This is a genomic window from Paenirhodobacter populi (assembly GCF_004022215.1).
Taxonomy (GTDB): domain Bacteria; phylum Pseudomonadota; class Alphaproteobacteria; order Rhodobacterales; family Rhodobacteraceae; genus Rhodobacter; species Rhodobacter populi.
Map to the genome: position 1 here is coordinate 1 of NZ_SAUZ01000032.1, position 41,631 is coordinate 41,631.

The following is a 41,631-nucleotide window of genomic DNA, read 5'->3' on the forward strand; positions in this document are numbered from 1 at the left end:
CCCCCCCCCCCCCCCCCCCCCCCCCCCCCCCCCCCCCCCCCCCCCCCCCCCCCCTCTTCCATCCACTCTCGCGGGTCGCTTCGGTTATGAGGCAGTCTCCGAAGCCGGCTTCAAAACCGAACTCACGGATGCGGGCGGATGGGTGGAAGGGGGCCAGCCCCCTCGCGCGTTCCGCGCTCACCCCCGGGATATTTATGGAAAAACGACGGCAGGAAGGCGTGGTCTCACGGCGGGTTCGGTTCAGATGGGCGCTGATTGCGGGTCCAGCGGTTTCCCGATCGGCGCGCGCCGGGATTTTCGGTGCGAAGGGGCGCCCGGAGGCGCCCTTCGTTCATCGTTTCAGATCGCGGAGTCGATCCAGGCCTTCAGCGCGGCCTTGGGCGCCGCGCCGATCTTGTTCGACACGACCTCGCCGTCCTTGAACAGGAACAGCGCCGGGATGCCGCGCACGCCAAGCTGCGCCGGGCTGTCGGGGTTTTCGTCGACATTGACCTTGGCGATCTTGATCCGGTCGCCGTATTCCTCGGCCAGTTCCTCGAGCGAGGGGCCGATCATCCGGCACGGGCCGCACCATTCGGCCCAGAAATCCACGATGACGGGCACGTCGGACTTGCGCACTTCGTCCTCGAAGGTGGTGTCGGTGACTTTGACGGTAGCCATTGCGGTCTCCTGAATATGCAGTTGGGTAAAAGGTATGCCCCGCCCCCCCAACCGTCAAGGGACGGGCATTGTGCGCAGGGCCGCGTCCATCTGTGCATCCGGGAGTGTCGTGATCGTGCCGGTCGCGGTCCAGACGAGCGCGCAATCCACCGCGCGCCCCGGATAGATCTGCCGCAGCGCGGCGCGATAGGCGGCAAGCTGGCGCACCAGACCCGCCGGCACCTGATCCGCCGTCCCCGGCACCACGGCGTTGGATTTGTAGTCGAGGACGGAGACCCGATCCTCCGTCACCCGCAAAAGGTCGATCGTGCCGTGCAGCCTCTGCCCCCCCAGTTCGGGGGGATCGGCGGTGATCTCCACCTCCGCCAGCGTATCGGGGCCGAGGAAGCCGGCCTGCCGCACGACCTCCACCACCCGCGCGGCGACGGGCAGGATCGCCGCGATCTCGTCAGGCTCCGCCCGGTCGGGGCCGGAGCCGAGCAGATCCGCCGCGATCCCCTCCCACATCTCGGGCGTGGCAAGGGGCAGGTGTTCCAGCAGCAGGTGCAACTGCCGCCCGCGGCGTTTCGAGGCCTCGTCGTCGTTGAATTCGGTTTCCCCGGGCAGCGCCTTGGCGCCGCCGAGGTCCGAGGGCGACAGGGGGGCTGGCGGGCGCAAAGGCTCCGCCGCGCGGGTGCGGGTCCAGTCCGGCAGGGGGGCGGGCGGCGCGGTGGCCACCCCGGGCGCGCCCGGTTGCGCCGGATCGGGCCAGTCGCCATAGGCCACGCGCCGCACCGGGCCAAGCGCCTGCGCCGCGCCGGAACAGGCCGCGACCTCGGTGAAACCGGCGCGCTCCATGCCTTCGGCGACGAGGGAATACCAGCTTTCCTCGCCCGCGCCGACCTCGCCCGCCGCCGCGACGATCAGCCACTTCTCGGCCCGCGTCAGCGCGACATACAAAAGCCGCATCCGTTCCTCGGCCATGCGGGTCTTTTCCGCCTCCTGCAGGGCCTGCAAGGCGGGGGGCGCGACGGGGGTGCCGCCGCGCCACAGGACGGCGCCGTTGTCGGCGGGATACAGCTCGCCGCTGCGGGGGGCGCGGGGTTTGGCCGTATCCGGCAGGATCACGATCGGCGATTCCAGCCCCTTCGAGCCATGCACCGTCATCACCCGGATCGTGCGGCCCTCATTCTCAAGCTGCCGCTTCACCTCGATCTCATCCGCGCCGAGCCAGCCGAGGAAGCCGGTCAGGCTGGGGATTTCCGTCGCCTCATAGGCCAGAGCCTGCGCGATCAGCTCGTCGATCCCGTCCTCGGCCTCGGCCCCCAGACGGGCGATCAGCCGGTCGCGCCCGCCGTGGCGGTTCAGCAGACGCTCGATCAGGTCGTAGGGGCGCAGGAAATCGGTGTGGTCGAGCAGATCCTGCACGATTTCCAGCGTATCCACCCGCCCGGAGGCCCGCAGCGCCTGCCACAGATAGCCCTTGCGCGGCTGCGCGAGGTCGTAAAGCTGCCCTTCCGTCCAGCCGAAGATCGGCGAGCGCAGAGCCTCGGCCAGCGCCAGATCATCCTCGGGCGTCGCCAGAAACGCGAGGACCGAGGTGATGTCCCGCACCGCCAGCTCGGCCCCCAGCTTCAGCCGGTCAGCCCCGGCGACGGCCAGCCCCGCCGCCTTGCAGGCCCGGATGATTTCCTGAAACAGCACCGACCGGCGCTGCACGAGGATCAGGAAATCCCCTTCATGCACCGGGCGCGGGTCGTTGCCATCGAGGATCCGGGTGCCCGCGTCGATCAGGGCGCGGATCTCGGCGGCGATGGTGCGGGCCAGCACGACATGCGCATCCGAGGCGCCGGGCTGATCCACCGGATCTTCCCAGTCATCCTCATGGTCCGTATCGGCGGGGGCGACGGCGGGCCACAGGTCCACCCGCCCCGGCATCGCGCCGAAGAAGGCCAGATGTTCCGGCACGCCACCGAGCCCCACCGAGCCGCCCGCCGAGAACGACAGATCCACCAGCCGCAGCACCGCGACCGAGGAGCGGAACGAATGTTGCAGTTCCGCATCCTGCAAGGGCCGCCCGATCACCGCGAATTTCTGCGCGAAATGGGCGCGCATCGCCTCATACCGGCGCAGATCGGCGCCCTGGAAGGAATAGATCGACTGCTTGCGGTCGCCCACGACAAAGATCGTGCGCGGCTCATCCCGCGCGCCTTCGCCCGCGGTGAATTCGTCGGCCAGCCGCTCGATCACCCGCCACTGGCCGGGCGAGGTATCCTGCGCCTCGTCCACCAGAATATGGTCGATCCCGCCGTCGAGCCGGAACAGCACCCATTGCGCGACCGAGGGGCTGGACAGCAGCGCCCCGGCCCGCTCGATCAGGTCGTCGAAATCGAGCCATCCGGCCGCCGCCTTGCGCGCCCGGTAGCGCGGCAGGAACACCCCGGCGAAACGGGCCAGCACCAGCGAGCGTTCCGCCACCACCAGTGCCGATTCCGCCGCCCGCACCGCGGCGATCCGCTCCATGAAGGCATGGAGGTCCTCGACCAGATCCTCGCCCATCTCGCGCGCCGCCACCTTGGTGGGGATCGAGGCGGTCTTGGCCGTCGCATCCTTTTTCAGAAGCGCATCGTAGAGCAGTTCCAGATCGGTGCGGGCGGGCGCGGTCAGGTTGACGCACGAGAGCGTCGCGGCCAGTGTCTTCATCGTCGCCGACTGCGCCTTCAGCACCGGGATCACGCTGTCGAACAGGGATTTCTCGCCGCCATCGAAGGCCATCGGCAGCAGACCGTCGCGCGTGAAACCGGGCGGCAGGCCGAGCGCCGCCAGAACGTCGTCTCGCCCCGGCGGCGGGACGAAGGCATCGGCATGGCGGGTGATGCCGCCGATCAGCGCGGTCAGATCCTCGCCCGCGTAGCACATCACCAGATCGTCCAGCACCCCGCGATCGGGGCCCGAGGCGATGTCTTCGAGGATGTCGGAACGCAGCTCGGCCGCGGAACGGTCGTCAAGCTCCGCGAAGCCATGCGGCACCCCGGCCTCCAGCGGGAACCGCCGCAGGAGCGCGCCGCAGAAGGAGTGGATCGTCTGGATCTTCAGCCCGCCCGGCGCCTCGATCGCCTGCGCGAACAGCCGCCGCGCCTGCGCAAGCCGGTCGGCGGTGACCTCGCCTTCCTCGCCCAGCTTGAGCAATTCGCGGCGCAGGCTGGCATCGTCCAGCATCGCCCATTCGCCCAGACGTTTCAGCAGACGGTTCTGCATCTCGCTCGCCGCAGCCTTGGTGTAGGTCAGGCAGAGCACCCGTTGCGGTTCCGTCCCGTTCAGCAGCAGCCGCGCCACGCGGTCGGTCAGCACCTTGGTCTTGCCCGAGCCCGCATTGGCCGAAAGCCAGGTCGATTGCCCGGGGCTGGCGGCGCGGATCTGCCGTTCGGTTGCCAGATCGGTCATTCGGTCACCTCGCCGCCGGGGGTATCGGGCAGGTCGCTCATCTCCCATTCGCCAAAGCGGGACAGATGGTCGTAATCGCTGCGGTCGCGCACCGATTGCAGCGCGCGGCGCGCGGTATAGCCGGTGCGCGGGTCCAGATAGCGCGCGATCAGCCGCTCGAACTTGGCCCATGTCACGTCGATATCGGCCTGATCCATCGGCAGGTCGCGGGTCTCGCCCTCGCCACCCAGCCGGATATAGGTCATCGCCCCCACCCGGCGCGGGCCGATCCGGTCGAAGGCGCCCTTGCCGATCATCGCGGCCTCCAGCAACAGCTGTTTGTCGAAATGCAGCACCTCGGCATCGGTGGGGGGCTTGCCGGATTTGTAGTCGTAGAGATGCGCCGAACCGTCGGGCAGGATGTCGATCCGGTCGGGCTTGGCCGAAAGCGTGAAGGCCGAGGCGGTCAGGGCCACCTTCCCCTGCTGTTCGATCACCACCGGGATGCCGGCGGCAAGGCGCGCGGCCTCGTCGGCGACGAAACGCGCGGCGATGCGGCGGATGCGGGCATACCAGATCGCCTGCGCGCTCGGCCATTGAATCCGGGCATCCAGAATGCGGCGCGCGATGGCCAGCAGGCGGGCCTCGGCCTCAGGCAGGGTTTCGGCGGCGGGGCGGTCGCGCAGGAAGGTCTCGACGATCTCGTGCAGCACCTCGCCGCGCAGGCGCGGATCGGGTTCGGGGCGCAGCGGGTCGAGCGGACGCAGCCGCAGGATCCGCCGGGCGTAGACCGCATAGGGATCGCGGATCAGGGTGCGGATCGTCGTCACCGGCAATTCGCGCGGCCGCGCCTGTGCCGGGGGCCGGGGCGAGGGGCGGCCCTCGGGCGGCACCCGGTTGCGCGGCTGTTCCAGCGCGATCGCCATATCCACCCAAGCCTTGCCGCGCGCCCGCATGTCGGCCAGAGCCTGTGGCCCGTCGCCCTCCTTCAGACCGCCCAGCAGGTTCACCAGCCGGTTCAGCCAGCGCGAGGGCACGGTTTCCGCCCCCTCGGCCCGCTGTGAACGCGACAGCACCACCTGCGCCGCCCCCGCCGCCTGCTGGAAGTCATGCGCCGACAGGCCGATCTGCCGTTCCGGCAGCAACAGCCCGGCATCCAGCCGCATCCGCCGGCTGAGCCACGGATCGGGGGCCGGGGCCTCGGGCCAGCTTCCCTCGTTCAGCCCGGCAAGCAGCACCAGATCGGCGGTCTGCACCCGCGCCTCCAGCGTGCCGAGGATCAGGATATCGGGATGCACCGCCTGCGCCTGCCGCACCTGCACCGCGCCGAACAGCGTGTCCAGCAGATCGGCGTAATCGGCGGGGCCGTATTGGCCGCCGTGATCCGCCTCGGCGGACAGGTCGTCCATGATCTGGCGGCAGGCCACCCCGGCCTCCTGCTGCCAGAGCCCGCTGGCACCGATGCTGCCGCCCGGGCCGGAAACCAGCCGCGCCACGAGGTCGAGATGCGTCGCGATGCAATCGGGCAGGGGCGCGGTTGCGGCCAGCGGGAACCGTTCCAGCAGATCCGCCACCCAGTCGGACCAGAGGCGGCGCGGCTCCTCCCCCTTCGTCCATTTCGGATCGCTCAGCGCGGCGCGGTCGGGGAAGGCCGGGCCATTGCGGCGCAGGTGCAGCTCCAGCTCGCGGCTGAAGCGCAGATGGTCGCCGCGCATCCCGCAGCCGGTCGCCGTCAGCGGCTGTTTCAGCAAGATCAGCAGCGGCTCGATCATCAGCCGCTGGCCGCGCAGCTTTGCCACATGCCGCAACAGACGCCCCGGCGCCGACAGCTGTAACGGCGCGCCCGCGCTGTCGTCGGGCAGGATGCCCCAGCGGTCGAGCGCCGCCGACACCCGCCGCGTCAGCATCCGGCTCGGCGTGATGAGCGCGGCCTTGCGCCCGTTTTCCGCGGCCTCGCGCAGGATCAGGGCCAGCGACAGCGCCTCGCGCCGTTCGTCGGGCGCCTCGATCAGGGTCAGGTCCGCGCAGGTGTCGGGCAGGCCGCGCAGCACGCGCCCCTCGGTCATCCATTGGTCGGTGACGGGGGCGGGGCGCAGAGCCAGCGACATCAGACCGTTGCGGGCGGGCGCGGGCGGCGCGGTATCGGTCCAGCAGCCGACCCGATCCGGCGCGGTGCCGAGTTTTCGCAGCAGGGTGCGGTAGCGGTATTGGGGATGATCCTCGATCGGCATGCGCCCGGCATCCAGCGCCTCCCACGCGAAATCCGGCATGTCGAAATCGAAACCGGGCAGGACGATCATCCCGTTCGGCAGCGCCGCCACCGCCCGCATGAAGGCCGCCGTGGTGCCGCGCGATCCGGTCGATCCGGCGATGACGATGCGGTCGTTCGTGGGCGCGATGGCCCAGTCCTCGGCCAGTCCCTCGACGATGCGGCGCAGGCGGCCGACGGCATCGGGTTCCGCCTCATCGGTGAAATAGCCCGCGACGATGCGGATGAAGTTCAGGCTCGCCTGCCAGTGGACGGCATGGCTGTCCTGAATGTCGAGCGATTCCAGCGCGGCGGGGGGCACGCCTTCGTCCTGCATCTCGGCCAGCAGATCGGCGAGGCTGTCGGCCAGACGAAAGACCCCGGCGCCCGGCTCGAACTGCGGGAGCTTCGCCACCAGCCCGGCGACAAGACGCGCGAGTTCCAGCCGCCGCCTGAGCGCGGGCACCGCAGCGGGCACGCCGGGCCGGGGCAGCCGCGCAAGGTCCGCGATCAGCCCCAGACGCGGCAAGAACCGCGCGCCATGACGGTCGAATTCCTCGCGCACGCGGCGCTGCATCCGGCCGGAGTTGAGGTAGAGCCGCAGCCGCGCCATCGCCTCGGGCGGTTCATGCTCCATGCGCGTGATCAGCCCGGCGACCAGCTCGCGCGGGAAATCGACGCCGATCGGCAGGGCGAAGACGGGGCCTTCAGACATGGGTCATCGCCTCGGCCAGCGGGATGGAGTCGGGATGGCCCACATCGCACCAGTCGCCCCGATAGATCATGCCGTAAAGCCGCCCCTCAGCCGCCAGCCGGTCCCACAGGAGGTTGAGCGAAAACGCCGGATCGGGGATGTCGGCCAGACCGGCGGGATCGATGATCTGCGCGCCGGTGTAAACGTAATCGCCCCCGCGCGTCAGCCGCCCGTCAGGAGCGACGGTGAAATCCCCCTTCGGCCCGTGACCGATGGCGCGATCCGCCGGCACCAGCGCCAGCAGCGCCCCCATCCGCGCCGGATTCCAGGCGGCGCGCAAGGCGCTCAGGACATTCGGCCCGCTCCAGACCGCATCGGTGTTGAGCGTGAACACCGGCCCCGGCCCCAAGAGCGGCAGCGCCTTGCGCAGCCCGCCCCCGGTTTCAAGGATACGGTCGCTTTCGTCCGAGATCGCCGCCCCCGTCCCCGCCAGATGCCGCACGACCTGATCGCCGAGGTAGTGGACATTCGCCACGATGCGCGCGATCCCCGCCCCCCGCACCAGATCCAGCGCATGGTCGATCAGCGGGCGCCCGGCCACCTCGACCAAAGGCTTGGGGCGGTGCCGCGTCAGCGCGCCCATCCGCGTGCCGAAGCCCGCGGCGAAGAGCATCAGGGCGTCGGGCATGTCGCGCATCGGTCTTTCAGCCTTTCCATCATCTCGGGCGTGGGCGGGGCATAGGCCGCGCGGACCAGCGCCGCAATATCGGCCAGCGCGGGGTGTTCCAGATCGCGGCTCAGGTTCGCCCAGTTCAGGGGCATGAAATCGACGTAATGCGCCTTGCCGCCCGCAAGGCAGAGCCGGGCGAAGACGCCGTGGATCCGCAACGCCCGCTGCGCGCCCAAGAGCGCATAGGCGGCGGCGAAACGGTCGGGGTCGAGCCCGCGCGCCGCCGTGTAACGGGCGATCTCGCGCGTCTCGGTCGCCGGGGAGACGGCGCGGCGCACGTCCTGAAGCGCCGAGACCAGATCATAGGCCGGATGCGCCGCCACGGCATCCTGAAAGTCGAGCAGGCCGAGCCGCGCCACGCCCGTCCGATCCGGCAGCCAGAGGGCATTCTGCGCGTGGAAATCGCGCAGCGACAGCACGGGCGGCAGATCGTTCAGCCCCGCATGGTGCCACGCGATGGCCTCGGGCAGCGCCCGGGCCGCATCCGTGGACAGGACCGGCGCCCATTCGGCGGTGAGTTCCGTGAGCTGGCCAAGCGCCGGGCCGTCGAGCGGCGCGACGAATGCGGGCGGCTCAAGCCGGTGCAGCGCCAGAAGGAAAGCCGTGACCTCGGCGTAAAGCGCGGCCTCGCGGTCCGGCGCGCGGGCGAGGAGGACGGACAGCAGGTCATCGCCCAGATCCTCGATCAGCATCAGCCCCGCGCCCGCCTCCATCGCAAAGATGCGCGGCGCGGAAAAGCCGTGGTCCAAGAGCCAGCTGCCGACCTGTGCGAAGCGGGTGACCTCGGAGGGGGAGGGGGAGATCATCAGAACCGCCCGGTCCGCGCCCCGCGACAGCCTTTCGTAGCGGCGGGCCGAGGCATCGCCCGCCAGATCGCGGCGCACGGCATCGCCCCAGCCGGCGGCGGCGAGGAAGGCGTCGATCGCGTCAGTCATGGGCAGGCACCACATCGGCGAGCCGCGCCATCCATGCCGCCGGCCCGGTGACCGTCACTTGCCGGGACGCGCCATCGTCCGTCGGCGCGAAGGTCAGCACCAGCGCATCGCCGGGCCGCAGCGATCCCAGCCGCTCCGGCCATTCGATCAGGCAGATCGCCGCCTGGAAGGCGTCCTCAAGGCCAAGCTCCACCGCCTCGTCGGGATGGGTGAGGCGGTAGAGGTCGGCGTGCCAGATCTCGGGTTCCGCATCGTAGGTCTGCACGAGGGTGAAAGTCGGCGAGGGAATATCCTCGCGCCGCCCGAGCCGCGCCAGCCGCGCGGTGATCAGCGCCCGGGCGAAATGGGTCTTGCCCGCGCCGATCGGCCCTTCGAGCAGGATCACGTCACCCGCGCGGAGGATATCCGCCATCCTGCGGCCGAAATCATCGGTCGCCTCGGGGTTCGGCAGGGTGAGGAAACGGGATCGGGGTTCGCCTTGCATGGTCCGCCTTTCATGGGCGCAATCTACCCCATGGGCCGGTCAGGGCAAGCATCGGCTTGCCACAAGGTGAAAGGCCCCCGCGGGGGCCTTTCAAGTCCTTCATTTGCGCAAGGTGCCGCCCGTCGCCTTCGACACCTTGTCGATGATCTTCGCGGAAACCGCCTCGATCTCCGCATCCGTCAAGGTCTTGTCCTTCGGCTGCAGGCGCACCGAGAGGGCCAGCGATTTCTTGCCCGCGCCCATCTGTTCCTCGGCCTTCGGGCCGGTGAACTGGTCGAAGACCGAAACCCCGGCGATCAGCGCCTTGTCCGCGCCATGGGCCGCGTTCACCGCCGTCATCGCCTCGACCGTGGTGTCGACGACAAAGGCGAAGTCGCGTTCCACCGCATGCAGATCCGACAGGACCAGCGCCGGGCGGGTGGGCGTCTTGACCTTCGGGAAGGGCGCGTTTTCCAGCCGGATGGTGAAGGCGACCGCCGGCCCCTTCACGCCCATCTCGCGCAGGACTTTGGGGTGAACCTCGCCGAAGGTCGCCAGAACGTTCGGCCCGAGCGCGATGTTCCCCGCCCGGCCCGGATGCCACCAAGCGTCGAGCTTGCGGTTGATCTGCACGCGGGCGGGCGCGCCGATGGCGGCCAGGACCGCCTCGGCATCGGCTTTCGCGTCGTAGACGTCGACCGAGCGGCGCGACCCCCACGGATCGCGCGGCGCCGAGGCGCCGACCAGCAGCCCCGTCGCCTGCAACGCCTGTTCGCCCGGCTCGCCACCCGCGAAGGCGGGGCCGACCTCGAACAGCGCCAGATCGGCGAAGCCGCGCGCCTGATTGCGCGCCGCCGCCTGCAACAGGCCGGGCAGCAGATCGGGGCGCATATGCGTCATCTCGGACGAGATCGGGTTTTCGATCCGCGTCGCCTCTGCCCCGCCACCAAAGAGCGCCGCCGAAGCCGCGTCGATGAAGCTGTAGGTGACACATTCGTTGTAGCCGAGCGCCGCGATGGTCCTCCGCGCGGTTTTCTCGCGCACCTGCATCGGGGACAGGATCACGCCGGGCACGCCCGAGGTCTCGCGCGGCATCGGAATGCCCTTGAGCTTCGTCAGCGAGGCGATGCGGGCCACCTCCTCGACCAGATCGGCTTCACCCAGCACGTCGGGGCGCCAGCTTGGCACATGCGCCATGTCGCCGGTGAAGGTGAAGCCGAGCGCGGTCAGCGTGCGGCGCTGTTCCGCCTCGGGGATGTCCATGCCGACGAGGCTGATCACCCGCGCCGGGTCCAGCCGGTAGGCGCGCGACGTATCCGGAATGGCGCCGTCCACCACGACATCCGACGCCTCGCCCCCGCAGAGGTCGAGCACCATCTGCGTCGCCAGTTCCAGCCCGTCCAGCGTGAAGGCCGGATCGACGCCGCGCTCGAACCGATAGCGCGCGTCCGAGGTGATCTTCAGCGCCCGGCCCGCCGCCGCGATGGTGATCGGGTCCCAATAGGCGCTTTCCAGGAAGACATCGGTGGTCTCCGCGGTGCAGCCCGAGGCCTCGCCCCCCATGATGCCCGCGATGCTTTCGACGCCGTTGTCATCGGCGATCACCATCATCGTAGGGTGCAGCGCATAGGTCTTGCCGTCAAGCGCGACGATCTCCTCGCCCTCCCGCGCGAAGCGGATCGACAGATCGCCCTTCACCTTCGCCGCGTCGAAGACATGCAGCGGGCGGTTCAGGTCGTAGGTGAAGAAGTTGGTGATATCGACCAGCGCCGAGATCGGCCGCAGCCCGATGGCCTCCAGCCGCTGTTTCAGCCAGTCGGGGCTTTCGCCATTCGTCACGCCGCGGATCAGCCGGCCGGCGAAAACGGGGCAGCCCCTGGCCTTCAGCGCGGGGTCGATCACCGGCCGGACCGGCGACGGGAAACCGCCCGGCACGGCCTCGATCTCCAGGGGTTTCAGCACGCCAAGCCCGCGCGCCGCAAGGTCGCGCGCGATGCCGCGCACGCCAAGCGCATCGGGGCGGTTCGGGGTGATCGAGATGTCGATCACCGGGTCGATCGCCTCGGGGCGGTTCTCGGCCAGCCAGTCGGTGAACTTCTCGCCGACCTCGCCCGAGGGCAGCTCGATGATGCCGTTGTGTTCCTCGGACAGCTCCAGCTCGCGTTCCGAGCACATCATGCCCATGCTCTCGATGCCGCGGATCTTGCCGACGCCAAGCGTCACGTCGATGCCGGGCACATAGTCGCCCGGCTTCGCCAGAACGACGGTGATGCCCTCACGCGCGTTGGGCGCGCCGCAGACGATGGTCTTTTCACCCTCGTCGGTCAGCACCTTGCACACCCGGAGCCGGTCGGCATCGGGGTGCTTTTCGGCATGCAGCACCTTGGCCAGCGTGAAGGGCGCGAGCTTCGCCGCCGGGTCCACGACCTCTTCGACCTCAAGCCCGAGGTCGGTCAGGGTATCGGCGATCTCGGCCAAGGTGGCCGTGGTGTCGAGATGGTCTTTCAGCCAGGAGAGGGTGAATTTCATTTGGAGAGCCCTCCGAAAACAGTCGGCAGATCGAGCGCGGCGAAGCCGTAATGGCGCAGCCAGCGCAGGTCGGATTCAAAGAATGCGCGCAGGTCGGGGATGCCGTATTTCAGCATGGCGATCCGGTCGATGCCCATGCCGAAGGCGAAGCCCTGCCATTGGGTCGGGTCGATGCCGCCGGCCTGAAGGACCTTGGGCTGCATCATGCCCGATCCGAGGATTTCGAGCCACGAGTCGCCCTCGCCGATCTTCAGCTGACCGCCCGCCCAGGAACAGCGGATATCGACCTCGGCCGAAGGCTCGGTGAAGGGGAAATGCGAGGCGCGGAAGCGCAGTTCCACATCCGGCACCTCGAAGAAGGCCTTGCAGAATTCCTCCAGCGTCCATTTCAGATTGGCCATCGAGATGTCGCGCCCGATCGCCATGCCCTCGACCTGATGGAACATCGGCGCGTGGGTCTGGTCCATGTCCATGCGGTAGACGCGGCCCGGCGCGATCACCCGCACCGGCGCGCCGCGTTCCTGCATCGCGCGGATCTGCACGGGGCTCGTATGGGTGCGCAGCACATGCGGCGGGCGGTTGTCGCCCTCGGCCCGCGCCATGAAGAAGGTGTCGTGTTCCTGCCGCGCCGGATGCTCGGGGGCGATGTTCAGCGCGTCGAAATTATACCAGTCGCTTTCGATCTGCGGCCCCTCGGCCACGGCGAAGCCCATGTCGGCGAAGATCGCGGTCACCTCGTCCATCACCTGCGACACGGGATGGATCGTGCCATGCGGGCGCGGGCGGCCGGGCAGCGTGATGTCCAGCCATTCGCCCTTCAGCCGCGCATCCAGCGCGGCATCGGCCAGCGCCTCCTTCTTGGCGCGCAGGGCCGCGTCGATTTCCGTCTTGAGCAGGTTCAGCGCGGCGCCGGTGGTCTGGCGTTCCTCGGGCGACATGCCGCCCAGTTCGCGCATCTTCAGGCTGATCTCGCCCTTCTTGCCAAGGGCCGCGAGGCGCAGATCCTCCAGCGCGGCCTCGTCCGGGGCCTGCGCGATCCCGTCCAGATATTTCGACTTGAGCTGGTCGAGCGCGTCCATGTTCGTCTCCTGACTGGTCGATGCCGTGCTAGCCGCGCCCCGACCCGAATTCAAGCAAATGAAATGCAAAACCCCGCGCACGGCGAAAAGCCGGCGCGGGGTTCGTGATGTAATCCCGGTAAGGGGAGATTACGCAGCCGCGGCAGCCTTCGCCTTTTCGACGATGGCCCCAAAGGCTTCCGGTTCGTGGATGGCGAGATCGGCCAGAACCTTGCGGTCCACCTCTACCCCGGCCAGCGCCAGACCGTTGATGAAACGCGAATAGGTCATTTCCAGATCGTAGGCGCGGACCGCGGCGTTGATCCGCTGGATCCACAGCGCGCGGAAGTTGCGCTTGCGCTGCTTGCGGTCGCGGGTCGCATACTGGTTCGCCTTGTCGACGGCCTGCGTCGCGGTGCGGAAGTTGCGCGAACGGTTGGAGTAGTAGCCCTTGGCCTTGGCCAGGACCTTCTTGTGCGAGGCGTGAGTAACCTTGCCGGATTTAACGCGAGCCATGTGTCAGCCTCCTGATCAGCGGTTGTAGGGCATGTATTTCTTGACGATCTTGGCGTCCGAATCGGACAAGATCATCGTGCCCGCGCTGTCGCGGATGAACTTCGTGGTGCGCTTGATCATGCCGTGGCGCTTGCCGGCCGGACCTGCGACGACCTTGCCGGTCGCGGTGAACTTGAACCGCTTCTTGGCGGCCGATTTGGTCTTCATCTTGGGCATTTCCATCTCCTCTTGACGAGTGGTGAACGCGCGACTCGGCATGCCACTTCGGCCGGACGCGCGTGTAGTCAGGGGGCGGCCATTAAAGGACCGCCCCCCGTTTTGCAAGTCCTATTCGGTCATTCCGGGTCTGTGCGGAAGATCAGCCGTTCGTCGCAGGGCGCGACGCGCAGGATGTTGGTCGTGCCCTGCACGTTGAAGGGCACACCGGCGATCACCACAATCTGCTGCGTCTCGTCGGCAAAGCCGAAGTCGCGGGCGGCGCGGGCAGCGTTGACCACCGCCATCTTGAAGCGGTCGACCACCTCGCTGTGGACGCAATGCACCCCCCAGTAAAGGCACATCCGGCGCAGCGTTTCCTGCAAGGGCGAGAGCGCGACGATCGGCACCCGGGGCCGTTCCCGCGCGATCAGCGAGACGGTCTTGCCGGTCTGCGTATAGCAGCAGATCGCGGCGATATCGGTCGATTCCGCGATCTCGCGCGCGGCGGCGACGATGCCGTCGGCGATGGTCTTGCGGTCGATGTTGCGCGAAGCCTCGATGATCTCGTGGTAGGTCTTGTCGCTTTCGACGGACCGCGCGACGGCGTTCATCGTCTTCACCGCTTCGATCGGATAGCGCCCGGCGGCGGATTCGGCCGAAAGCATCACCGCATCGGCGCCTTCGTAGATGGCGGTCGCCACGTCGGACACCTCGGCGCGGGTGGGCACCGGGCTTTCGATCATGCTTTCCAGCATCTGCGTCGCGACGATGACGGGTTTGCCCGCCGTTCGGCATTTGCGGATCAGCCGCTTTTGAATCGGCGGCACCGATTCGACCGGCAGCTCCACCCCCAAATCGCCGCGCGCCACCATCACCCCGTCGCTGACGGCGAGGATTTCGTTGAAGGCGCGCTCGGCGGCGGGCTTTTCGATCTTCGACAGGATCGCCGCCCGGCCGCGGGCAAGCTCGCGCGCCTCAAGCACATCCTCGGGCCGCTGAACGAAGCTCAGCGCCAGCCAGTCGACGCCCAGATCGCAGGCGAATTCCAGATCCCGGCGGTCCTTTTCCGACAGCGCCGCCAAGGGCAGCACCACATCGGGAACGTTCACGCCCTTGCGGTTGGAAATCGTGCCGCCGGTGGTCACGATGCATTCGGCGAAATCCGAGCCGCAGGCCTCGACCCGCATGCGGATCTTGCCGTCGTTCACCAGAAGCCGCGCGCCGGGTTCCAGCGCGGCGAAGATTTCCGGATGCGGCAGGCAGACACGGTGGCTGTCGCCCTCGGTCGTGTCGAGGTCGAAGCGGAACGTCACCCCGTCCTCAAGCTCGGCGGCGCCGGCCGCGAAGGTGCCGACGCGCAGCTTCGGCCCCTGAAGGTCGGCGAGCACGGCAATCGGCCGGCCGGTATCGACCTCGATCTGCCGGATGATGTCGTAGCGCGCCTTCTGCTCGTCATGGGTGCCGTGGCTCATGTTCAGGCGGAAGACATCCGCTCCGGCCTCGAACAACGCCCGGATGGTGTCATAGTCGGAAGACGCGGGGCCGAGCGTGGCCACGATCTTCACATTGCGAAGGCGTCTCATGCTGCCTCGATGCTTAAGTTTCAAACGCTTCGTGGGCCCGTTGCCAGCTATGACCTAAATATTCGCACAGGGCAACTGGCACTCACCCCCGGTCTGACGTAAATCCCGGACAAGACAACCGGGCGACGCAATCATGACCATATCCCAGAATTCTGCCTACCGGATCATCAGCGAGGGGCGCGCGTCACGATGGCTGGTCACGGTGGACCATGCGACGAACCGGGTACCCGACTGGATTTCCGGCGGAAATCTGGGGATTTCGGCCCCCGACATGCAGCGCCACATCGCCTTCGACCCCGGCGCGCTTGGCGTGGGCACGGCGCTGGCGGAACGGCTGGACGCGCCGCTGATCCACACGGATTTCTCCCGCCTCGTGATCGACCCGAACCGGGGCGAGGATGACCCGACGCTGGTGATGCAGCTTTACGACGGGACGATCATCCCCGCGAACCGCAGAATCACCGAAGCGGATATCGGGGAACGGCTGGACCGCCTCCACCGTCCCTATCACCTCGCGCTGGAGGATCTGGCCGCCAGACGCCCGGACGTGGTGATCTGCGCGATCCATTCCTTTACCCGGCAGTTGCGCCATTGCGCGCCCCGACCGTGGGAAGTGGGAATCCTCTATTCGCCCAAGGACACCCGGCTGGCGGTGCCGCTGATCGCGGCGCTGACGGCGACGGGCCTGACGGTCGGCGACAACGAGCCCTACGCCGGGCATCTGGACGGCGATTCGATCGACCGACACGCGCTGGCCTCCGGCCGCCCGAACGTGCTGATCGAGGTGCGCAACGACCTCATCGCCGATGCCGCGGGGCAGCGGGAATGGGGTGAGCGGCTGGCGCCGGTGTTGCAGATGGTGCTGAGGAACAGCGGGCTGTGAAAGGCCGGCGGACCTGTCAGAACAGGCCGAAGTTGACCTGCCCCGTCGTCCCGTCCGACAGCCGGTAGAAGCCCGCGGCCTGCGACGTGTGGCGGTTGAGGAAAACCTGAATCTCCCCCTTGCGCCTGTCGGAACAGGACAGCGGCGCTTTCGCGGGTTGCGGCTCGTCATCCGCATGCAGGAAGGTCGCGTTGCAGAACCAGCCCGCCTGACTTTTCAGGGTGATGCTCACGACCTGCGATCCCGGCACCGTTTCGAGGGTGCCGGATACCGCGCCGCCATCCGACGCCCTGCCGCCGCCCTGCGTTTCATTCGTTTCGACGCATCCGCACAAGGTTGCGAGGGTCGTCAGGGCAAGGAGTCGAAGGCGCATGCGCTCGGCCTTTCCGGCATGGATTCGTCAGGGATCGCAAAGAGAGGACAGGCCCCTGTGCGCGGGGCCTGTCCGGAACTCAGATCGAGTGTTTGCGCGCTTCGTCGATATAGATCTCGCGCAGGCGCCGTGCCACCGGGCCGGGGGTGCCGTCGCCAAGCGTGGCGCCGTCGACCTCGACGATCGGCATGACGAAGGACGAGGCCGAGGTGTAGAAGGCCTCATCCGCGCCCTGCGCGTCCTCGATGGTGAAGGGGCGTTCCTCGACCTTCATCTGCCGTTCCGCAAGGATCTTCAGCAGCGAGGCGCGGGTGATCCCGTGCAGGATGTCGTTCGACAGCGGCCGGGTGATGATCGTGTCGCCCTTGACGATATAGCAGTTGTTCGACGATCCCTCGGTCACGAAGCCATCCTCGACGAACCAGGCGTCGTCCTTGCCGGCCTGCTCGGCAGTCATCTTGGCGATCGAGGCCCAGAGGAGCTGCACCGTCTTGATGTCGCGCCGGTGCCAGCGCAGGTCGGGAACGGAAATCACCTTCACGCCCTTGGTCACCTTCGGACCGTCGAGCATGTCGGGATGTTCCTGCGTATACAGCACCACCGTCGGCGGCGTGCCGGCGGGCGGGAAATGGAAATCCCGGTCGCCCGCATTGCCGCGCGAAACTTGCAGATAGACCCCGCCAAGCGTCAGCCCGTTCAGTTCCAGCAGCTTGCGGTGGATCGCCAGCCATTCGTCGCGGCTGATGTCGCAGGTGATCTGCAATTCCCGCAGCGACCGTTCCAGACGGGTCATGTGGCCTTCGAAATCGGTCAGCTTGCCGTCAAGGACGCAGGTCACCTCATAAACGGCATCGCCCATCACGAAACCCCGGTCAAAGATCGAGACCTGCGCCTCTTCCTCGGGGATATAGTCACCATTCAGATAAACGGTGCGGCTCATCTTCGTCTCCTTCAGCCCCACAGGCCCGGCTCGGGCGGGAATACCTTGCCGCCGTCGTAATGCAGCGGCGCATCGCGGTCTTCTGCCAGAAGCAGCGGTCCGTCAAGGTCCACCACCTCGGCGCCCTGCGCGACCAGAACCGCGGGCGCCATCGCCAGCGACGAGCCGACCATGCAGCCGACCATCACCTGATAGCCCTGCGCGCGGGCAAGGTTGCGCAGCTCCAGCGCCTCGGTCAGACCGCCGGTCTTGTCGAGCTTGATGTTGATCACGTCATACTTGCCCTTGAGGTGATCGAGGCTCTTGCGGTCGTGGCAGCTTTCGTCGGCGCAGACCGGCACGAGGCGGTCGAGCCCGATCAGATCCTCGTCCCCGGCGGCGGGCAGCGGCTGTTCTACCAGCGCCACGCCAAGCCGCACCAGATGCGGCGCGAGGTCGAGGTAGCTTTCGATCGTCCAGCCCTCGTTCGCATCGACGATGATCTTGGCATCCGGCGCGCCACGGCGGACGGCCTCGAGCCGGGGCATGTCGTCGGGCGTGCCCAGCTTGATCTTCAAGAGCGGCCGATGCGCGTTTTCCGCGGCCTTGCGCTGCATGTTTTCCGGCGTGTCCAGCGACAGCGTATAGGCCGTGGTCACCGGCACCGGCGCGGGCAGGCCCGCCAGATCCCAGACCCGCTTGCCCGCGGCCTTCGCCTCAAGGTCCCACAGGGCGCAATCGACGGCGTTGCGCGCCGCGCCGGCGGGCAGGGCGTGCTGCAATTCGGCGCGGGTGATGTCGGCGGGCAGGCCGTTGATCTGGGCCGTCACGCTTTCGAGGCTTTCCTCATACCGCGCATAGGGCACGCATTCGCCCCAGCCCAGAATGCCGTCGCGCTCCACCCGGACGGTCAGCACCTTCGCCTCGGTCCGGCTGCCGCGCGAAATGGTGAAGACTTCGGCCAGCCGGAAAACGTCTGCCGTTACGGTGATCATTCGCTTCCTCCTGATGACGCCCCGCCCGGGGACCCGGACGGGCGCAACAGTGTCAAATCGCGTCGAGCGCGTCCACCAGCTTTGCCGCACCGAAGCGGAAGGGATCGGTGGCGGGCAGGGACAGGTCGGCCTCGACCTGCGCCAGATAGGCCTTGGCCTCATCCTCGGACATGTGCTGGGTGTTGACCGAGACGCCGACGACCTTGCAGGCCGGATTGGCCACCTGCGCCAGACGCAGCGCGACATCGCGCAGATCGGCAAGCGAAGGCAGCTTGTAGCCCGGCAGGCCGCGCATATGCGGCCGGGTCGGTTCGTGGCACAGAACCAGCGCATCCGGCTGCCCGCCATGCACCAGCGCCAGCGTCACCCCGGAATAGGAAACGTGGAACAGGCTGCCCTGCCCCTCGATCAGATCCCAGTGGTCGGCATCATTGTCGGGCGTCAGCCATTCGATCGAGCCCGCCATGAAATCGGCGATCACCGCGTCGAGCGGCACGCCGTTGCCGGTGATCAGGATGCCGGTCTGGCCGGTGGCGCGGAAGGTCGCCTTCTGGCCACGGGCGCGGAGTTCCTTCTCCATGCAGAGCGCGGTATACATCTTGCCCACCGAACAATCCGTGCCGACGGCGAGCATCCGCTTGCCCTGCCGCTTCACGCCATTGGCGATCGGATACTGGACCGAGGGCACCCGCACGTCATGCAGGCTGCGCCCGTGTTCGCGGGCGATGGCGACCAGTTCCGGTTCGTCGCGCAGCAGGTTGTGCAGGCCGGAAGCGATGTCGAACCCCTGTTCCAGCGCCGTCACCAGCACCTCTTTCCACGCGGGCGAAATGATGCCGCCGCGATTCGCCACGCCGATCACCAGCGTCTTGCAGCCCGCCGCCTTCGCCGCCGGCAGGTCCAGATCCGGCAGGCCCATGTCGGCCTTGCACCCCTCCATCCGATACTGGCCGACGGCATATTCCGGTCGCCAGTCCTTGATTCCCTGCGCGACCTTCGCCGCGAGCTGGTCGGGCGCATCACCAAGAAACAGCAGATAGGGGGTTTCGATCAACGACATGGTCACCTCGGCGGTTGTATTGCGGCGGTTGATGGGGAAGCGGCTCACACCGGCGAACCCTTGCCTACAGAATATAGCGCACAGGTGAAATTTCTTGGGAAAGTCGTACCCGGATGGCCCGACCACGCGAAGATTATGCGACGACAGGCCGATCATTCGAAGAAACCTGCGTCCGTTAACGCAAGCATGAAACCAAACTGTCACACATGCGCACGATTCCGTGAATCTTACGAAGCCCTTGCCCGGCGCCCCGCAAGATTATATCTCATTCAAACACGTTTGAGCCAGATCATTAGCAAGACGAACGACCGTCCCCGATTCGCTGCCCATCCGCTTCCTGCCGGGCACCGGGACCCACCACGAACAGGCGGACAAGCAGATTTTCATGAAAGTGACGCGACGAAATTATTCTCCAAACGACAAACCAGGAAGCAAAAGTTATTGTCATATGGGGAAAAATGACTAAGGATTAGGCTGAATGTAAACACATTCAGAATCGAATCAGAATAGGATCCCGGAGCGGCGAGGAGGGGAGGCCACGCCAGCATGAGGGAACCAGGGACGCCCCGGCCACAGGTCCGGGGCGTTTCCTTTTCTGTTTACCGCCGTCCCGCGCGCCGCACCATGCGACGTTTCGCTGCACCCCCCTCTGCCCCGCCCGTGACCGCCGATTCGTCCACCCACCGGGTTCGGTTGCATTTTCCATGCCGGACTTGCATATAGTCCGCACCGCAAACGGAGGGATCCGATGACGACCTATCTCGAGTTCGAAAAACCGCTGGCCGAAATCGAAGGCAAGGCGGAGGAACTGCGCGCGATGGCCCGCGCGAACGAACAGATGGACGTCGAGAAAGAGGCGGCGGCGCTCGACAAGAAGGCGGCGCATATGCTGCGCGACCTCTACAAGGATCTCAGCCCCTGGCGCAAGACGCAGGTGGCGCGGCACCCGGACCGCCCGCATTGCAGGGATTACATCGACGCGATCTTCGCCGAATACACGCCGCTGGCCGGTGACCGGAACTTTGCCGACGACCATGCGGTGATGGGCGGTCTCGCGCGGTTCAACGATCAGCCGGTGGTGGTGATCGGCCATGAAAAGGGCCATGACACCGCCAGCCGCATCACCCGCAACTTCGGCATGGCGCGGCCCGAGGGATACCGCAAGGCGATCCGCCTGATGGATCTGGCCGACCGCTTCCGCCTGCCGGTCATCACCCTTGTCGACACGCCCGGCGCCTATCCGGGCAAGGGCGCCGAGGAACGTGGTCAGGCCGAGGCGATCGCCCGCTCGACCGAGAAATGCCTGACCATCGGCGTGCCGCTGATCTCCGTCATCATCGGCGAGGGCGGATCGGGCGGGGCGGTGGCCTTTGCCACGGCGAACCGGATCGCCATGCTGGAACATTCCGTCTATTCGGTGATCTCGCCCGAGGGCTGCGCCTCGATCCTGTGGAAGGATGCCGAAAAGATGCGCGAGGCGGCCGAGGCGCTGCGCCTGACCGCGCAGGATCTGAAAAAGCTCGACGTGATCGACCGGATCATCAAGGAACCGCTTGGCGGCGCGCAACGCGACCGGGCCGCGACGATCGCGGCGGTGGGGTCGGAAATCGCGTTGATGCTCGAAGAGCTGAAGGGCAAGAAACCGTCCGAGATCATCAAGGACCGGCGGAAGAAATTCCTCGACATGGGGACCAAGGGGCTCGCCGCCTGATGGCCTGGGTCCTGCTGTTCGTCGCGGGACTCGTCGAGGTCGGCTGGGTGATCGGGATGAAATATTCCCAAGGGTTCACGCGGCCGGTTCCCTCCATCCTCACGGTGATCGGGATTTTCGCCAGCGTGCTCCTGCTGGAACGCGCGGCACGCGACCTTCCGGTCGCCACGGCCTATGCGGTCTGGGGTGGGCTCGGCGCGCTTGGCACGGCGGTCATGGCGATGATCCTGCTGGGCGAGCCTCTCGGCCTGCAACGGCTGGCGGGGATCGCGCTGATCGTCGGCGGGATCGTCACGCTGAAGATGGCCTGATCAGGCGCGGAAACCCGCCTCGGCCATCAGCCGGTCGGAGGCGGTTTCGATCGCCGCCTCGATCTGCCGGGTAAAAGCGTGGAGTTCCTCGCCCGGCGGGATTTCCGGCAGGAATTCGACCACCGCAAGGCCCGGCTTGCGCAACAGGCTGTGGCGGCCCCAGAACACGCCTACATTGGTGGCGACCGGCACGCAGGGCTGTTTCAGCGCGTGATACAGCGCCGCCGCCCCGATCTTGTACTCCATCTTCGCGCCCGGCGCGACGCGCGTGCCCTGTGGAAAGATGATGAGCTGCCCGTCCGCGAAACGCGGATTCCTGACCGCCGCCAGCATCGCCTTGATCGCCGCGCCGCGCTTGCCGCGATCAACCGGGATGCAGCCGATCAGCCGGGCATACCAGCCCACGAACGGGGTCTGGACCAGCTCTTTCTTCATCACGAACTTGCCGCGCGGCAGCGCCGAATAGATCAGCAGGATATCGAGGAAACTCTGATGTTTCGCGGCGATCAGCACGTCGCCCGTGGGCACCGCGCCGCGCACCTCGGTCCGCAATCCAACGATCCACCGCGCGGAGAAGCGCACCCAATGGCAAAACAGCCGGCAGATGCCGATCGCCACCGACCGTCCGCCGATCAGCGCCACCGGAAACAGGCAGACCCCGATCAGCGCCATCGCCAGATACATCTGCACGATGAAGATGACAGAGCGTATATATTGCACCACGATCATCGGATCCCCCGCAGCATGTGCCGCGCCGCGGCGCGCGTCGCCCAGAAAGACACAACCGCCGCCAGCGGCGGCAGAACCAGCGGCCAGAGCCAGCCCCATCCGGTGAAGCCAAGGCCGGTGAGGAAGCCGCCCGCCTCGTTCGCGCGGGGCAGCATCGCCACCGCCGCCATGCCCAGAAGCGTCCCGGCCCCCGCGCCCAAGAGGCCGCGGATGGTGAAGCGCCGCTCGAACGCGCGGGCGATGAAGGTGTCGCGCGCGCCCACCAGCCGCAGCGTCCGGATCACCTGCCCGTTCGCGGCAAGAGATGCCTGCGCCGCCAGCGTGATCATCCCCGCCATCGCACCGCCGATCAGCAGCAGCGACAGCCCGCCCAAGAGACGCAGCCGTCCCGCCGCCTCGACCAGCGGCCGGCGCCAGCGGGTGTGATCGTCCAGCACCGCACCCGGCGCCTCGGCCGCAAGGCGCATCCTGAGCCCCTCGGCATCCATCCCGCCCGAGGTCTCGGTCAGCTCGATCAGCTTCGGCAGCGGCAGCGTCTCGACCGGCAGGTCCGGCCCGAACCAGGGATTGAGCAGCTTCTTCATCTCGTCGTCGTCCAGCACCCGGTAGCTGGCGATGCCGGGCGTGGTCTTCAGCGCCTCAAGGACCGCCTGCACCTGCGTATCCGCCTGTTCCGGCGGGGCCGAGATGCGGATCGTCGCGGTGCGCGCCAGCGCATCGGACCAGCGATCGGCCAGCCGGCCGCTCGCCATCGACAGGGCCAACGCGAAGACCGCCAGAAAGGCCATCGCCGCCGCCGTCAGGACGGTCAGGTTGGCGGTGTAGCTCGACGGCGGCACCACCCGGTCGGCCGGGTTCACGTCGGACCGGAACAGCGAAAGAACCACGCGAATCACAGGTCCGCCCCCGCCAGATGCAGCCGCCGCCCGGCGATGCGCAGAACCCGCGCCGAAATCTGCGTCTTTGCCTGCCGGATCAGGTTCAGGTCATGCGTCGCGATCACCACCGTCTTGCCCATCTTGTTCAGTTCGACCAGCAGCGACAGCAGCCGCAGCGACATTTCCCAGTCGAGGTTGCCCGTCGGCTCGTCCGCAAGGATCACCTCGGGCGAGGTCATCACCGCCCGCGCCAGCGCGGCGCGCTGCCGTTCGCCCCCCGAAAGCTGCGGCGGCAGCGCGGTCGACTGCGCCCGCAGACCGACCCAGCTGATCAGTTCCTTCAGCTCGCCGATGTCGACATGACGCCCGGCCACGGTCAGCGGCAAAGCGATGTTTTCCGCCACCGGCAGATGATCGAGGAACTGGCAATCCTGATGCACCACGCCGATCCGTTGCCGCGTGCGGGCGATATCGTCGCGCCCCATCAGCCGCACATCCTGCCCGAACAGCCCGATGAACCCGGTCGAGGGCAGCAGTTCGGCGTAGCACAGCTTGAGGAATGTGGTCTTGCCCGCCCCGGACGGGCCGGTCAGGAAATGGAACGACCCGGGCACGAGCTTCAGCGTCATCTCGGCCAGCAGATCGGCCCCGCCATAGCCCACCGCGACATTCTGCAGCTCGATCAAGGCGCGGCCCCTTCGTCTCGTCTTTGCGGATCTGCGGCGCGCACGGCACTCAAACCCTTGGATAAATGATCCTCGCTTGCTACAACATGTGCAAGGGAATTGCCAGAATGCCGATTACGGTCTGAATGGGGAGAGGCATGCGGCTGATCTGTCCGGGATGCGGGGCACAATACGAGGTCGACGACGGCATCATCCCCGATGCCGGGCGCGATGTGCAATGCTCCGCCTGCGGTCAGGTCTGGTTCCAGAAAAGCCGCCCGATGCTGTTGTCGGAGGAGGAGGCCGTGGCCCTTCCGCTGACGGCGCAGGACCGGCATCCGGGAATCGAGCCGCCCCGTGCGCCGCTGTCTTCGTCCGATGCAGCGGATCAGGTGATGTCCTCGGCCTTTGCCGAAGACCCGGATCCCGAACTGCCCGAGACGCCTTCCGCCCCGGCCACCCGGCCGCAGCCGCGCCGGGCGCTGGACGAAAGCCTGCTGGCGATCCTGCGCGAAGAGGCGGAGCGCGAGGCCCGCGCCCGCCGCGCCGAAAGCCCGGCGCTGGAAACGCAGGAAGAGATGAACCTGACCCCGGCGCCCGCCCCGCCCGCTCCGGCGGCGGCTACGCCGGCGGAACCGGTGCCGGAGGATGCACCGGCCGACACACCGGCCGTCGACCCCCTGCCCGAAGAGATCGTGGTGGAAACGGCCGTAGTGGAAACGCCCGCGGAACCGGAACCCGAACCCGTCACCCCGCCGCCCCGCCCGGAGCCGGAACCGCTGCCCGATATCAGCGCGCTCAAGGCCTCGCTGCGGGCCAGCGCCGACCGCAACAGCGCGCATGTCGCGCAGATGGCCGAACAGAAGCGCGCGGGATTCCGTCTGGGCTTCGTCTCGGTGCTTGCGGTCGCGGCGCTGGCGACGGCGATCTACGGCTTCGCGCCGGAACTGGGCGAGGCGGTGCCGGATCTGGATCCGGCGCTGTCGGCCTATGTCGATCAGGTGAATCAGGGCCGGGTCTGGCTGGACGAGCATCTGCGCAGCGCGATGACCGTGGCGCAGACCGCCCTGCGCGGCTGACACCCCCTATCAGAACTGATCTAGCAGCCGGCGCAGGTAGTCGAGTTCGGCTTCGGGGCGCAGACGCTCGGCCGACCGGCGGCGGATTTCGTCCAGCAGGTCGCGCGCCCGGCGGTTCACATCCTCGCCCTGCAGCATGTCGTTGTCCGATCCGGCATGGGCGCCATCGCCGGTCGCGCGACCCAAGGGATCGCGCGGCATTTCGCGCGCACCACGCCCGCCCGTCGCATCGCCAAGACGCTGGTTGCCCTCGGCCCCGGGCTGCTGGCCCGGCTGGCTGCCCTGTTCCTGCGCCAGCGCGTCGCGCATGTCGCGCATGCCTTCGCGCAGCGCCTCGATCGCATCGGCCTGCCGGTCCAGCGCCGCGCCGTTGTCGCCGTTGCGCAGCGCCTGTTCCGCGCCCTCCATCGCCCGGCCGGCATCCTCGAGGTTGCGCTGCGCCGATTCGCCCGCCTCGCCGCCCGGACGCGGCAAAAGCCCGCGCTGCCGGTCGAGTTCCTGCCGCAGCGCATTCTGCCGGTCGGCAAGGCTCTGGCCGCCCGGCTGACCGCCGCCCTGACCCTGCCCCGGCTGTTGCCCCTGCCCCGGCTGCTGACCTTCACCCTGCTGACCTTCGCCTTGTTGGCCCTCGCCTTGCTGACCTTCGCCCTGCTGGCCGGGGCCCTGCTGCAATTCGCGGAAGGCCTCGTCCGACAGCCGCTGCTGTTCGCGCAAAGTCTCCCCCAGATCGCGCATCGCCTGCTGGCCGGGGCCGCCGCCTTCGCCGCCCTGCCCCTGCTGCACGCGCAGGTTTTCCATCAGCCGGGCGAGCTGATCGAGCAGTTCCTGCGCCTCGGCCATCCGGCCCTCCTCCATCAGGCGCTGGATTTCATCCATCATCTGCTGGATCTGGTCGCCGGTGATCTGCTGGCCCTGACCGCCGCCCGAGGGCTGATCGGTCTGGTCCTGCTGCTCGGCCTGTTCGGCCAGCGCGCGCAGGTAATTGTCGGTCGCTTCCTTCAGCTCCCGCATCAGCTTGTCGATCTCGTCCTTCGAGGCGCCGTTGCGGATCGCCTCGGACAGGCGCTGCTGCGCCTGCTGCATCGCGGCCAGCGCATCCGAAACGCCGCCATCCTCCAGCAGCTCGGCCATGTCCCAGAGCATCCCGGCGATCTCGTCGCGGGTTTCGGGCGTCAGATCGGGCTGTTCCAGCCGCAGCGCCGCAAGCCGCAGGGTCATGGGCATGTCGGGCTTGGGAAAGAAATTCTCCGGCCGATTGGTGATCGCGCGCAGGATTTCCGCGCTGGTGCCGGCATTCTCGCGCGACCACAGCAGATCGCGGCGCACCTCGATCAGCGCGGCGGCGCGGCGGTCGAAGAAGCGCCGCCCCGGCAGCTCGAGCGTTTCGGGCTCGCTCATCCCGGTCTGGCCGCGGCCATCCTCGACCGAGAGCGTCAGCTTCACCGGCAGGTTCGCCCAGGGGTGCTGTTCCGCATCCTCGACCAGTTGATCGATGAAATCCGCGCGCGAGCCGGAAATCGGCATCGGCAGGTCGAAGACCAGATCCGGGCGCGGTTCCGGCTCCACCGTCAGCCCGTAGCGGCGCGGCACGGCGGCGAGGTCGAGGCTGACATGCGCCTCCCCCGACACCACGGCGTGGTCATCCTGCGCATGGAACGGCTGCGCGAGCTTGCCGTCCGCGCGGCGTTCCGCCAGCCCGACCAGCTCGACCGAGGGCGCTTCGTCGTTCAGCACGACGATCTCGAAATCGCGGCCGGCGGGACCGCCGATGGTGATGCGGCCGGAGCGGACCGCCTCGAAATCGCGGCGCTCCACCGTCGAGGCCTCGCCCGTGGACTCAAGCGGCGGGGCCGCCGGGCTGGAGACGGATTCGGTGAAGGGCACCGATCCCGGCGCACCGTAGAAGCGGAAGGCGAAGCGGGTGCCTTCGGGCACGGTGACCTGCCCGCCCTCGACCTTGTTCAGATAAAGCCCCGGCTTGCCGGTATAGCGCGGCGGCTCGGCCCAGCCTTCCCAGCTTGGCCCCATCGCGGCGGTCGCGGTGCCCGGCGCGCCGGGGCGGGGCGCGGCATCGAAGATCGCCAGCGGCGCGCCGAAGATCAGCGCCACCGCCGCCGCCGTCAGCGCCACCAGCCGCAGCGCATAGGGGTCATGCCGCGCCAGATCGGGATCGGGGGCGACGGCGCGGGCGGATTTCGATGCCTCGGCCATGCGCCGCAGATGCGCGCGCCACAGCGCGGCCGAAGCCGCATCCTCCTGTCCGAGCGCGATCCGGTCGCCAAGCGCGGCGATCGGCCGGCCGGGCAGCGTCGCGTCCAGACGCCGGATCGCCTCTGCCCGCGTGGGCCAGCGGAAGCGGCGCAGCCCGAACCAGAGCGCGCCCAGCAACGCCAGCACCATCCCCACGGCCAGAACCGACAGGACCCCGCCCGACAGCGCATCCGGCAGTCCGAACGCCAGCCCGGTAAAGATCAGCGCGCAGAGCGACAGCAACGGCCAGAAGGCGCGCAGCCCCCGTTCTACCACCATCCCGGCACGGGTCAGCGCGATCGGGCGGGCAAGGGCCGCAAGTGGCCCCCGGTTACGGGTGTCTTTGCTGTCGGGGCTCTGTCGCATCGGTCCTTTCCGGCCCCGGCGGGCGGGAGGATCGCCTAGAGCCACTCAGGGATCGTATCGCGGGAAAGCATTTCCTCAAAGCTCGGTCTCGCCCGAATGACGGCGAATTGATCCCCGTGGACCAGAACCTCGGGCACCAGCGGGCGGGAATTGTATTCCGACGCCATCACCGCGCCATAGGCCCCGGCCGAGCGGAACGCCACCAGATCGCCCGCCGCCAGCGGCACCAGCGCGCGCGCCTTGGCGAAGGTGTCGCCGGTTTCGCACACCGGGCCGACCACATCGCAGGGCGCCAGCGGCGTGCCCGGCGTGGGTTCCACCACCGGCACGATATCATGCCAGGCGCCATACATCGACGGCCGCACGAGGTCATTCATCGCCGCGTCGAGGATCAGGAACTTCCGCCCCTCGCCCTCCTTCAGGTAGATCACCGAGGACACCAGCAGCCCGGCATTGCCGGAGATCAGCCGGCCCGGCTCGATCTCGATCTCGCAGCCCAGATCGCCGAGGGTCGCCTTGATGACCCCCACATATTCGACCGGCAGCGGCGGCGCATCGTTCGAGCGGGTATAGGGAATGCCCAGCCCGCCACCAAGGTCGAGCCGCTCGATCGCATGGCCGTCGGCGCGCAGCGCCTGTGTCAGGGTCCGGACCTTGAGGAAGGCGGCCTCGAAGGGCGCAAGTTCGGTCAGTTGCGAACCGATATGCACATCGACGCCCTTGATCGCGATCCCCGGCAGCTTCGCCGCCAGCGCATAGACGATATGGGCGCGCGCGATCGGAATGCCGAACTTGTTTTCCGACTTGCCGGTGGCGATCTTTTCATGGGTATGCGCATCGACATCCGGGTTCACCCGGATCGCGATCGGCGCCGTCACCCCCATGGCGGAGGCGATTTCGGAAATCGCCAGCAGCTCGGGTTCCGATTCCACGTTGAACTGACGGATGCCGCCTTCCAACGCCAGCCGGATTTCCGCCCGCGTCTTGCCGACGCCGGAAAAGACGATGCGGTCGCCCGGCACGCCGGCGGCCTTGGCGCGCAGATATTCGCCGCCCGAAACCACATCCATTCCCGCGCCGAGCCCCGCCAGCACCTTCAGCACGGCGAGGTTCGACAGCGACTTGATCGCGAAGCAGACCAGATGCGGCGTGTCGCCCAGTGCCTCGTCGAACAGGCGGAAGTGGCGTTCCAGCGTCGCCGTGGAATAGACGTAGAACGGCGTGCCGACCGCTGCCGCGATCTCCGGCAGGGGGACATCCTCGGCATGCAGGATGCCGTCGCGATAAAGAAAGTGATCCATGACGCCCCGGTTGGATGCTGCGGCCTTTTCCCGCTGGCTAGCGCAGAATGGCCGGGCGCGCAATCGGCGGCACGGTCGGTCGCGCGGTCAGAACCCCGCACCCAGACTGACCGGGCCAAGCGAGGTGCCCAGATAACCGCCGCCATGATTGTTGACGCCGACGCTGACCGGGCCGACGCCGCTGCCGACGGAGGTCGTCACCCGCCCGCCGGATCCGGCATAGACGCCCACATGCGGCGGATGCGGCTGCGTGGCGCAACCCGCCAGCGCCAGCACCACGGCAAGGGCGCCCGCCCGGGTCATAGCCGCGTCGAGACGCCGAAGCGGGCCTCGCCGCTGATCGAAACGTCGGATTGCTTCACCTCGCGCGGGGGCTTCGGCGGACCGTCGACCCCGCAGGCGGCCAACAGCGTCGCCAGCAATGCAAGGGTCAGGGTGATGCGTGTCATCCGGGCCTCCTCAGCCAAGGGCCTGTTTCCAGCGGGCGATCTGCGCGCGCACCTGATCGGGCGCGGTGCCGCCGTAAGACTGACGCGAGGCGACCGAATTGTGAACCCCGAGCACGCCGAACACCGCATCCGTGATCGCCGGATGAACCGAGCGCATCTCGGCCAGTGTCAGATCGGGCAGGTCGACGCCCTTCTTTTCCGCCAGCGCGACCAGCGTGCCGGTGACGTGATGCGCCTCGCGGAAGGGAAGGCCCGCCTCGCGCACCAGCCAGTCGGCGAGGTCGGTGGCGGTCGAAAACCCGTTCGAGGCCGCGGCCTCCAGCTTTTCACGGTTCACCGTCAGGTCGGAGATCATCCCCGTCATCGCCGCCAGCGCCAGCATCAGCGTGTCGGCGGCATCGAAGACCTGTTCCTTGTCTTCCTGCATGTCCTTGGAATAGGCGAGCGGCAGCCCCTTCATCACCGTGAACAGCGCGACCGAGGCGCCGAGGATCCGGCCGATCTTGGCGCGCAGCAGCTCCGCCGCGTCGGGGTTGCGCTTCTGCGGCATGATCGAGGACCCGGTGGACCATTTGTCCGACATCGCGACAAAGCGGAACTGCGCCGAGGACCAGATCACCAGCTCTTCGGCCAGACGGCTCAGATGCACGGCGCAGATCGAGGCCGAGGACAGGAATTCCAGCGCGAAATCCCGGTCCGACACGGCATCGAGGCTGTTCGCCATCGGCCGGTCGAAGCCAAGCGCCTCGGCCGTCGCGAAACGGTCGATCGGAAAGCCCGTCCCGGCCAGCGCGGCGGCGCCGAGGGGCGATTCGTTCATCCGCCGGCGCGCGTCGCCGAAGCGGCCCTTGTCGCGGGCGAACATTTCCACATAGGCCATCATGTGATGCCCGAAGGTCACCGGCTGCGCCGTCTGCAGGTGGGTGAAGCCGGGCATGACCCAGTCCGCCGTCGCCTCGGCCCGCGTCAGAAGCGCGCGGATCAGCGTGTCGAGGCTGTGGCCCGCCGCGTCGCATTGATCGCGCACCCAGAGCCGGAAATCCGTCGCCACCTGATCGTTGCGGCTCCGCGCCGTGTGCAGCCGCCCCGCCGGTTCGCCGATCAGATCCTTCAGCCGCGCCTCGACGTTCATGTGGATGTCCTCGAGCGCGGTCGAGAACGGGAAATCGCCCGCCTCGATCTCTGACAAGACCGTGAGAAGGCCTTCCCGGATCGCTTCGGCATCGCTATCGGTAAGGATGCCCTGCGCGGCGAGCATCGCCGCATGGGCCCGGCTGCCGCGAATGTCCTGTGCGTAGAGCCGCTTGTCGAACGAGATCGAGGCGTTGATCGCCTCCATGATCGCGTCCGGGCCGGCGGCGAAGCGCCCGCCCCACATGGCATTCGAGGATTTGTCGGCACTGTCGGTCATCGTTCGGCCCTTTTCAGGAGGCATCATGCTCAGGTTGCTTGCTCTTTATACGGCCCTGAGCCTCGGCGCAAATCCCGCGGCGGCGCTGGACCTGTCGGCGCTGAAGACCGGCGAGATGAAGAAGATGGTGGTCTACGATCAGCCGCTGGCAACGCCCGACCTGCCCTTCGTCGATGCCGAAGGCGGGTCGCACAGCCTGCGCGACTTTCGCGGCCAGCCGGTCTTGCTGAACTTCTGGGCCACATGGTGCGCGCCCTGCCGGGCCGAGATGCCGGCGCTCGACCGTGCGCAGGCCGATCTGGGGCCGCACGGGCTGAAAGTCGTGACGCTGGCGACGGGGCGCAATCCGCAGGCGCAGATCGGGCGGTTCTTCGATCAGGCCGGGGTCGCCCACCTGCCCCGCTATCAGGATGAACCGCGTGCCCTTGCCCGCGCGATGGGGGTGGCGGGGCTGCCCGTTTCCGTCCTGATCGACCGCGAGGGCCACGAGGTCGCCCGGATCATCGGCGAAGCGGATTGGGACAGCGCCGAAGCCCGCGCCGTGCTGGACGCGCTCACCCGGGAATAGCCATCGCCTGCACTTCGCCCATCGCCGCGCCGATCACCTCGGACAACTGCACGATCGTTTCCAGCCGCGACCGGATTTCCGCATGGAATACATCGAGTTGGTCGATGGTGGAGGCAAGCCCGCCCGCCTCCTGCATCCGGCAGCATTCGACCCGGCCCAGCACCCGGATCGTGTCGAGCGCCAGCATGTGGCGGCGAATCTCCGCCCCCGCGCGGCTGACCCGGGCCGAGGCGGCGATCGTTTCCCCAACCGCCCGCTGCGCCGCAAGGGCAAGCCGCGGCCCGGTCGCTTTCAGCTGGCCGCGTTCGGCGTCGCTCATTTCCTGACCGACATCGCGCAACATCCGGATCGCACCCAGCAGGATCAGCACATGCGACAGCCCGCGGGCCGCCAGTTCGCACAGCCCCTCGTCGTGGCCAACAAAGGCCTGAAGCCGGCGCGAGATTCCCCGCGACGACGCCCGGTAGTTTTCCGCGATCGCCGAGACCGGCCCGCCCGTCGGCTCAAGCCGCGACGCGACGATCTGCATGTTGTTGGGGATGAGCTGCAACCCCTCGAAGCTGCGGATCAGCCCGACCTGGCCCTGCATGCCAAGCACCAGCGATTCGGTCATCGCCGAAAGCGCCCGGCCCCGCAGATCGGCGGCCGGGGTTCCCATGATCCCCCGCGCCGCGAATTCCTGCGCCAGCGCGCAGGCCACGAAACTGTCATATCCCGGAAATCCACGCGCCAGCGCCAGCCGCCGCAGGGTGATCCCATTGCGGTCCGGATCGGTGCGGTCCTCATCCTCGCGCGCGACCGATTCGCGGTAGATCCCGGGCACATCGGCGAAAATCTCCGCCCTCGGCGGCAGGTGAAGCGAGATGAACCCGTCCTCCAGCGGCAGCACAATGGCAAGGACCCAGTAGCTTTCGCCCGCACGGGTGCGACTGCACAGATAGGTCGCGGTCGGCTGCCGGGTGCCGAGCTTGCGCCACAGCAGGTCATAGATGGCGCCCGGCGTCTGCGGATCGCGCAGGACATGGTGCGACTGACCGGCAAGCTGCGCGGCGGAATGCCCCGAGAACCGGGCAAAAGCGTCGTTGACGGTGCGGATGATCCCGTCAGAATCGGCACGCGAATAGAGGATGTCGTCAATCTGATGAATCTCGGCCCTTGTCGTCACCCTGCGCGCGCCTCCGCCCGTTCCGGTCAAGGCTAACGGCCACGGCTTTCCGGTTCCTTAACGCGCGTCCTTTCCGGCATTCTGCGGAAGCCCCGAAAAGTTTTACGGGTTGTTAGGCTCGGCGGAGGATGCTGTCGCCAGCCGTAACGGAGTGCCCCATGTCGAACGCCGCAAATCTTCCGCCTGGCCCGCCGGATTCCGAATACCCGACTCCGCTGGATTACGCGATCGCGCGATGTGACAGCGAAGTCCTGACGATGGTGCGCCGCGCGATCGAGAGGAAAGAAGTTCTTCTGGCATTTCAACCCATTGTGCAAAGCACGCGGCCCGAACGCCCGGCCTTTTACGAAGGGTTGATCCGGCTTCTGGATGAAACCGGGCGGATCATTCCTGCGCGCGATTTCATCGAACATGCGGAAACCACCGAACTCGGGCGGCGAATCGACTGCCTTGCGCTGGAACTCGGGCTCCGGGCGCTGGCGGAGGATCCGAACCTGCGGCTGGCGATCAACATGTCGGCGCGTTCGATCAGCTATCCCGACTGGATGCGGGTGCTGAACACCGGGCTGTCTTGCGACAGCACCGCGGCGGAGCGGCTGATTCTGGAAATCACCGAAAGCTCGGCGATGCAGATGCCCGACATGGTCACCACCTTCATGGCGGAGCTGCAAAACCGCGGGCTGAGCTTCGCGCTTGACGATTTCGGGGCGGGATACACCTCCTTCCGCTACCTGCGCGAGTTCTACTTCGACATCCTCAAGATCGATGGCCAGTTCATCCGCGGCATCTCGGACAATCCCGACAATCAGGTGCTGACCGCGGCGCTGATGTCGATCGCGCAGCATTTCGACATGTTCACGGTGGCGGAATCGGTCGAATCCGCCTCGGACGCCGCCTATCTGACCGAACTCGGCATCGACTGCATGCAGGGATATTACTTCGGCGCGCCGACCGTGCTGCCACCCTGGAAACTGGCCGAGGCGGCCCGCGCCCTGCGTGCCTGACGCAGGGTCCGCTATGCCCTACGCGCCGGATTAAGCTTGACCTGACAGACCCATACTGCATCCTGCCCTTAGGAAGATCTTCCGTCGCAGGCGGCGGAAGGTCCTGTGAGGAGAGGATCATGACCAACGTCGTCATCGTTTCGGCCGCGCGCACCGCGGTCGGAAGTTTCAACGGTTCCTTCGCCAATTCGCCGGCCCATGAACTTGGTGCAGCGGTGATCGAGGCCGTCGTGGAACGCGCCGGAATCGAGAAGGGGGAGGTTTCGGAAACCATTCTCGGTCAGGTGCTGACCGCGGCGCAGGGGCAGAACCCGGCCCGTCAGGCGCATATCCTGGCCGGCCTGCCGATCGAATCGGCGGCCTGGGGACTCAACCAGGTCTGTGGCTCGGGCCTGCGGGCGGTGGCGCTTGGCGCGCAACAGATCCAGCTGGGCGATTCGGCCATCGTCATCGCCGGAGGACAGGAAAACATGTCGCTTTCCACCCATGCGGCCTATCTTCGGTCGGGGCAGAAGATGGGCGACGTCAAGTTCATCGACACGATGATCAAGGATGGCCTGTGGGAGGCATTCAACGGCTACCACATGGGCCAGACCGCGGAAAACGTCGCCGAAAAGTGGCAGATCAGCCGCGAACAGCAGGATGAATTCGCCCTCGCCTCGCAGAACAAGGCCGAAGCGGCGCAGAAGGCCGGCAAGTTCAAGGATGAGATCGTCCCCTTCACGGTGAAGTCCCGCAAGGGCGACACCATCATCGACACCGACGAATACATCCGCCACGGCGCGACGATCGAGGCGATGCAGAAGCTCAGGCCCGCCTTCACCAAGGATGGCACGGTCACGGCGGGCAATGCGTCGGGCATCAACGACGGCGCGGCGGCGGTCCTGCTGATGAGCGAGGCCGAGGCCGAAAGGCGCGGGCTGACGCCGCTTGCGCGGATCGCCTCTTGGGCGACGGCGGGGGTGGATCCGGCGATCATGGGGACGGGCCCGATTCCCGCCTCGCGCAAGGCGCTGGAGAAAGCAGGGTGGACTGTTGCCGATCTGGACCGGATCGAGGCGAACGAGGCCTTTGCCGCCCAGGCCTGCGCGGTGAACAAGGACATGGGCTGGGATCTGGACAAGGTGAACGTCAACGGTGGCGCCATCGCCATCGGTCACCCGATCGGGGCCTCGGGCGCGCGGGTGCTGAACACGCTGCTCTATGAACTGCGCCATTCGGGCGGCAAGAAGGGGCTGGCAACCCTGTGTATCGGCGGCGGCATGGGCGTCGCCATGTGCGTCGAGGCGCTGTAACCCCGCATTCGCGGGCATGGGAACCACCGTGCCCGCGACAACTTTCCAATAAATACAAAAACAAGAACAATCAGCGTTACCGGCAATTTCGGCGATTGGAGGAATCATGTCGAGAGTTGCACTTGTTACCGGAGGATCGCGCGGCATTGGTGCCGCAATTTCAGTCGCACTCAAGGTGGCGGGCTATACCGTCGCCGCCAATTACGCGGGGAACAGGGAGGCCGCCGCGGCATTCACCGCCGAAACCGGGATCAGGACCTACAAATGGTCGGTCGCTGATTATGACGCCTGCGAAGCGGGCCGAAAGGAGATCGAGGCAGATCTTGGCCCGATCGACATCCTTGTGAACAATGCCGGGATCACCCGCGACGCGCCATTCCACAAGATGACCGCGCAGCAATGGTCCGAGGTGATCGACACCAACCTGAACGGCCTGTTCAACATGACCCATCCGGTCTGGCCCGGAATGCGCGAACGCAAATTCGGGCGGGTGATCAACATTTCCTCGATCAACGGGCAAAAGGGCCAGTTCGGGCAAGCGAATTACTCGGCGGCGAAGGCGGGCGACATCGGCTTCACCAAGGCTCTCGCGCAGGAAGGCGCACGGGCGGGTATCACCGTCAACGTCATCTGCCCGGGCTATATCGCCACGGAAATGGTGATGTCGGTGCCGGAAAAGGTGCGCGAGTCGATCATCGGCACGATCCCGGTCGGCCGGCTTGGCACCCCGGCGGAAATCGCGCGCTGTGTGGTGTTTCTCGCCTCCGATGACGCGGGCTTCATCACCGGTGCCACATTGACGGCGAATGGCGGCCAATATCTGGCCTGACGGTCGGCAACCCCTTGGCAAATCAGCAAGAGGTCCGCATGGTGCGGGCCTCTTTCCTTTGCAGGGGGCGGCATGACCCGCACGCAGGCGACGCTCATCGGTTTTTCGGCCATTGTCCTGTGGGCGCTGCTGGCGTTGCTGACCGTCGGATCGGCCCCGGTGCCGCCATTGCAGCTCAACGCGGTCTGCTTTGCCATCGGCGGCGCGATCGGGCTGATCTGGATCGCCGTCACTGGCAGCTTCGGGGCGCTGCGGCGTGTGTCGTGGAAGGTCTATGCCTTTGGAACGGTGGCACTTTTCGGATACCACCTGCTGTATTTCACCGCATTGCGGCTGGCGCCTCCGGCAGAGGCAAGCCTGATCGCCTATCTCTGGCCGCTGCTGATCGTGCTGTTTTCGGGTCTGCTGCCCGGCGAACATCTGAAACCGCTGCATATCATCGGCGCGCTGGTCGCCTTCGCCGGGGCAGGGCTGATCGTCGCGCGGGGCGGCATCTCGGCCCGGGCCGAGGCGCTGCCGGGCTACGGGCTGGCGTTTCTGTGCGCGCTCACATGGTCCGGCTATTCGCTGGTGTCGCGGCGTCTGGGCACGGCGCCCACGGCCGCGGTCGCCATCTACTGCCTCGCCACGGCGGTGTTGTCCGCCATCGCGCATCTGTTTCTTGAGCAAACGACATGGCCAACCACCGGCCCGGGCTGGCTCGCCATTCTGGCGCTCGGCATCGGGCCGGTGGGGCTTGCGTTCTATACCTGGGACATCGGGGTCAAGCGCGGAGATATCCAACTGCTGGGCACGGCATCCTATGCCGCGCCGTTGCTGTCCACGCTCGCCTTGATTTCGACCGGGATCGTGGGTGCCAGTCCCATCCTGCTGCTGGCTGCCTTCATGATCGCCGCCGGGGCCTTTCTTGCCGCCATGGCCAGCCGGTCACGCTGATCCCGGAGGGGAGGCGTCAGGCCGGAGCCTGCTCGAGCCGCGAAATCTGTTCCTTGATGCGAAGTTTCTGTTTCTTCAGATCGGAGATCGTCAGATCATCGGTGCTTGGGCTGCGGGCCGCCTTTTCGACCTCGAGCGACAAAGCCTGGTGCTTCCTGCGCAGTTCGGTGATATGCGAAGTCAGTGACATAGCAGTCTCCTCATCTGTTTCGGTTTGATGATTGCAGCACGTTTTCCGAGTCGTGTCACCAGATTGTCGCGCGATTGAAACCGATGCGACAAAGAGTCAGGCGAAATCTTGCGAAAGTTTTAGCGATCGAGGCGCAAGTCCTTGCCGCGACGCAGAATATCCTGCGCAATATTCGTCAAATCCTCGGCATCTGCCGCGTGAACGGGCGATGCGTGAAGAATGAGGGGCGCCAGCAGCCGAAAGGCCCCGCGCCCGCCCTTGCGCGCCTGCACGATCACCCGCCCCGCGGCGCGATCCACCCGCGGCGCGATGGGCAGAACAGCAACGGAGCCGCCGCCCTGCGACAGCGCCGTCAGCAGATCGGGCAGCCGGTCGGCGTTCTGGATCATCGTCAGCCAGCCGCCCGGATGCAGCCGCCGATAGCCCGCCCGCACCCAGTCGGCCAGCGCGGTTTCCTCGCGCTGCGCCTTTTCCCGCCCGGCATCCGCCGCCGCCGTCCCGGTGCCCGCGCCGAAATAGGGCGGGTTGGCGATGACATGATCGAAAGACCGCGCCCGCAGGTCAGCCGGCATCCGGGCCAGATCGCCCTCGACCACCGTCAAGGCGATGCCGTTCGCCGCCGCATTGCGCCGCGCCAGATCCGCATAGGCGGACTGAAGCTCCAGCCCCGTCAGCCGCGCCCCGGGCACCCGCCAGCCAAGGCAGAGGCTCGCCACACCCGCACCGCACCCCAGTTCCAGCACCTCCTGCCCCGGTCTTGCCGGGCAGGCGGCGGCCAACAGCACCGGGTCCATCGCCGCCCGGTAGCCGTGCCGCGGCTGCGCCACCAACAACCTGCCGTCCAGAAAGCGATCCTGGGTCAATTCCGCGGGAGCGAACATCAATCCGTCCCGATGTTGTTGTCACGCAGGATGGCCCGTGCCATGAACAGATCACGCTCCGCCACCATCAGGCGACGGGGCAGGATTCCAAGGCTTCCTTCCAGCACGCTCATGTGGACGTCGAGTGGAAAGGCCGTTATACCCTCGCCCTCAAGAAGGGCCGACGCCATAGCGATTTTTACCGGGTCCGTGGTGCGCAAAAGCTCTTTCATAGTCCCTCACTTAGGGCCAGTTTCCCGGCCTGTCGAGTGAGGGGGATCGGAAGGAAGAATGATGAGCCTCGACGAAAAGGCCACCAAGCCGCATGACCGCCTCGCCGAGGCCCTCGCCGCCGACATGGATCAGGTGAATGCCCTGATCCGCGAACGGATGGCTTCCGAACATGCCCCGCGCATTCCCGAGGTGACGGCCCATCTGATCGAGGCGGGCGGCAAGCGGCTGCGGCCGATGCTGACGCTGGCGGCGGCGCGGCTGTGCGGCTATGCCGGACCCTACCATGTGCATCTGGCGGCGACGGTCGAGTTCATCCATACCGCGACGCTTCTGCACGACGACGTGGTGGACGAAAGCACCCAGCGGCGCGGGCGGCCGACGGCGAACCTCCTGTGGGACAACAAATCCTCGGTTCTGGTGGGGGATTACCTGCTGGCCCGCGCCTTCCAGCTGATGACCGACACGGACAACATGCGGGTGCTGAACATCCTGTCCAACGCCTCGGCGGTGATCGCGGAGGGCGAGGTGTTGCAGCTGACCGCCGCGCAGGATCTGCGCACCGATGAATCGATCTATCTGCAGGTGATCCGCGGCAAGACGGCGGCACTGTTTTCCGCGGCGACCGAGGTGGGCGCCGTCATCGCCGCCGCGCCTGAGGATCAGGTGAAGGCGCTGTATGATTACGGCGATTCCCTTGGCATCGCCTTCCAGATGGCGGATGACCTGCTGGATTACGGTGGCTCGACCGTCTCGATCGGCAAGAATGTCGGCGACGATTTCCGCGAACGCAAGCTGACCCTGCCGGTGATCAAGGCTGTGGCGAAGGCGGACGCCGAAGAGCGCGCCTTCTGGAGCCGGGTGATCGAACAGGGCGATCAGCGGGACGGCGATCTGGACCATGCGCTTGAGCTGATGCACCGGCATGGCGCGCTGGAAGCGACGCGGGCCGAGGCGCTTGGCTGGTCGGAACGGGCGCGCCATGCGCTGCGCCTGCTGCCCGATCAGCCGCTGCGCGGGATGCTGGCGGATCTGGCGGATTACGTCGTCGAGCGGGTGCGCTGACGGCGAACGCCGGGGGCCGTCTGCCCCCGGACCCCCGAGGATATTTATGGAAGAATGAAGAGCAGGATGCTCAGGCCCGGCGCGCCTGCGACAGGGCGCGCTGATCGCCGAGCGCACCGCAGGCGCTCCACCACTCGGGGCGGGTTGCGCGCAGGCGGGTGAGGGCGGTTTCCGCCTCTGTCAGGGTCGCGAACAATCCGAAGCAGGTCGCACCCGAGCCCGACATCCGGGCGAGCCGGCACCCCGGCAGGGTGGCAAGGGCGGAAAGCGCCGCCGCGATCCCGGGTGCGATCGCCTTTGCCGGCGGTTCGAGGTCGTTGCGCTGCCCCGCCAGCCAGTCGATGCAATCGGCCGTCGAGGCGAAACCCGGGATCGTCGCCATCGGGGGATTGTCGCGCTCGGTCAGGGCCTTGAACACCGCCGGCGTCGGGACCGAGCCGCGCGGATTGACCAGAACCGCGGGCAGTGGCGGCAGGGTGACCGGGGTGATGTCCTCACCGATGCCCCGCACCCGCGCCGGGCGGGGATCGAGGCACATCGGCACATCCGCCCCCAGTTCCAGCCCGCGATCTTCGGGCAGGGACGCGCCGCGCAACAGCGCCAGCCCGCGCAGCATGGCCGCCGCATCCGACGAGCCGCCCCCTATCCCCGAAGCCGGCGGCAGGCGCTTGTCGAGCGTGATCGCCGCCCCCTGCCCCCCGGGCACCAGCGCCGCCGCGCGCAGGACGAGATTTTCCGGCCCCTCGGGCACGCCCGCGCCTTCCGGCCCGGTGACCGTCAGCGACAGGGCCGGGGCGGGAACCAGCGTCAGATGATCGCCGAAAGGCGCGAAGGCCACGAGACTGTCGAGCAGATGATACCCATCCGCCCGCCGCCCGGTGACATGCAGCGCCAGATTGACCTTGGCGGGGGCGAAGACCTCAATCGGCGGCATGAACCGGATGCAGCGCCGGGGCGCCTTCTTCGCGCAGAACCGCGTCCAGACCGATATCCAGCTTGCGCCGCACCCGGTCCATGTCCAGATCCTCGCCGGGGCCGAGGCTCAACGCCCGGTGCCACTGGAATTCCGCCTCGCGCTTGCGCCCGACGGCCCAGTAGACATCGCCCAGATGGTCGTTCAGCAAGGGCTCCGTCGGTTCCAGCGCCACGGCCTTTTCCATTTCCGTCACCGCATCATCGTAGCGGCCGAGCATGTAATAGGCCCAGCCGAGGCTGTCGATGATATAGCCCGCATCGGGCCGCGCGGCGACGGCGCGCTTGATCATGTCGAGCGCCTCGTCCAGATCCTGCCGCCGCTCGACATAGGAATATCCGAGGTAATTCAATACGGAAGGCTGATCGGGGCTGAGCGTCAGCGCCTCGCGGAAATCCTTTTCGGCCTTGTCCCACTGGTCCGACTTGTGTTCCGAAATGCCGCGCGCGAAGTAGACGAACCAGTCGCGCGGGCCGGGATTGCCGATCAGCGCGATCGCCTTGTCATAGGCGGTGACGGCATCGGCATAGCGTTCCGCGCGCCGGTAATTGTCGCCAAGCGACAGCCAGACGGAGCCCAGATCCGGATGCGCCTGCGCGAGCTTTTCCAGCACCCCGATCGCCTCATCCCCACGGTCGGCGGCGACCAGCGCCTCGGCCCGGCCAAGCTCGGTCGCCGGATAGACCGGGCTGTCGGGTTTCACCTGCGCATAGGCCGCGATCGCCAGATCATATTGTTCCTGGCCCTCGAGGATCGCCGCCGTCAGCAGCACCGCATCGCCGAAATCGGGCCGCACCAGCAATGCGAGCCGCGCATGGACCAACGCCATCGCCGTCGGCCCGTCGGCGTTCAGCGCCTGCGCCACGGTGAAGAACGTCTCGGCCACCCCTTCGGAGGCCGTGCGCACGATGGTGAAGGGCACGGCCTCACCGTTGGCAAGGCTCGCCCGCACACCGGCAAGCTCGGGGTCCAGCCCCGGGCCGAAGGCGTCGTCCAGCAGTTTCAGCGCCTCCTCGTCGCGTTCGAGCTGCGACAGGATCTGCACATGCGCAAGGATCGAGCGCCGCGTGCCGTGCAGCACCTGCGCCAGATCGCCGGAAAAGATCTTCTCCGCGCCTTCGTAATCGCCGACCATCGCCAGCGACAGGGCCTTGTGATAGGCGGCGAAGCCCGCCAGCCCCTGCGTCGCGCCGAGCGTATCGAAGGCCTTGCCCGCCTCGGCCATCTGGCCCTCGCCGACCAGCGCCCAGGCCCGGAACAGGCCAGAAACCAGCTCTCCGCCATCGCCGCCCTGATCCAGAATCGCCAGCCCGCCGGCGAAATCGTCGGCCTTCGCCGCCTCGGCCAGCCCGGTCAGCGCGGCGATCTGGCTTGGAGGTTTCTCGGCCAGCATGATCTTGGTCAGCGCGGCGACCTGGTCCTGATCATCGAGCGCGATATGCGTGACCAGCGCGCCTTCCTGCACGTTCCGGTCTTCGGGCGTGGCCAGCAGCAGCCGGTCGTAATAGGCGCGCGCCGCGGCGTAATCGTTCTGCGTCGTCGCAAGACGGGCGGCCAGATAGGGGCCGGCATAGTCCGCGGCCGGGGCCGGCGGCGCGACAATCGCCATCATGGCCGCCGCGACAAGGGCGGAACGCAGGAACGGGAGGCTGGGCACGGGCGGGTCCTTTCAATTTCCCCCGACCCTAGCCAAGGCGTTCGGGCAAGGCAATGGACGGTGCCCCGCCACGCCCGGCCCGGTCCGGGTTTACACGCCGTTGTGACGGGCCCCCGTCACATATTCGGATAATTCGGTCCGTCGCCGCCCTGAGGTGTTGTCCAGTTGATGTTCTGGCTTGGGTCCTTGATGTCGCAGGTCTTGCAGTGGACGCAGTTCTGGAAATTGATCTGGAAGCGCGGGCCGGCCTCGCCCTCGATCACCTCGTAGACGCCGGCGGGGCAGTAGCGTTGCGCGGGCTCGGCGTAGTCGGGCAGGTTCACCCGGATCGGAATCGTCGGATCCTTCAGCTTCAGGTGGCAGGGCTGCGATTCCTCGTGGTTGGTGAAGCTGAAGGCCACGTTGGTCAGCCGGTCGAAGCTGATCACCCCGTCCGGTTTCGGATAGTCGATCGGCTTGAAA

Annotated in this window: 40 protein-coding genes; 10 read left to right on the top strand and 30 right to left on the bottom strand. The window is 67.4% G+C overall.

All coding sequences use genetic code 11. From position 1 onward, the window contains the following. Nucleotides 1-339: 339 nt before the first annotated feature. The 11 genes from trxA to pyk form a co-directional block, all read right to left on the bottom strand. Nucleotides 340-660: a thioredoxin gene (gene trxA, locus D2T30_RS19890; RefSeq protein WP_128210259.1), complete on the bottom strand. Its 321-nt coding sequence runs from the start codon at nt 658-660 to the stop codon at nt 340-342. A 54-nt stretch (nt 661-714) separates the two neighbouring features. Beyond that, a complete protein-coding gene (gene addA, locus D2T30_RS19895) occupies nt 715-4,083 on the bottom strand; it encodes a double-strand break repair helicase AddA (RefSeq protein ID WP_128210260.1) in 3,369 nt (1,122 codons plus the stop codon). After that, on the bottom strand, nt 4,080-7,025 hold the full coding sequence (addB, locus tag D2T30_RS19900; protein ID WP_128210261.1) for a double-strand break repair protein AddB: 2,946 nt from the start codon (nt 7,023-7,025) through the stop codon (nt 4,080-4,082). The genes addA and addB overlap by 4 nt, the downstream gene beginning before the upstream one ends. Beyond that, nucleotides 7,018-7,701 (bottom strand): nucleotidyltransferase family protein, encoded by a 684-nt coding sequence (locus tag D2T30_RS19905; protein ID WP_128210262.1) that lies wholly within the window; start codon nt 7,699-7,701, stop codon nt 7,018-7,020. Before D2T30_RS19905 ends, addB begins: the two co-directional genes overlap by 8 nt. Next, nucleotides 7,677-8,669, bottom strand: a complete 993-nt coding sequence (locus D2T30_RS19910) for an aminoglycoside phosphotransferase family protein (RefSeq protein WP_241651352.1) — start codon at nt 8,667-8,669, stop codon at nt 7,677-7,679. The genes D2T30_RS19905 and D2T30_RS19910 overlap by 25 nt, the downstream gene beginning before the upstream one ends. After that, nucleotides 8,662-9,153, bottom strand: coding sequence for a tRNA (adenosine(37)-N6)-threonylcarbamoyltransferase complex ATPase subunit type 1 TsaE (gene tsaE / locus D2T30_RS19915; protein ID WP_128210264.1), 492 nt, complete (start codon nt 9,151-9,153; stop codon nt 8,662-8,664). The genes D2T30_RS19910 and tsaE overlap by 8 nt, the downstream gene beginning before the upstream one ends. Before the next feature lie 99 nt (nt 9,154-9,252). Next, a complete protein-coding gene (gene pheT, locus D2T30_RS19920; protein WP_128210265.1) occupies nt 9,253-11,661 on the bottom strand; it encodes a phenylalanine--tRNA ligase subunit beta in 2,409 nt (802 codons plus the stop codon). Next, nucleotides 11,658-12,740 carry a phenylalanine--tRNA ligase subunit alpha gene (gene pheS, locus D2T30_RS19925; protein ID WP_128180381.1) on the bottom strand — a complete coding sequence of 361 codons (1,083 nt, stop codon included), beginning with the start codon at nt 12,738-12,740 and terminating at the stop codon, nt 11,658-11,660. The genes pheT and pheS overlap by 4 nt, the downstream gene beginning before the upstream one ends. A gap of 129 nt (nt 12,741-12,869) precedes the next feature. Further along, nucleotides 12,870-13,235: a 50S ribosomal protein L20 gene (gene rplT, locus D2T30_RS19930; protein ID WP_128180380.1), complete on the bottom strand. Its 366-nt coding sequence runs from the start codon at nt 13,233-13,235 to the stop codon at nt 12,870-12,872. A gap of 15 nt (nt 13,236-13,250) precedes the next feature. After that, a complete protein-coding gene (gene rpmI / locus D2T30_RS19935) occupies nt 13,251-13,451 on the bottom strand; it encodes a 50S ribosomal protein L35 (RefSeq protein ID WP_128180379.1) in 201 nt (66 codons plus the stop codon). A gap of 119 nt (nt 13,452-13,570) precedes the next feature. Further along, nucleotides 13,571-15,016, bottom strand: coding sequence for a pyruvate kinase (pyk, locus tag D2T30_RS19940; protein WP_128210266.1), 1,446 nt, complete (start codon nt 15,014-15,016; stop codon nt 13,571-13,573). A gap of 133 nt (nt 15,017-15,149) precedes the next feature. Between pyk and D2T30_RS19945 the strand changes: the two genes are divergently transcribed. Next, nucleotides 15,150-15,899 (top strand): N-formylglutamate amidohydrolase, encoded by a 750-nt coding sequence (locus D2T30_RS19945; RefSeq protein ID WP_128210267.1) that lies wholly within the window; start codon nt 15,150-15,152, stop codon nt 15,897-15,899. 16 nt (nt 15,900-15,915) lie between these two features. On the opposite strand, the gene D2T30_RS19950 is transcribed toward D2T30_RS19945, so the two are convergent. The 4 genes from D2T30_RS19950 to dgcN form a co-directional block, all read right to left on the bottom strand. Beyond that, nucleotides 15,916-16,272 (bottom strand): hypothetical protein, encoded by a 357-nt coding sequence (locus D2T30_RS19950; RefSeq protein WP_128180376.1) that lies wholly within the window; start codon nt 16,270-16,272, stop codon nt 15,916-15,918. A gap of 79 nt (nt 16,273-16,351) precedes the next feature. Further along, nucleotides 16,352-17,212 carry a D-amino-acid transaminase gene (locus tag D2T30_RS19955; RefSeq protein ID WP_128210268.1) on the bottom strand — a complete coding sequence of 287 codons (861 nt, stop codon included), beginning with the start codon at nt 17,210-17,212 and terminating at the stop codon, nt 16,352-16,354. Nucleotides 17,213-17,223: 11 nt separating this feature from the next. Continuing rightward, nucleotides 17,224-18,186, bottom strand: coding sequence for an N-acetyl-D-Glu racemase DgcA (gene dgcA, locus D2T30_RS19960; protein WP_128210269.1), 963 nt, complete (start codon nt 18,184-18,186; stop codon nt 17,224-17,226). Between the two features lie 52 nt (nt 18,187-18,238). Next, on the bottom strand, nt 18,239-19,240 hold the full coding sequence (dgcN, locus tag D2T30_RS19965; protein ID WP_128210284.1) for an N-acetyltransferase DgcN: 1,002 nt from the start codon (nt 19,238-19,240) through the stop codon (nt 18,239-18,241). Nucleotides 19,241-19,994: 754 nt separating this feature from the next. Here dgcN and D2T30_RS19970 point away from each other — a divergent pair. Together D2T30_RS19970 and D2T30_RS19975 are read left to right on the top strand one after the other, a co-directional pair. After that, complete coding sequence (locus D2T30_RS19970; RefSeq protein ID WP_128210270.1) at nt 19,995-20,957, top strand: acetyl-CoA carboxylase carboxyltransferase subunit alpha; 963 nt, start codon at nt 19,995-19,997, stop codon at nt 20,955-20,957. Beyond that, nucleotides 20,957-21,268 carry a DMT family transporter gene (locus D2T30_RS19975; RefSeq protein WP_128210271.1) on the top strand — a complete coding sequence of 104 codons (312 nt, stop codon included), beginning with the start codon at nt 20,957-20,959 and terminating at the stop codon, nt 21,266-21,268. Before D2T30_RS19970 ends, D2T30_RS19975 begins: the two co-directional genes overlap by 1 nt. On the opposite strand, the gene D2T30_RS19980 is transcribed toward D2T30_RS19975, so the two are convergent. Genes D2T30_RS19980 through D2T30_RS19990 form a run of 3 tightly spaced genes read right to left on the bottom strand, consistent with a single transcriptional unit; the run spans nt 21,269 to nt 23,561 of the window. Continuing rightward, nucleotides 21,269-21,997 (bottom strand): lysophospholipid acyltransferase family protein, encoded by a 729-nt coding sequence (locus tag D2T30_RS19980; protein WP_128210272.1) that lies wholly within the window; start codon nt 21,995-21,997, stop codon nt 21,269-21,271. Beyond that, nucleotides 21,994-22,893 (bottom strand): cell division protein FtsX, encoded by a 900-nt coding sequence (locus tag D2T30_RS19985; RefSeq protein ID WP_164884374.1) that lies wholly within the window; start codon nt 22,891-22,893, stop codon nt 21,994-21,996. Before D2T30_RS19985 ends, D2T30_RS19980 begins: the two co-directional genes overlap by 4 nt. Further along, entirely contained in the window at nt 22,890-23,561 is a 672-nt protein-coding gene (locus tag D2T30_RS19990; protein ID WP_128180369.1) for a cell division ATP-binding protein FtsE, read from the bottom strand. The genes D2T30_RS19985 and D2T30_RS19990 overlap by 4 nt, the downstream gene beginning before the upstream one ends. Nucleotides 23,562-23,698: 137 nt before the next feature. Here D2T30_RS19990 and D2T30_RS19995 point away from each other — a divergent pair, with 137 nt between their 5' ends. Further along, the gene (locus D2T30_RS19995) at nt 23,699-24,619 is read left to right on the top strand and encodes a zinc-ribbon domain-containing protein (protein ID WP_164884375.1); all 921 of its coding nucleotides are present in this window, start codon (nt 23,699-23,701) and stop codon (nt 24,617-24,619) included. 9 nt (nt 24,620-24,628) lie between these two features. On the opposite strand, the gene D2T30_RS20000 is transcribed toward D2T30_RS19995, so the two are convergent. The 5 genes from D2T30_RS20000 to argH form a co-directional block, all read right to left on the bottom strand. After that, entirely contained in the window at nt 24,629-27,235 is a 2,607-nt protein-coding gene (locus D2T30_RS20000) for a TIGR02302 family protein (RefSeq protein ID WP_128210274.1), read from the bottom strand. Between the two features lie 35 nt (nt 27,236-27,270). Next, nucleotides 27,271-28,536, bottom strand: a complete 1,266-nt coding sequence (gene lysA, locus D2T30_RS20005; RefSeq protein WP_128210275.1) for a diaminopimelate decarboxylase — start codon at nt 28,534-28,536, stop codon at nt 27,271-27,273. Nucleotides 28,537-28,623: 87 nt separating this feature from the next. Beyond that, the gene (locus tag D2T30_RS20010; RefSeq protein ID WP_128180365.1) at nt 28,624-28,839 is read right to left on the bottom strand and encodes a hypothetical protein; all 216 of its coding nucleotides are present in this window, start codon (nt 28,837-28,839) and stop codon (nt 28,624-28,626) included. Continuing rightward, complete coding sequence (locus D2T30_RS23215; RefSeq protein ID WP_164881706.1) at nt 28,836-28,985, bottom strand: hypothetical protein; 150 nt, start codon at nt 28,983-28,985, stop codon at nt 28,836-28,838. The genes D2T30_RS20010 and D2T30_RS23215 overlap by 4 nt, the downstream gene beginning before the upstream one ends. Nucleotides 28,986-28,995: 10 nt before the next feature. Beyond that, on the bottom strand, nt 28,996-30,396 hold the full coding sequence (gene argH / locus D2T30_RS20015; protein ID WP_128210276.1) for an argininosuccinate lyase: 1,401 nt from the start codon (nt 30,394-30,396) through the stop codon (nt 28,996-28,998). A gap of 25 nt (nt 30,397-30,421) precedes the next feature. Between argH and D2T30_RS20020 the strand changes: the two genes are divergently transcribed. Beyond that, a complete protein-coding gene (locus D2T30_RS20020) occupies nt 30,422-30,964 on the top strand; it encodes a TlpA family protein disulfide reductase (protein WP_128210277.1) in 543 nt (180 codons plus the stop codon). On the opposite strand, the gene D2T30_RS20025 is transcribed toward D2T30_RS20020, so the two are convergent. Next, the gene (locus tag D2T30_RS20025; protein ID WP_164884376.1) at nt 30,951-32,129 is read right to left on the bottom strand and encodes a PAS domain S-box protein; all 1,179 of its coding nucleotides are present in this window, start codon (nt 32,127-32,129) and stop codon (nt 30,951-30,953) included. The two genes, D2T30_RS20020 and D2T30_RS20025, sit on opposite strands and share 14 nt — an antisense overlap. Before the next feature lie 158 nt (nt 32,130-32,287). Between D2T30_RS20025 and D2T30_RS20030 the strand changes: the two genes are divergently transcribed. From D2T30_RS20030 to yddG, 4 genes are all read left to right on the top strand, one after another. Beyond that, the gene (locus D2T30_RS20030; protein WP_128210279.1) at nt 32,288-33,133 is read left to right on the top strand and encodes an EAL domain-containing protein; all 846 of its coding nucleotides are present in this window, start codon (nt 32,288-32,290) and stop codon (nt 33,131-33,133) included. A gap of 119 nt (nt 33,134-33,252) precedes the next feature. Then, on the top strand, nt 33,253-34,428 hold the full coding sequence (locus D2T30_RS20035; protein WP_128210280.1) for an acetyl-CoA C-acetyltransferase: 1,176 nt from the start codon (nt 33,253-33,255) through the stop codon (nt 34,426-34,428). A gap of 106 nt (nt 34,429-34,534) precedes the next feature. Further along, nucleotides 34,535-35,257 carry an acetoacetyl-CoA reductase gene (gene phbB, locus D2T30_RS20040; protein WP_128180359.1) on the top strand — a complete coding sequence of 241 codons (723 nt, stop codon included), beginning with the start codon at nt 34,535-34,537 and terminating at the stop codon, nt 35,255-35,257. Between the two features lie 72 nt (nt 35,258-35,329). After that, nucleotides 35,330-36,193, top strand: a complete 864-nt coding sequence (yddG, locus tag D2T30_RS20045; protein ID WP_128210281.1) for an aromatic amino acid exporter YddG — start codon at nt 35,330-35,332, stop codon at nt 36,191-36,193. Between the two features lie 16 nt (nt 36,194-36,209). Here the strand turns inward: yddG and D2T30_RS20050 are convergent, their stop codons facing one another. The 3 genes from D2T30_RS20050 to D2T30_RS20060 all read right to left on the bottom strand — a co-directional run bounded on the left by D2T30_RS20050 (nt 36,210) and on the right by D2T30_RS20060 (nt 37,476). Next, entirely contained in the window at nt 36,210-36,383 is a 174-nt protein-coding gene (locus D2T30_RS20050) for a YdcH family protein (protein WP_128180357.1), read from the bottom strand. A gap of 119 nt (nt 36,384-36,502) precedes the next feature. Further along, a complete protein-coding gene (locus tag D2T30_RS20055; RefSeq protein ID WP_128210282.1) occupies nt 36,503-37,264 on the bottom strand; it encodes a tRNA1(Val) (adenine(37)-N6)-methyltransferase in 762 nt (253 codons plus the stop codon). Continuing rightward, entirely contained in the window at nt 37,264-37,476 is a 213-nt protein-coding gene (locus tag D2T30_RS20060) for a putative signal transducing protein (protein WP_128180355.1), read from the bottom strand. Before D2T30_RS20060 ends, D2T30_RS20055 begins: the two co-directional genes overlap by 1 nt. A 61-nt stretch (nt 37,477-37,537) precedes the next feature. Here D2T30_RS20060 and D2T30_RS20065 point away from each other — a divergent pair, with 61 nt between their 5' ends. Beyond that, nucleotides 37,538-38,539 (top strand): polyprenyl synthetase family protein, encoded by a 1,002-nt coding sequence (locus D2T30_RS20065; RefSeq protein ID WP_128180354.1) that lies wholly within the window; start codon nt 37,538-37,540, stop codon nt 38,537-38,539. Between the two features lie 70 nt (nt 38,540-38,609). Here the strand turns inward: D2T30_RS20065 and D2T30_RS20070 are convergent, their stop codons facing one another. From D2T30_RS20070 to D2T30_RS20080, 3 genes are all read right to left on the bottom strand, one after another. Further along, complete coding sequence (locus tag D2T30_RS20070) at nt 38,610-39,473, bottom strand: 4-(cytidine 5'-diphospho)-2-C-methyl-D-erythritol kinase (protein WP_128210283.1); 864 nt, start codon at nt 39,471-39,473, stop codon at nt 38,610-38,612. Beyond that, nucleotides 39,460-41,169 carry a tetratricopeptide repeat protein gene (locus D2T30_RS20075; RefSeq protein WP_241651353.1) on the bottom strand — a complete coding sequence of 570 codons (1,710 nt, stop codon included), beginning with the start codon at nt 41,167-41,169 and terminating at the stop codon, nt 39,460-39,462. The genes D2T30_RS20070 and D2T30_RS20075 overlap by 14 nt, the downstream gene beginning before the upstream one ends. Before the next feature lie 116 nt (nt 41,170-41,285). Further along, nucleotides 41,286-41,631, bottom strand: a 346-nt coding sequence (locus D2T30_RS20080; protein ID WP_206613021.1) for a 4Fe-4S dicluster domain-containing protein, incomplete at its 5' end; no start/stop codon positions are given.

What these genes read in the sequence shown, in the direction of transcription:
- D2T30_RS19980 (WP_128210272.1), bottom strand. Translation starts at nt 21,997, where the DNA reads ATGATCGTGGTGCAATATATACGCTCTGTCATCTTCATCGTGCAGATG.
- pheT (WP_128210265.1), bottom strand. Translation starts at nt 11,661, where the DNA reads ATGAAATTCACCCTCTCCTGGCTGAAAGACCATCTCGACACCACGGCC.
- D2T30_RS19995 (WP_164884375.1), top strand. Translation starts at nt 23,699, where the DNA reads ATGCGGCTGATCTGTCCGGGATGCGGGGCACAATACGAGGTCGACGAC.
- phbB (WP_128180359.1), top strand. Translation starts at nt 34,535, where the DNA reads ATGTCGAGAGTTGCACTTGTTACCGGAGGATCGCGCGGCATTGGTGCC.
- pyk (WP_128210266.1), bottom strand. Translation starts at nt 15,016, where the DNA reads ATGAGACGCCTTCGCAATGTGAAGATCGTGGCCACGCTCGGCCCCGCG.
- D2T30_RS20010 (WP_128180365.1), bottom strand. Translation starts at nt 28,839, where the DNA reads ATGACCCGGGCGGGCGCCCTTGCCGTGGTGCTGGCGCTGGCGGGTTGC.
- rpmI (WP_128180379.1), bottom strand. Translation starts at nt 13,451, where the DNA reads ATGCCCAAGATGAAGACCAAATCGGCCGCCAAGAAGCGGTTCAAGTTC.
- D2T30_RS19945 (WP_128210267.1), top strand. Translation starts at nt 15,150, where the DNA reads ATGACCATATCCCAGAATTCTGCCTACCGGATCATCAGCGAGGGGCGC.
- D2T30_RS19975 (WP_128210271.1), top strand. Translation starts at nt 20,957, where the DNA reads ATGGCCTGGGTCCTGCTGTTCGTCGCGGGACTCGTCGAGGTCGGCTGG.
- D2T30_RS19950 (WP_128180376.1), bottom strand. Translation starts at nt 16,272, where the DNA reads ATGCGCCTTCGACTCCTTGCCCTGACGACCCTCGCAACCTTGTGCGGA.
- rplT (WP_128180380.1), bottom strand. Translation starts at nt 13,235, where the DNA reads ATGGCTCGCGTTAAATCCGGCAAGGTTACTCACGCCTCGCACAAGAAG.
- D2T30_RS20000 (WP_128210274.1), bottom strand. Translation starts at nt 27,235, where the DNA reads ATGCGACAGAGCCCCGACAGCAAAGACACCCGTAACCGGGGGCCACTT.
- yddG (WP_128210281.1), top strand. Translation starts at nt 35,330, where the DNA reads ATGACCCGCACGCAGGCGACGCTCATCGGTTTTTCGGCCATTGTCCTG.
- D2T30_RS19910 (WP_241651352.1), bottom strand. Translation starts at nt 8,669, where the DNA reads ATGACTGACGCGATCGACGCCTTCCTCGCCGCCGCCGGCTGGGGCGAT.
- D2T30_RS20060 (WP_128180355.1), bottom strand. Translation starts at nt 37,476, where the DNA reads ATGAAAGAGCTTTTGCGCACCACGGACCCGGTAAAAATCGCTATGGCG.
- D2T30_RS20070 (WP_128210283.1), bottom strand. Translation starts at nt 39,473, where the DNA reads ATGCCGCCGATTGAGGTCTTCGCCCCCGCCAAGGTCAATCTGGCGCTG.
- dgcA (WP_128210269.1), bottom strand. Translation starts at nt 18,186, where the DNA reads ATGATCACCGTAACGGCAGACGTTTTCCGGCTGGCCGAAGTCTTCACC.
- D2T30_RS23215 (WP_164881706.1), bottom strand. Translation starts at nt 28,985, where the DNA reads ATGACACGCATCACCCTGACCCTTGCATTGCTGGCGACGCTGTTGGCC.
- D2T30_RS20065 (WP_128180354.1), top strand. Translation starts at nt 37,538, where the DNA reads ATGAGCCTCGACGAAAAGGCCACCAAGCCGCATGACCGCCTCGCCGAG.
- D2T30_RS19905 (WP_128210262.1), bottom strand. Translation starts at nt 7,701, where the DNA reads ATGCGCGACATGCCCGACGCCCTGATGCTCTTCGCCGCGGGCTTCGGC.
- D2T30_RS20020 (WP_128210277.1), top strand. Translation starts at nt 30,422, where the DNA reads ATGCTCAGGTTGCTTGCTCTTTATACGGCCCTGAGCCTCGGCGCAAAT.
- D2T30_RS20050 (WP_128180357.1), bottom strand. Translation starts at nt 36,383, where the DNA reads ATGTCACTGACTTCGCATATCACCGAACTGCGCAGGAAGCACCAGGCT.
- D2T30_RS19955 (WP_128210268.1), bottom strand. Translation starts at nt 17,212, where the DNA reads ATGAGCCGCACCGTTTATCTGAATGGTGACTATATCCCCGAGGAAGAG.
- D2T30_RS20055 (WP_128210282.1), bottom strand. Translation starts at nt 37,264, where the DNA reads ATGTTCGCTCCCGCGGAATTGACCCAGGATCGCTTTCTGGACGGCAGG.
- argH (WP_128210276.1), bottom strand. Translation starts at nt 30,396, where the DNA reads ATGACCGACAGTGCCGACAAATCCTCGAATGCCATGTGGGGCGGGCGC.
- lysA (WP_128210275.1), bottom strand. Translation starts at nt 28,536, where the DNA reads ATGGATCACTTTCTTTATCGCGACGGCATCCTGCATGCCGAGGATGTC.
- D2T30_RS20030 (WP_128210279.1), top strand. Translation starts at nt 32,288, where the DNA reads ATGTCGAACGCCGCAAATCTTCCGCCTGGCCCGCCGGATTCCGAATAC.
- addA (WP_128210260.1), bottom strand. Translation starts at nt 4,083, where the DNA reads ATGACCGATCTGGCAACCGAACGGCAGATCCGCGCCGCCAGCCCCGGG.
- tsaE (WP_128210264.1), bottom strand. Translation starts at nt 9,153, where the DNA reads ATGCAAGGCGAACCCCGATCCCGTTTCCTCACCCTGCCGAACCCCGAG.
- D2T30_RS19970 (WP_128210270.1), top strand. Translation starts at nt 19,995, where the DNA reads ATGACGACCTATCTCGAGTTCGAAAAACCGCTGGCCGAAATCGAAGGC.
- trxA (WP_128210259.1), bottom strand. Translation starts at nt 660, where the DNA reads ATGGCTACCGTCAAAGTCACCGACACCACCTTCGAGGACGAAGTGCGC.
- pheS (WP_128180381.1), bottom strand. Translation starts at nt 12,740, where the DNA reads ATGGACGCGCTCGACCAGCTCAAGTCGAAATATCTGGACGGGATCGCG.
- addB (WP_128210261.1), bottom strand. Translation starts at nt 7,025, where the DNA reads ATGTCTGAAGGCCCCGTCTTCGCCCTGCCGATCGGCGTCGATTTCCCG.
- D2T30_RS20035 (WP_128210280.1), top strand. Translation starts at nt 33,253, where the DNA reads ATGACCAACGTCGTCATCGTTTCGGCCGCGCGCACCGCGGTCGGAAGT.